General features: G+C 65.4%; 50 protein-coding genes, 2 pseudogenes and 1 other annotated feature (2 of these 53 cut by a window edge). Of the genes and pseudogenes, 22 read left to right on the top strand and 30 right to left on the bottom strand.

Translation table 11 applies throughout. The annotated features are described in order from the left end of the window. The 3 genes from ACLBWH_RS15400 to ACLBWH_RS15390 all read right to left on the bottom strand — a co-directional run. Positions 1–413 carry the start of a hypothetical protein gene (locus ACLBWH_RS15400; RefSeq protein ID WP_447799737.1) on the bottom strand. 883 nt of this gene lie to the left of the window's left edge, so 413 of the gene's 1296 nt are visible here — the first part of the coding sequence; its start codon is at positions 411–413; its stop codon lies beyond the left edge, outside the window. Between the two features lie 7 nt (positions 414–420). After that, complete coding sequence (locus ACLBWH_RS15395) at positions 421–2559, bottom strand: GumC family protein (RefSeq protein ID WP_447799736.1); 2139 nt, start codon at positions 2557–2559, stop codon at positions 421–423. Positions 2560–2639: 80 nt separating this feature from the next. Further along, entirely contained in the window at positions 2640–4319 is a 1680-nt protein-coding gene (locus tag ACLBWH_RS15390) for an FAD-dependent oxidoreductase (protein ID WP_447799735.1), read from the bottom strand. A gap of 14 nt (positions 4320–4333) precedes the next feature. Between ACLBWH_RS15390 and ACLBWH_RS15385 the strand changes: the two genes are divergently transcribed. Genes ACLBWH_RS15385 through ACLBWH_RS15370 form a run of 4 tightly spaced genes read left to right on the top strand, consistent with a single transcriptional unit; the run spans position 4334 to position 7546 of the window. Next, a complete protein-coding gene (locus ACLBWH_RS15385) occupies positions 4334–5188 on the top strand; it encodes a sugar transferase (protein ID WP_447799734.1) in 855 nt (284 codons plus the stop codon). 32 nt (positions 5189–5220) lie between these two features. Next, on the top strand, positions 5221–6462 hold the full coding sequence (locus ACLBWH_RS15380) for an outer membrane beta-barrel protein (RefSeq protein WP_447799733.1): 1242 nt from the start codon (positions 5221–5223) through the stop codon (positions 6460–6462). Further along, positions 6459–6668, top strand: a complete 210-nt coding sequence (locus ACLBWH_RS15375; RefSeq protein WP_447799732.1) for a hypothetical protein — start codon at positions 6459–6461, stop codon at positions 6666–6668. Before ACLBWH_RS15380 ends, ACLBWH_RS15375 begins: the two co-directional genes overlap by 4 nt. Then, positions 6665–7546, top strand: a complete 882-nt coding sequence (locus ACLBWH_RS15370) for a formyltetrahydrofolate deformylase (RefSeq protein WP_447799731.1) — start codon at positions 6665–6667, stop codon at positions 7544–7546. Before ACLBWH_RS15375 ends, ACLBWH_RS15370 begins: the two co-directional genes overlap by 4 nt. A 191-nt stretch (positions 7547–7737) precedes the next feature. Here ACLBWH_RS15370 and ACLBWH_RS15365 read toward each other — a convergent pair whose 3' ends face one another. Beyond that, positions 7738–7953, bottom strand: coding sequence for a response regulator transcription factor (locus tag ACLBWH_RS15365; RefSeq protein WP_447799730.1), 216 nt, complete (start codon positions 7951–7953; stop codon positions 7738–7740). Positions 7954–8256: 303 nt separating this feature from the next. Here ACLBWH_RS15365 and ACLBWH_RS15360 point away from each other — a divergent pair, with 303 nt between their 5' ends. Further along, positions 8257–10104, top strand: a complete 1848-nt coding sequence (locus ACLBWH_RS15360) for a non-ribosomal peptide synthetase (RefSeq protein WP_447799729.1) — start codon at positions 8257–8259, stop codon at positions 10102–10104. Continuing rightward, positions 10101–11342 (top strand): cytochrome P450, encoded by a 1242-nt coding sequence (locus tag ACLBWH_RS15355; RefSeq protein WP_447799728.1) that lies wholly within the window; start codon positions 10101–10103, stop codon positions 11340–11342. The genes ACLBWH_RS15360 and ACLBWH_RS15355 overlap by 4 nt, the downstream gene beginning before the upstream one ends. A gap of 4 nt (positions 11343–11346) precedes the next feature. Here ACLBWH_RS15355 and ACLBWH_RS15350 read toward each other — a convergent pair whose 3' ends face one another. The 3 genes from ACLBWH_RS15350 to ACLBWH_RS15340 form a co-directional block, all read right to left on the bottom strand. Beyond that, on the bottom strand, positions 11347–12276 hold the full coding sequence (locus ACLBWH_RS15350; protein ID WP_447799727.1) for a class I SAM-dependent methyltransferase: 930 nt from the start codon (positions 12274–12276) through the stop codon (positions 11347–11349). Positions 12277–12676: 400 nt separating this feature from the next. Next, the gene (locus ACLBWH_RS15345) at positions 12677–12919 is read right to left on the bottom strand and encodes a response regulator transcription factor (RefSeq protein WP_447799726.1); all 243 of its coding nucleotides are present in this window, start codon (positions 12917–12919) and stop codon (positions 12677–12679) included. A gap of 155 nt (positions 12920–13074) precedes the next feature. Continuing rightward, a complete protein-coding gene (locus tag ACLBWH_RS15340) occupies positions 13075–13344 on the bottom strand; it encodes a helix-turn-helix domain-containing protein (RefSeq protein ID WP_447799725.1) in 270 nt (89 codons plus the stop codon). Between the two features lie 334 nt (positions 13345–13678). On the opposite strand from ACLBWH_RS15340, the gene ACLBWH_RS15335 reads away from it, so the two are divergent. From ACLBWH_RS15335 to ACLBWH_RS15325, 3 genes are all read left to right on the top strand, one after another. Next, positions 13679–14995: an AMP-binding protein gene (locus tag ACLBWH_RS15335; RefSeq protein WP_447799724.1), complete on the top strand. Its 1317-nt coding sequence runs from the start codon at positions 13679–13681 to the stop codon at positions 14993–14995. 85 nt (positions 14996–15080) lie between these two features. Then, positions 15081–18956, top strand: coding sequence for a non-ribosomal peptide synthetase (locus ACLBWH_RS15330; RefSeq protein ID WP_447799723.1), 3876 nt, complete (start codon positions 15081–15083; stop codon positions 18954–18956). Further along, positions 18953–19630 carry a 4'-phosphopantetheinyl transferase family protein gene (locus ACLBWH_RS15325; protein ID WP_447799722.1) on the top strand — a complete coding sequence of 226 codons (678 nt, stop codon included), beginning with the start codon at positions 18953–18955 and terminating at the stop codon, positions 19628–19630. The genes ACLBWH_RS15330 and ACLBWH_RS15325 overlap by 4 nt, the downstream gene beginning before the upstream one ends. Here the strand turns inward: ACLBWH_RS15325 and ACLBWH_RS15320 are convergent. Continuing rightward, positions 19607–20545, bottom strand: coding sequence for a glycosyl hydrolase (locus ACLBWH_RS15320; RefSeq protein ID WP_447799721.1), 939 nt, complete (start codon positions 20543–20545; stop codon positions 19607–19609). The genes ACLBWH_RS15325 and ACLBWH_RS15320 overlap by 24 nt on opposite strands. 158 nt (positions 20546–20703) lie before the next feature. Here ACLBWH_RS15320 and ACLBWH_RS15315 point away from each other — a divergent pair, with 158 nt between their 5' ends. From ACLBWH_RS15315 to ACLBWH_RS15290, 6 genes and pseudogenes are all read left to right on the top strand, one after another. Further along, a complete protein-coding gene (locus ACLBWH_RS15315; RefSeq protein WP_447799720.1) occupies positions 20704–21966 on the top strand; it encodes a hypothetical protein in 1263 nt (420 codons plus the stop codon). Then, positions 21963–23171, top strand: coding sequence for a glycosyltransferase (locus ACLBWH_RS15310; RefSeq protein WP_447799719.1), 1209 nt, complete (start codon positions 21963–21965; stop codon positions 23169–23171). Before ACLBWH_RS15315 ends, ACLBWH_RS15310 begins: the two co-directional genes overlap by 4 nt. A gap of 121 nt (positions 23172–23292) precedes the next feature. Then, positions 23293–23859: a polysaccharide biosynthesis/export family protein gene (locus ACLBWH_RS15305; protein ID WP_447799718.1), complete on the top strand. Its 567-nt coding sequence runs from the start codon at positions 23293–23295 to the stop codon at positions 23857–23859. Continuing rightward, on the top strand, positions 23859–25040 hold the full coding sequence (locus tag ACLBWH_RS15300; RefSeq protein ID WP_447799717.1) for an acyltransferase family protein: 1182 nt from the start codon (positions 23859–23861) through the stop codon (positions 25038–25040). The genes ACLBWH_RS15305 and ACLBWH_RS15300 overlap by 1 nt, the downstream gene beginning before the upstream one ends. A gap of 314 nt (positions 25041–25354) precedes the next feature. Continuing rightward, positions 25355–26561: pseudogene (locus tag ACLBWH_RS15295) on the top strand (IS3 family transposase). After that, positions 25614–25730: a sequence feature (AL1L pseudoknot), on the top strand. Its footprint overlaps the pseudogene before it by 117 nt. Before the next feature lie 89 nt (positions 26562–26650). Then, positions 26651–27064: a hypothetical protein gene (locus ACLBWH_RS15290; protein ID WP_447799716.1), complete on the top strand. Its 414-nt coding sequence runs from the start codon at positions 26651–26653 to the stop codon at positions 27062–27064. Here the strand turns inward: ACLBWH_RS15290 and ACLBWH_RS15285 are convergent. Next, positions 27051–27251 (bottom strand): hypothetical protein, encoded by a 201-nt coding sequence (locus tag ACLBWH_RS15285; protein ID WP_447799715.1) that lies wholly within the window; start codon positions 27249–27251, stop codon positions 27051–27053. The two genes, ACLBWH_RS15290 and ACLBWH_RS15285, sit on opposite strands and share 14 nt — an antisense overlap. A gap of 79 nt (positions 27252–27330) precedes the next feature. On the opposite strand from ACLBWH_RS15285, the pseudogene ACLBWH_RS15280 reads away from it, so the two are divergent. Beyond that, positions 27331–28339, top strand: a pseudogene (locus tag ACLBWH_RS15280) (OB-fold nucleic acid binding domain-containing protein); the annotation flags it as partial. Positions 28340–28391: 52 nt separating this feature from the next. Here the strand turns inward: ACLBWH_RS15280 and ACLBWH_RS15275 are convergent. From ACLBWH_RS15275 to ACLBWH_RS15245, 7 genes are all read right to left on the bottom strand, one after another. Further along, positions 28392–29204 carry an ABC transporter ATP-binding protein gene (locus ACLBWH_RS15275; RefSeq protein WP_447799714.1) on the bottom strand — a complete coding sequence of 271 codons (813 nt, stop codon included), beginning with the start codon at positions 29202–29204 and terminating at the stop codon, positions 28392–28394. Between the two features lies 1 nt (position 29205). Further along, the gene (locus ACLBWH_RS15270; protein ID WP_447799713.1) at positions 29206–30060 is read right to left on the bottom strand and encodes an ABC transporter permease subunit; all 855 of its coding nucleotides are present in this window, start codon (positions 30058–30060) and stop codon (positions 29206–29208) included. Between the two features lie 10 nt (positions 30061–30070). Beyond that, entirely contained in the window at positions 30071–31036 is a 966-nt protein-coding gene (locus ACLBWH_RS15265; RefSeq protein WP_447799712.1) for an aliphatic sulfonate ABC transporter substrate-binding protein, read from the bottom strand. Beyond that, entirely contained in the window at positions 31033–32397 is a 1365-nt protein-coding gene (locus ACLBWH_RS15260; RefSeq protein ID WP_447799711.1) for an LLM class flavin-dependent oxidoreductase, read from the bottom strand. Before ACLBWH_RS15260 ends, ACLBWH_RS15265 begins: the two co-directional genes overlap by 4 nt. A gap of 37 nt (positions 32398–32434) precedes the next feature. Then, on the bottom strand, positions 32435–34693 hold the full coding sequence (locus tag ACLBWH_RS15255) for a TonB-dependent receptor (protein ID WP_447799710.1): 2259 nt from the start codon (positions 34691–34693) through the stop codon (positions 32435–32437). Between the two features lie 227 nt (positions 34694–34920). Next, a complete protein-coding gene (locus tag ACLBWH_RS15250) occupies positions 34921–36099 on the bottom strand; it encodes a hypothetical protein (RefSeq protein ID WP_447799709.1) in 1179 nt (392 codons plus the stop codon). 281 nt (positions 36100–36380) lie between these two features. Further along, the gene (locus tag ACLBWH_RS15245; protein ID WP_447799708.1) at positions 36381–37325 is read right to left on the bottom strand and encodes a TauD/TfdA dioxygenase family protein; all 945 of its coding nucleotides are present in this window, start codon (positions 37323–37325) and stop codon (positions 36381–36383) included. Between the two features lie 740 nt (positions 37326–38065). On the opposite strand from ACLBWH_RS15245, the gene ACLBWH_RS15240 reads away from it, so the two are divergent. After that, positions 38066–39034, top strand: coding sequence for a formylglycine-generating enzyme family protein (locus ACLBWH_RS15240; protein ID WP_447799747.1), 969 nt, complete (start codon positions 38066–38068; stop codon positions 39032–39034). A 13-nt stretch (positions 39035–39047) separates the two neighbouring features. After that, positions 39048–40895, top strand: coding sequence for an arylsulfatase (locus ACLBWH_RS15235; protein ID WP_447799707.1), 1848 nt, complete (start codon positions 39048–39050; stop codon positions 40893–40895). 71 nt (positions 40896–40966) lie between these two features. Here ACLBWH_RS15235 and ACLBWH_RS15230 read toward each other — a convergent pair whose 3' ends face one another. Further along, positions 40967–41875, bottom strand: a complete 909-nt coding sequence (locus ACLBWH_RS15230) for a LysR family transcriptional regulator (protein ID WP_447799706.1) — start codon at positions 41873–41875, stop codon at positions 40967–40969. Positions 41876–41979: 104 nt separating this feature from the next. Between ACLBWH_RS15230 and ACLBWH_RS15225 the strand changes: the two genes are divergently transcribed. From ACLBWH_RS15225 to ACLBWH_RS15215, 3 genes are read left to right on the top strand one after another with little or no spacing between them, the layout of a single operon-like run. Next, a complete protein-coding gene (locus tag ACLBWH_RS15225) occupies positions 41980–43182 on the top strand; it encodes an MFS transporter (RefSeq protein ID WP_447799705.1) in 1203 nt (400 codons plus the stop codon). 55 nt (positions 43183–43237) lie between these two features. Continuing rightward, a complete protein-coding gene (locus ACLBWH_RS15220) occupies positions 43238–44992 on the top strand; it encodes a tryptophan-rich sensory protein (RefSeq protein ID WP_447799704.1) in 1755 nt (584 codons plus the stop codon). 54 nt (positions 44993–45046) lie between these two features. Beyond that, positions 45047–45313, top strand: coding sequence for a hypothetical protein (locus tag ACLBWH_RS15215; RefSeq protein WP_322849696.1), 267 nt, complete (start codon positions 45047–45049; stop codon positions 45311–45313). A gap of 13 nt (positions 45314–45326) precedes the next feature. On the opposite strand, the gene ACLBWH_RS15210 is transcribed toward ACLBWH_RS15215, so the two are convergent. From ACLBWH_RS15210 to ACLBWH_RS15195, 4 genes are read right to left on the bottom strand one after another with little or no spacing between them, the layout of a single operon-like run. After that, positions 45327–45485, bottom strand: coding sequence for a hypothetical protein (locus tag ACLBWH_RS15210; protein ID WP_322849695.1), 159 nt, complete (start codon positions 45483–45485; stop codon positions 45327–45329). Continuing rightward, entirely contained in the window at positions 45482–45664 is a 183-nt protein-coding gene (locus ACLBWH_RS15205; RefSeq protein ID WP_447799703.1) for a hypothetical protein, read from the bottom strand. The genes ACLBWH_RS15210 and ACLBWH_RS15205 overlap by 4 nt, the downstream gene beginning before the upstream one ends. Before the next feature lie 26 nt (positions 45665–45690). Then, complete coding sequence (locus ACLBWH_RS15200; RefSeq protein WP_447799702.1) at positions 45691–46194, bottom strand: metallophosphoesterase family protein; 504 nt, start codon at positions 46192–46194, stop codon at positions 45691–45693. A gap of 54 nt (positions 46195–46248) precedes the next feature. Beyond that, positions 46249–46668, bottom strand: a complete 420-nt coding sequence (locus tag ACLBWH_RS15195; RefSeq protein WP_447799746.1) for a winged helix-turn-helix transcriptional regulator — start codon at positions 46666–46668, stop codon at positions 46249–46251. 55 nt (positions 46669–46723) lie between these two features. On the opposite strand from ACLBWH_RS15195, the gene ACLBWH_RS15190 reads away from it, so the two are divergent. Continuing rightward, complete coding sequence (locus ACLBWH_RS15190; protein WP_447799701.1) at positions 46724–47332, top strand: NAD(P)-dependent oxidoreductase; 609 nt, start codon at positions 46724–46726, stop codon at positions 47330–47332. On the opposite strand, the gene ACLBWH_RS15185 is transcribed toward ACLBWH_RS15190, so the two are convergent. The 9 genes from ACLBWH_RS15185 to ACLBWH_RS15145 all read right to left on the bottom strand — a co-directional run. Next, positions 47326–48522, bottom strand: a complete 1197-nt coding sequence (locus ACLBWH_RS15185; protein ID WP_447799700.1) for a histidine-type phosphatase — start codon at positions 48520–48522, stop codon at positions 47326–47328. The two genes, ACLBWH_RS15190 and ACLBWH_RS15185, sit on opposite strands and share 7 nt — an antisense overlap. Positions 48523–48578: 56 nt before the next feature. Then, positions 48579–50249 carry a hypothetical protein gene (locus ACLBWH_RS15180; protein ID WP_447799699.1) on the bottom strand — a complete coding sequence of 557 codons (1671 nt, stop codon included), beginning with the start codon at positions 50247–50249 and terminating at the stop codon, positions 48579–48581. Between the two features lie 13 nt (positions 50250–50262). Continuing rightward, positions 50263–51339 carry a protein-glutamate methylesterase/protein-glutamine glutaminase gene (locus ACLBWH_RS15175; protein WP_322849689.1) on the bottom strand — a complete coding sequence of 359 codons (1077 nt, stop codon included), beginning with the start codon at positions 51337–51339 and terminating at the stop codon, positions 50263–50265. 1 nt (position 51340) lies between these two features. Then, positions 51341–52192 (bottom strand): CheR family methyltransferase, encoded by an 852-nt coding sequence (locus ACLBWH_RS15170; protein ID WP_447799698.1) that lies wholly within the window; start codon positions 52190–52192, stop codon positions 51341–51343. Then, positions 52189–52692, bottom strand: a complete 504-nt coding sequence (locus ACLBWH_RS15165) for a chemotaxis protein CheW (protein WP_447799697.1) — start codon at positions 52690–52692, stop codon at positions 52189–52191. Before ACLBWH_RS15165 ends, ACLBWH_RS15170 begins: the two co-directional genes overlap by 4 nt. Beyond that, positions 52689–54506: a methyl-accepting chemotaxis protein gene (locus ACLBWH_RS15160; RefSeq protein WP_447799696.1), complete on the bottom strand. Its 1818-nt coding sequence runs from the start codon at positions 54504–54506 to the stop codon at positions 52689–52691. The genes ACLBWH_RS15165 and ACLBWH_RS15160 overlap by 4 nt, the downstream gene beginning before the upstream one ends. A gap of 110 nt (positions 54507–54616) precedes the next feature. Then, the gene (locus ACLBWH_RS15155) at positions 54617–56563 is read right to left on the bottom strand and encodes a methyl-accepting chemotaxis protein (RefSeq protein WP_447799695.1); all 1947 of its coding nucleotides are present in this window, start codon (positions 56561–56563) and stop codon (positions 54617–54619) included. Positions 56564–56607: 44 nt separating this feature from the next. Next, the gene (locus ACLBWH_RS15150; protein WP_447799694.1) at positions 56608–57084 is read right to left on the bottom strand and encodes a chemotaxis protein CheW; all 477 of its coding nucleotides are present in this window, start codon (positions 57082–57084) and stop codon (positions 56608–56610) included. Between the two features lie 3 nt (positions 57085–57087). Beyond that, positions 57088–57206 carry the final stretch of a chemotaxis protein CheA gene (locus tag ACLBWH_RS15145; RefSeq protein ID WP_447799693.1) on the bottom strand. It continues 1819 nt past the right edge of the window, so 119 of the gene's 1938 nt are visible here — the last part of the coding sequence; its start codon lies off the right edge, out of view; the stop codon is at positions 57088–57090.

Here is a 57206-nt window from a genome sequence, read left to right as displayed (position 1 = left end):
AACATCCACGGCAGCGGCACCACGATCGAGGCGAAATAGCCGGTCATCGCCAGCTTCAGGCCGACCGGCACCACTGCGGCCATGATTAGCCCCGCAAGACCGCAGGCCGCGAGCGCGATGGCAAGGTACAATGCGATTGCCTCCGCAACTAGGTCTTCCGCCCCCTCAAGCTCGTTTTGCAGGAACCGGCGGCGGACGACCGAATAGACGTAATTGGAAAAGCCCAGATCGACCGCTAGGACGTAGCCGCCGATCGACGACAGCATGACCATCCAGGGGTAGAACCCGATCGGCACTGAACGCACCAGCACGAAAACCAGGCCGAATGAATAGACGACGAGCAGGCTCAGATTCAGCCCCTTGAGCGCCAGGAACCAGGCTCGACCGCTTGGCCGTTCGGTCAGGTCCGCCATGAGCAGTTCAATTCCGGTGGTAGCCGCTGGACGCGGCTAGGTAATGTTGGGAGTCAGGATGGGACGTCAGCGTCCTGCGGGGATCAACGGCCGTGAGCACGAGGCCGATCGCGTCGATGCCGGCCTCGCGTAGCCGTTCGACTGCCGCGAGACTTGCCTCGATCCGTGTCGATCCCCATCGGACCGCGAGAAGGACGGCATCCGACAGTCCGGCGATCGTGACTGCGTCGTCCACCACCAGCACGGGCGGTGCATCGACGATCACGTAATCATAGCTACCCCGAAGCCGTTCGAGCAATCCGGCCATCCGACCGTCGCCGAAGACATCGTGCGGCGTGAAACGGGTACCGGCAAGGGGGAGGACGTCCAGACCGGGCGTCACGTCCCGCTCCAGAACGTCGGCGAACCGACTTCCGCCTTCCAACACTTCGGCGAGGCCCGCGGCTGGCTTATCGTGGAGCAAGCCCGCAAGACCATTGCGACGCAGATCGCAGTCGATCAGCAGCACCCGGTCGCCAGCAAGCGCCATGGTGCGCGCCAAGCTGGCGGACAGGGTCGACTTGCCCTCGTTCGATATCGCCGAGGTGACGCAGACGACGAGGCCGCCAGCCTCGTTCCGGGAAAGCGCAAGGCGGGCCCTGATCGAACGGATCGACTCCGCATAGGCGGACATCGGCTTGGCAAGCACATAGTCCCACGGCTTCGCACGTCGATCGATCCGGCCAAGCGTCCGCGCGCTCAACTGGGCGACCGAGGAGACGTGATGCGCGCCCGGAATAACGGCGAGTTCGCGCGTCCCCCGCACCCGTGTGTCGAAAGCCTCTACGCCCAGCACCGCGATGATGCCAGCGGCCGGTGCTGCAAGCAGCCCCAGCATGATGAGCAGCGCAGTCTGCGGGTAGGACGCGACCATCGCCGGTACGCCCGGCGCGATGACCATGCCGGGAAGCGAAGTCAGCGCGCCTTCCTGTACCGATCGTGCGGCAGACTGCGCCAGGCTGACGTAAGTCGTTCGCTTGGCCTCGGCGATCCGGGCCAGGCGATCAGCGCCGACTTGCGCGTTGGTGTCTATGGCCTGCCTGCCGCGCACCGCTGACAGTGCCGCGGCGATCGCGCCTTCGCGCTGGCCAGATGCCTGCGCCGCGGCTTGAACGCTGGCCTCGATCCGGGATTCCTCCTGCCGGATTGCAGCATCGACGCCGGCCAGTTGTTCGGTCACGCGGGCGACGCGGGGATGATCGGCGCCGTAGCGGATGCGCGTTTCGGCGAATTGCGCGGCGATCGTCTCACGCTGCTGCCGTAGCTGGGCGATGACCGGGGATTGAAGGACCTCGCCGACCGCGTCGCCGCGTCCGGAGCCGGCCATGCTGCGCGCTACCGCGGCGCGCGCCCGGCCGGCGGCCGCGTCGGCCTGGGCGGCGGCAAGCTGGCCGGCAAGTGCCGATGCCTGCTGGTCCACGGCGCCGCCGTTCAGCGATGCAAGGGCGGTCAGCCCATGGCTGGCGCGGTAGCCCGCCAGATCCGCGTCCGCTTGGGTTACCTCGAGAGCGAGCCGATCGAGTTGGCGGTTGAGCACCTGCGCTTGGTCCGACGCTGACGCGCGGCCTGCTTCGGACGCCTCCTGAAGATATGCCGCGGCGACGGCGTTCACGATGTCGGCGGCGCGTGCCGGATCGACCGATGCTACCATGACGGTGACAACCGGAGCCACTTCGTCCCGCACGATTGACAGGCGGCGCATCAGAGTTTCGATCGCCCGTCTGCGCCGCAACTCCTGCGTCACCGCGACTGGCGACCCCAGCAGCCGCGTCACCACACCAGGCGGGGGCGACCACTCCACATCGTTTGCAAGTCCCAGTTCGTCGACGACGTGGCTCGCTACCGTTCGGGAGGCCATACGCTTCATCTGCGTGCCGACGATCCCCTGATCGCCTTTGTCCGGAACGATCGCGACGGGCCCGACCGGCGATTGGCGATGCACGTCCACTTCGAGCAGCGCAGACGACTCGTAGCGGGGAACCCGCGTCATGACGAAGGCCGCCATCGCAGCCAGCGTCAACGCGGACGCTGCCACAAACAGGAGGATCCTTCTGCGAAAGAGCGCAAACACATCCCGTGGGCCGTGCAGTCTGGTGAACCCGCTCATGCTGCCTCCTGCCGCCGGGCAATGACCCGGCATGCCCCTTGTAAGGAAAGGCAGCGACGCGGTTCAGTCGTGCAAAACACCTATGACGTCGGGGCGGCCAAGCGAGCGGCGACGCGCTCAGCCATTCGGAGGGCAAGCGCGACGATGGTGAGGGTGGGATTGGCGAAACCCGAAGTTGGGAATGAGGCTGCTCCTGCGATGTACAGGCCACCGCAAGCAAAAGCCTCGCCATGATGGTCGACGACGCCGGTCGCTGCTGTCTCCGCCATACGCGCCGTTCCGATGTGATGACCACCAACGGGGGTCAGCGCCGCGGCGGTGAGATGGGGGGTGGGGATGAGGATGCACGCCACGCCGGCACGTTTCAGCGCATCACCGGCAATTGCGACGCCACGCGCCACGCGATGCCGGTCGTCAGCGGATGCGCACCAATCGACGATCACACGGCGTTGACCGAGGTCGTCGCGCGCGTCGCCGAGCCGGATCCTGCTGTCGGGGTTCGGGGATTGTTCGGCGTTTACGTCGAGCGGGTATCGTCCGCGTGGGTCCGAAAGAAAAACGGACGGCAGCTTGCGCCGTGCCAGAACGCGGCGGCGAGTCCAATCGGTGGCGAAGCCCGCGAGCTGCGGCGAGCCGCGCAGCACGTTGATCGCATGGCGTGTATAGACGCCTGCGGAACCGCCAATCCGCCGTGCCTCGGCGTGTTCCGTGGAGTTCATGCCGCGCGCATATTCGGGGACGAGCATCCCCTTTACCAGGAACATCGCCGACAGGACGGGATCGCCATGTGCCGGATCGGCGACCTTGGCATGCGTTGCTCGCAGGATCAGTCCCGCCAGATGGTTGCGGCGCTGCGCGGCGGGAGAAAGCCACATGTAGCGGCGGCAGTAGATCCCCTCCGCGTCCCGGAAATAGTCAAGGCGCGCCGGCGTGCCGGGCGTCAGCACCAATTCGCCAAAATGCCCCTCGAGGTGGCATTGGTAGAAGCGACCGACCAGATCGCGTTCGTTACCAAGGCCGCACGGCTTTTCGGTCGTGGAGGACAGCAGCAGCCGTGCCGTTTCTATCGCACCGACGGCGACGATGACGACGTCGGCTAAGACCGATCGTTCGCCACCGTCCGGCATATGGATGTCTACCCCGGCCACCCGGTCGCCGCCATCGTGCGCCCGGATGCGGATCACGGGAGCGTTCGTCACGACCGTGATGCGATCGCTATGCCGCAACCGGTCCCGATACTGCCGTCCAAAATGCGTCGGTTCGCTGAACCGCTCGATGCGGTCGAGTACCAGATCGTCGTCGGTCATGTCGAACATCGCCCCGCCACCGTCATGCTCCGGCGTTCGGATTGCCGAAAACACCGGCGCGCCGGCGCGGCAAAGCTGGAGCGCTGCCGGATAATGGCGGGCAAGATCGGCATATTCGATCGGCCAGCGGGCATGCGACAGCCATGGCCGCGCCTCAAGGTCGATAGGATCGAGCGGGATGCAGCGGCCGCCCCATACGGCGGACGTGCCGCCAAGGGCGCGATGGCGAAACCGATGGATCGGTCCATGTCCTGCCTCGCCGATCGCTTCGGCGCGATAGATATCCTGTCCATCCGAGTTGATGCGGTTTCCGCCAGCTTCGACAAGTAGCACGTCGACTCCGCGCCGTTCCAATTCAAGTGCAAGGGCAATGCCCGCTGGCCCCCCGCCGATGATCAGCACGGGAAACGCGGCCACGGTAGGGAGATCGTCTTTGCGGAGGTCGAGTATCATTTTCCTGACGCCTCATGAAGAGTATAGGTATTTTCACAATCGGCAAAGATATTGCCCTTTCCAAGCCTGCATGTTCTAAGGGGCTGCGTCTTATCGGCTACGCGACGATGCCGGTGTTGAAGCATGTCGAAGGTGGCCGGCAATCGGTAGGAACCCCTACCGCCGCATCGAAAGGGAACGTCATGCATGATCGCGGAGCCGTAACGGCGCTGTTTCTACGCGTCTCCGAGGATCACCGCCGTGACCATGCCAGAGCGTTGGCACTCTCGCTCAAAAGGCTGGGCGACATTGTCGGGGCAAGCTTGGCACTCGCGTTGTTTCTGCCGATCATGATCGTGATCGCCATCGCGGTGGCAGCAACAAGCCATGGACCAATCGTCTACCGGCATGAGCGCATCGGCCGGTCCGGAAAGCGGTTCGCCTGCCTGAAGTTCAGGACGATGCATCGGGACGGCGCCGATCGACTTACGCTGCTTCTCACCTGCGATCGCGATGCGGCGGCGCAGTGGGCGAGGGCCCGAAAGCTCGACCGGGATCCCCGCATCGCCCCGATCGGGCGGCTGCTCCGCGCCAGCAGCCTCGACGAGCTTCCCCAATTGGTGAACGTCTTGCTGGGCGACATGAGCCTGGTCGGCCCCCGGCCGGTGACCGCGGACGAACTGACCCGCTACGGCACCAGCGTGGATGATTATCTGAGCGTGCGGCCCGGTGTGACCGGGCTTTGGCAAGTAAATGGGCGCAACCAGTTGACCTATGGTCACCGCGTTCGCCTGGACGCCGATTACGCGCGGTGTTGGTCGCTCGGCACAGACCTGCTGATCCTTCTGCGTACACCGATGGCAGTCCTGATGCAGAGCGGAGCGAGATGAGGCGCGGCCGTGAGAGGCGCGTAATCGTCGTTATGATTGCGACCGCGTGGTCGGGCTTGACGCATGCACAGGCGATCCAGGAACTGCCGTTCCGCGACCGCGGCCGCGATCCCGATCTCTCGGTGGCGGATCGCCTTCATCCCGAGCTTGTTCCCTCCAATGTCCGTCTCGGATCGTTCGTCGCAACGCCATCGCTCGACCTTGGCATCCAGCACGACAGCAATATCTATGCGCTCGAGCGTGATCCAGTGGCCGATGTCATCGCCACCGCGAGCGGAGCATTTGCGATCCGAAGCGATTGGCGGCGTCACTCCGCCGATCTCAGTGCGTCGATTAGCCAACGGCAATATTTCAAGGCGGATTCAGAAAGCACGACGGACTGGCGTCTTAACGCAGGCGGACGTCTCGACGTGGACGGCGGAACGCTTGCCGCCATGCTCGACGGCGCAAGACAAACCGAGGCCCGTAGCGTGGTGGACGCTCCGGGGGCCGCCGATCGCCCGGTCCGCTATCATCGTACGGGCGGCTCACTGATCGGCGAACGTCCGTTCGGCGATCTTACGGCGCGGATCGGCGGAGACTGGCATCGCTATCGCTTCGAGGACGCGCGGACGACCGAAGGCATTCCGTTACAGCAGAGCTTCCGCAATCGTGATATCGCTTCAGGGTTCGCACGTCTCGATCTGGCGGTCAGTCCGGCGTTCGCGGTCTATCTCGATGGCACCGTCAACCGGCGTTCCTACGGTAACCATGCTCGGGGGCTGCTGGATCGCGACTCGACCGGGTATACCATCGAAGCGGGGACGGACTTCGATATTACACGGCTGATGCGTGGCCATGTGCAGGGCGGTTACCTTTCCCAGCGCGGCGCGGCACGGCGCTGGGTGGCAAGGGGAATAAGCGGCCGCGGTCGCGTCGAGTGGTTCCCCAAGCCGGTGCTTACCGTCACCGTCGAAGGTGGCAGGCGCATCGAGGATTCGGCCCAGACCGATACGCCGGCGTATCTTACCACCGACGTGGCGGCCCGGCTGGACTTTGAACTCTTACGTAGCCTCATCCTGACATGCGGCGGCAGCTACACGTGGGACACCTTTCAGGGGCTCGATCGGCGTGCCCGAAGATCGCAGATGTCGGTCGGCGCGCGGTATCGGATGGGCCGACGGGCGACCTGGGACCTCGGCTATCAGCGTCTCGATCAGCATGCTCCGCTGACCAGCGGGCTGCGAAATTTTACTGACGGACGGCTCATCCTGTCCGTTCGATTGCAACGGTGACGGCGATGCAGTCGGGTTTTCAGCGCGGGCTCGACGAGCAAGAGATCCTGGACGACCTTGCCTATCATCTCGCCCGTTCGATCCAGGAAGACGGCTCTTCCGAACTGGCCGGATCATTCCCTGCCGCAACCTGTCATGCGACGCTCGGGGCGATGCATCGCGCCGAAGCGTCCGACCTGATGCGGTCGCTGGACGGGCTGCGATGAGCGGCCGAAACGCTACCGACGCGGAGCGAACGATCGTTCGACTATCGTGTCGCAACGCGCCGGGGATCGTCGCCTGCGTCGCAAAAGCACTATCCGATGCAGGATATGACATTCGAGATTCGCAACAGTTCGAGGATATCGTCGCCGACCGTTTCTTCATGCGCGTCGTCTTCCACGGCGATCACGCCATTGCGGATGACGAGGTGACGAGCGTGCTCGCAGGATGCGTCGATCGCTATCGCATGGAAGTCGCCACCGTTACGGAGGGCCGACCCGCCCGTGTCCTCCTGCTCACCAGCCGTACGGACCATTGCCTGCTCGACCTGCTGCATCGCTGGCGTGACGGCGAGCTCCAAATGGATCCCGTCGCGATCGTATCAGATCACCCGCATCGCTTGTGTCGCGATGGCAGGCTGCACGGTCTCGCTTTTCACCATCTCCCCGCAACGCCTTCCGATGGTAGCGACGGGCGGGACGAACGCATCCTTCAGATCGTCGAAGAAACCGGGGCGGAACTGATCGTGCTGGCGCGCTACATGCGCATTCTATCAAGTGGGACGGCGACGCAGCTCGCCGGCCGCTGCATCAATATTCACCACAGTTTTCTTCCCGGATTCAAGGGCGCGCGACCGTATCATCAGGCCCATGACCGCGGCGTGAAGATGATCGGAGCAAGCGCGCATTACGTGACGCCCGAGCTCGACGAGGGGCCGATCATCGCGCAGGATGTCGTGGCGGTCACGCATGCCGACGGACCGGACGAATTGGTCCGCAAGGGCAGGGACGTCGAACGGCGCGTGCTGGCGCAGGCGGTACGGCTCCATATCGAAGGCCGGGTGCTGATCAACGGTAGAAGGACCATCGTCTTCCGGTCGTGACCGCGTGCGCGGTCCGGCGATCCGCCCGACAGGAGAACGGGTCGGGAGACATAACCGCAACCGTCATCGGAGGTTCTATGTCCGACGTCCTTCAACCCTATAGTTCCTCCCCCCAATCGGCCTGGTTCAAGCAGGATCCAGCGCCCGGTAGTGCCGGGCGAACCATTGGGATGGATCGGACCCGCCGCCGGTCAGATCAGGCCGTCGGCGATCGCGCGCGCGACGAGGTTCGCACGATTGCGCGCCTGATAGGTTTCCATCGCATGCGCGACATATTTCTCGACCGTCCCCGGTGCGATATGCAGCGCCGCGCCGATTTCGCGTGCCGACCAGCCTTCGCAGACGAGCACCAATACCTCTGCTTCACGTGGCGTCAGGTGCCGGCGCCCATCTACGTTGCGGCCCATCAGTAGATCACCAGCCCGTTACATTGATCGCGATCATGGTGGCGTACCGCCGATCACGCGCGCGCCGATGTCCGTTTCGATCGACATTTCATGTCTCCAAAGACAGATAGCTAAAATCTGAGTTAGTAGAAAATGCATACATTATCATGTGGCATAAACACGGATGCGGTCACTTGCTTCGGCGGTATAGGTATATTGCACGACGTTACCTGACGAGGGCAGCCTGATATTTGGTTGAATACACGCCGTATGAGCTGGTCGACGGCAGGTCGGCGGCATGGGGTCGTCTCGGGGCACGCAGATATGACGCATGATCAATATCAAAGCGCCGGCGATCACGAGCCGGAAAACGTGCACGGTCGCGTGCTGGCCGCGGCCCGTGCGACGCCGTATGACATCGCGATCTTCGAGGGCGCTGCCGCGATGAGTTACGGCCGCTTGCGTCGTCGCGCCGCTGCTATCGCACGACGGCTGATCGATGACGGCATTACCCCTGGCGCCATCGTGACCGTGCGGATGCGCCGGTCGGCGGATCAGGTCGTCGCGCTGCTCGGCGTGTTGATGGCCGGCTGCGCCTTCGTCGTGATCGACCCGGACGATGCGGTGGAGCGGCAGGCCTTCATGATCGCAGACAGCGGTGCGGTCTGCACGCTCGCCCGCCCCGATGCTCTGGCCGACGGGGACCTATGCATCGACGACGACGAGCAAATCGAGGACTTGCCCTTGCCGGTCGTCAGATCGGACGATCTCGCTTATATCGTTTATACGTCCGGTACGACCGGCGTGCCCAACGGCGTGGAGATCACGCATGGCAATCTGCTGGGATTCATCAATTGGACGATCACCGCGTTCGGCGTGCGCCGGCAGGACCACGCTGGCTATGCGATGGGGCTGACGTTCGACGCGGCGCAATCGGAGATCTGGCCGTATCTGGCACGCGGCGCTTCAATCGACGTGATCGACGACAACGCGCGGTCCTCGGCGGATCTGCTGCGTGCCTGGCTCATCGATCGGCGGATCACGATCGGAACCGTGCCGATGGCGCTCGCCGAGCAATTGCTGTCAGCGGCGTGGCCTCGTGAAATCGCCCTGCGTCTCATGCTGACCGGAGGAGACGTCCTGAAGGCGTTTCCACGGGCGGTTCACCCTTTCGACTTCGTCAACAATTATGGCCCGTCGGAATGCACGATCGTCGCAACCTCGGGCTTGGTGCCGGTGCGTGACCCGCTGGATCAGGCTCCGGATCTTCCAACGATCGGTCGTCCGATCGCCGGGGCGGAGATCCACTTGCTCGACGATTCAATGCAACCCGTTGCCGACGGTGCGGAAGGCGACCTGTGGATCGGCGGCAGTTGCGTCGGCCGCGGCTACCGCAGCCGACCTGAGCTGACGGCAGCGCGGTTCGTCCCCGACCCTTTCTCGTCGCAACGCGGCGCGCGGCTCTACCGGACGGGCGACCGGGCGCGGCGCCTTGCCACCGGCGAATATGCCTTCTGCGGTCGACACGACACGCAAGTCAAAATTCGAGGGGTCCGTATCGAGCTGGACGAGGTCGCGGTAGGGCTCCAGCGTCACGAACGGGTCGGCTCCGCCGTGGTGACCGTGCACGAGGACCCGCTCGCCGGGCGGCAGCTTATCGCCTATCTGGCGCCGGTCCCAGGTATCGATGTGCCGGCTGGCCGATCTCCCCTGGACAGCCTGCCCGACGCGAGTGCGATGCGTGCCTTCATGGAACGGTTTCTGCCGCGCAGCCATGTTCCGGCCTATTTCGTGGCGATGCTGCAACTGCCGATGACCCGCAACGGCAAGATCGATCATGACCGCCTGCCGCCGCCCGGCCGTGAAGCCAGTACCGGTCGCGTACCGCAGACCGAGACCGAATGCATCGTCGCCGAAATCGTCGCAGAGGTTCTCGGCATTGCCGGGGTATCGGCAAGCGATGACTTCTTTCTCATCGGGGGGCATTCGCTGCTGGCGACTCAGGTGGTGATCCAGTGCCGCGAGACGTTCGACGTGGACTTGTCGCTGCGTGATATATTCGATGCTCCGACCATCGAGGGACTGGCCGCCCTGATCGACGCCCGCGATACCGCGATGCCGTTCCATGCAGAAGCCGTCGCCGAACCCGAAATATCGGACCACGCCCGGTGACGGCGGCGGCGCAGATCGCCGCGGCACGCGCCCGCAGCCTTGCGCGTCTGCTCGACCCGGAAATCCATGCCGATCCGCATGTCCTGTATCGCAAGATGCGCGACCACGGTCCGGTGATCTGGGATCCGTATCTGCACACCTGGATCGTCACCGGCTATGCCGAGGCAGTGATCGTGTTTCAGGAATTCCTGTCCACACGCACGCCGAGCGCCGACACGTTCGTGCGCATGGGCCTGCCGATGCTGACCCCGGCGGCGGCGGTGATGCGCCGACAGATGATGTTCATGGACGAACCGCGACACTTGCGGGTGCGGACCGCCTGTTCCGCGCTGTTCACCGCATCGCGGGTCAAACGGCTCGAGGAACGGATGCGCGACATCTGCCGCGAGTTGCTGGCGGGGATGGAGGACGGCGAACGCTGGGATCTGCACGGCGGTTTCGCCGAGCCGCTGCCCGCGATGATCACGACGGAGATCGTGGGATTGCCGAGCGGCGACTGGCGGCAGCTACAGCGCTGGGCGGACGACTTCGCCGCATTGATCGGTAATTTCCACCAGTCGGTGGCCGCGGGCGATCGGTCCGCGGCATCGCTGGCGGCGATGACGACGTACATCGCCGCCGCGATCACCAGCCAACGCCGCGGCGAGCGCCATGGCCTGATCGGCGCACTGGTCAGCCAGAACGACGGCGACGCGCTCGACGACGACGAAATCGTCGCCAATGTCATCATTACGCTGGTCGGCGGCCTTGGTACGGCGACGAACCTGATTTCGAGCGGTGTGGCGACGCTGTGCGTGCATCGCGAGGCGGAACGGCACCTGCGGCAGAATTCGGCGGCGCTGCGTGGAGCGGTGGAGGAGTTGCTGCGCTTCGAGACGCCGAGCCAGTTTACCGGACGCATCGCGCCCGGCGACCGGTTGCTGGGCGGCGAGCAAATCAGGGAAGGGGATGCCGTGATGGTCATGACGGCGGCGGCCAACAGGGACCGCAGCGTCTTCGACGATCCGGACGCGTTCGATATCCATCGCATGCCGAACCGGCACCTTGCCTTCGCCTGGGGGCCGCATTTCTGTTTCGGCGCAACGCTGGCACGGATCGAAGCCGCCGCCGCCCTCGACGAACTCCTGAAGCATACGTCGGCTCTGCGTCTGTCCGGCGAACCGTTATCGTGGCGTCAGAACCTCGGACTGCGGGGGCTGACCCGCCTCGATGTGGTGGCGACACTCGCCGGCCGCTGACCCGCTACCCCGTCGCCGCCGACCGGGCCGGTAGGGCCGCAACGTGCCCGCCGGCAACGGAGAGGCGATCCCGCGCCGACGACTTGTGAAACCGCCAGAAGCGTCGCCGTCCGAAATCATCATTGGGTGCGTCATCGTCGCGGTGGCTCCAGTCGTAGCTGAATATCCCTCCCGAATTGAGGTCGGCGGAAAAGTGACGTTCGACCCCAAATCCAGCCTCTTCGGCAAGCCGCTCGATGTAGCCAGGCGAGGGTCTGCTGCCGATGCCGTTAAGCGCCTCCTCGTCGACATCGCTGCGTTCCGGGCGAAGCATCAATCGATGCGGATCGAGCGAGTCGCACACCACCGTCTCGAGCACGATGTCGTTCGCGGTGGCGAAACAGGCGGCGAGATGAGCGTCGACCTCCTGCAAATGGTATATCAAACCGAAATTGATCATCAGATCGAACCGGCCGAGTAGAGAGAAATCACGATCGAGGTCGCAGACGTCGAAGGTAAGGCCGTTGACGCCCCGGTGCCTGAGCTTGGCGTGGTTGACGTTGCGGATGCGACCATCGATGCACAGGACTTCGGCGCCCAAATCGGCGAAGAACGCGCCGATGTCGCCATGGCCGCAGCCGAGCTCGACGATCTTTCGGCCATCGAACCAGTCGACGCCGTAAATCTCCAGGATCTTCTCGATCCGTCGTGCCCGCCAGTCGGAGTACGTCCGGTCGTAAAGTCCGGTATCCCGCATCTGACTGGCATGGATCAGATGTCGCGCGATCGGGCTTAAATGCGCTTCCATCATCATCAGATCTGTCTGTTCGCGCGTCCGATCGAGAAGCGCAGGGATGCCTTGGCGAAGCGATCGGGCAAGCATGCGCCACGATGGGGGGACCAGCCTGCGCCAGTTGAGACTGGTCGAGGCCGCGGCTGTATTCGACGTCGCCATTGTGTTCCTCTCCCGGGAGCGAGGTCGGATGATATCGGAAGACGGACGCGAAGATGGCCTCCGGAAAATACCTATAAGTCGAAGATCCGATCCGACCACGCCGGGCGTCCTCCCGACGGTCGCCGCGCGCATCCTGTCAAGGTCGGCAAAGCCACTGGTGTCCGTTTGCCACGATCGCTCGATTGCAATGCCGTCAACGGGCGGGGCGGCTCAACGCAGTTTCGAGACCCCAAGACCGCACAGGTGTGACCCGCCCATTCGGGCCATTCCTCCGGACCTCAACGCGAGATCGCGGCAGCTTTTCGCCGTGTAGATGAATTGGTCGATCGCCGACGTCATGGTTCTTCCTGCGGGCGATCAAGTCGCATGCCCTGACTGCGGCAAGCGGGAAAACGACGCGCTAGACCAAAGTTCGCATCATCGGTACCACGCCGGAGCGGACCGCCTCGGCCGACATCTGGGCGCGGTTGCGGCTGTTCGTCTTGGACCGAAGGTGTTCGATATGGCACTCGACGGTGCGCGGAGCGATTCGCAGCTCGATCGCAATCTCTTTGGCGGAGAAGCCTTCGACTACCAAGCCCAGAACCTCAAGCTCGCGCCTTGTCAGCGATCCTGCCTCCCAAGATACCGTGACATTGTCCATCGTGCCTGCCCCTCATCCGATGTGTTGAATGGCATCATTACTGCCGATCGGCTCGGCAGCGACGAAGTACGCTCATACTTTGGATGCCGGCGGGCTCGATGCATCTCGTCGACATAAAACCATTACGCCTCGATCTCCGTTTTATCACCCCCCTCTCATGGGGGGGGCGTGCCCTCGAGCCCACCATCCGTGTCGTGCGTCATCGCGTTATGGATCTGCCATGCGCCCGGGCCAACTGCCCAAAGCGCGACTTGCGTCCGGTTTTCGAGCCCCGTTTTCCGCAGGATCGACTTGACGTGGTCTCGCACGGTGTCTTCCGCGATCGCCATTATTATGGCGATCCGCTTGTTCGAAGACCCGATCGCCAGATGCTCCAGTACTTGGCGTTCGCGGGGTGAAAACGACGGGCTAGGTATGTCATCCATTGGACACGACCTGCATCGGAGCGGCAAGACTTGGGCCGCGGCGTCGTCGGTCGGTTGCCTTCCGGCATTCTTCATCAGCTCGCCTAGATACGACCCGAAGGCACCAATTGAATGCCATTGTTCGATCGCTTAGATTCATGCCTCCGACAAACATATGTTAGCTCCCGATCTTCCGGTTATAGCGCGCATGCCTCTTTCACCGGTTTCGGGCACCGGCCATTACCTGGTCTTTCGACAATACTAAAATTCAGATATCCATAGTTTTGCACTATTATCAATTATATACGTAGTTTTGACGTGATTGATTGGATCCCGTGGCTGGGGATACACCCTCGTGTCGAAGGCGACTCGGGTTGAAGGCAATCTTGTCTTGGTCGCGACGTCTGGCCTGTGGACGGAGGGCGCCTCCTTGTTTGCGAATCAGAATTGTGAAACGCTCGGCTTGCCCGTCGGGGGTGGCGTCGACGCTATCCTGACCGCCTTTGCCAGGCTCCGGCCCGATGACGCGGTCATCTTAGGCACGGATGAAACGTTGAGCCGGGAAGAACTCGATCGACGCGCGGACGGGTTCGCGGCGATCCTTGTGGATTCCGGATTGGCCGCGAGCGAAACCGTGGCGGTGTGCCTGCCGCGGTCCGTCGGCCAAGTCGTCGCGTCCCTAGGGGTGCTGAAAGCGGGCGGGGCGTGTCTCGGCTTGTCGCCGGACGCGCCGCTTGAGCTGCTCCGCTTCCGACTCGCGGATTGCGGCATCACCCGGATCGTCGTCGAGGATCGGAATGGGCCGATCGCCGGCCTGGCAGCGGGCGCGCACGCCATGACCTATGATTGGCGCAGTGACGGCGCGGTCGCGCCGCACTGGCCTGGGCCTCCCGGCTGCGGTCGTGATGCGGTGGCGTGCGTCGTCCCCGTCGACCGCCCGGGAGGGCCGACCTGCGGTGCGGAGATCACGCATGCCAACCTGCTCTTCATCGCGGATTGGCTTCGGGCCGACTTCGATTTGGGCATGGCCGATCGCGTCTGCCATATGGCGGACGCGGGAAGTTCGGCAGCGATGCTGGAACTCTGGCCGGCGCTGGCCTGTGGCGCGACGATCGTCGTCATGGACGATGCGGTTGCCGCGGATGCGATGGTGATGCGCGATTGGCTGAGACGGAACCGGATATCCGTCATGCTCGCCGCCGAGGACGCGGCCGAGGCGCTGGCGCTACCCGGCTGGAACGAGGACGATGCGCTCCGGCTCGTGATGGCGGAGTGCGACGGCGCCACCGCGATCACGGGCAGACATGCTTTCCGGGTGGTCGCTACATATGGTCATGACGAATGCGCGCTGATTACGACGGCACGTCAGGTTCCGGCGAACGACCGGTTCGGCGGACCAAATTTGGGGCGTCCGATCGCCGGCGCCTCCGTCCATATTCTCGATGGTGCAGGCGAACCCGTCGCGACGGGTGCGGAGGGCAACGTCTGGATCGGGGGACGTGGAGTCGGCAGGGGCTATCGCAACCGGCCTGACCTGACCGCCGACCGGTTCGTACCGGACCCGTTCGGCGACGATCCCGGAGGCATGATCTTCCGCACCGGGGGTCGAGGACGCAGGCTGATCGGCGGCGGCGTCGGCCGCTGCGAGGCCGTGTCGCTTGGAGCATATTGAGATGGTTGCCAGTCCTCGTAGAGAACGGTCGCGGCGCGTACCTGTGGCCCCCGTCGGCCCTCGATCGGCTGGCGTGGTCACGCCGATGACCCAAGAGCAGCGGCACATCTGGATACATGCCGCCCGCAATCCGATGGCGCCGTTGTACAACGAGCCGTTTACGATCATCCGGCGCGGCGCGTTCGATCTCGCGGCATTCCGGAACGCCTTTGCACACGTGATCCAGCGCCACGAAGCCTGGCGGACGACGTTCGGCGAGGTCGATGGCGAGCTCGTCCAGATCATCCGTCCCTCGATGAACGCACATCTTGCCTATGTCGATCTGACCGGCTTTCCGGAAGACCAACGCGAGCGCGAGGCGCTCGCGTTGGCGGAGGCCGACGCATGGCTGCCCTTCGATCTGGCGGAAGGGCCGCTGTTTCGCGGGCGTGTGGCGAAGATCACAGACGATGATCATCGGTTGTATCTCGTCATCCATCATCTCATCTTTGACGGAGTCTCGATCAACCGCGTCATGATGCCCGAGTTAGCGGTGCTCCACGCAGCAAATCTTGCTGGCGAGCTGCATGGTCTGCCTGGCCCAACCGCTCAATATGGGGACTATGCCGTCTGGCAGCGTGACGTCGACCGGGGGCGGACCGATGAAATTCAGCTCGGATATTGGCGTCGCACGCTGGCGGGTGTGTTGCCGATCGTAGAACTGCCGACCGACCGCCCCCGCCGCGCCGATCCGTCCCCCGACGGCGCAATGGAAACGTTCGAGGTACCACCTGACCTTCTCGTTGCATTGAAGGCAATCAGCCGTACCAACGGCGTCACGCTCTACATGACGATGCTGGCGACCTTCGCCACGCTGCTCCACCGCTATAGTTGTCAGGAGGATATCGTCGTCGGAGGCGTTGCCGATACCCGCCGCCGACCCGAAACGCAGACGATGATGGGCTATTGCATCAACTGTATGGCGCTGCGCACGCGGCCGGCGGCTGACATGCCGTTCCGCGAATATCTCCATCAGGTCCGCGACGTGGTGATCGGCGCGATCGAGAACAGCGACGTGCCGTTCGGTCATGTAGTGCGATCGCTCGCGATCCGCAGCGAATCCGCGGTGACGCCGGTGTTCCAGGTGATGTTCACCCTCGATCCCCCGCGAACCCAAGGGATCGAGGGTTGGACGCTCGAAGCGCTGCAGGTGGCGCCGCGAACCGCGAAATACGATCTGTACGTCGAGATCGTCGAACTGGACGAACGCATGCTGGTCCGCATGATGTACGCGACTGAATTGTTCGACCAGCGTACCGTCATCGATATGACGCGGCATTGGCAGCGGTTGCTTCGCGGCGTGGCGGCGGCCCCCGGCTCGCGGCTTATCGATCTGCCGATGATGGACGGTCACGAATCATCGGCGATGCTTGCGCTCGCCAGCGGCGAGACGGTCGCCGTCGCTGCGGACACGGTGCATGCGGCGGGTCGTCGAACCGCCATGCTGTGGCCCCACCATCCCGCGGTGGTCAGTAACGGGGTTGCGGTCAGCCATGCTGAATTGTGGCGTCGGGTGGATGATATCGCGCTCCACCTTCGGCTGGCCGGCGTCGGTCGTGGCGATCTGGTCGCCGTTTGCATGAACCGCAGCGAGCAGACCGTGATCGCACCGCTCGCCGTTATGCAGGCGGGCGCGGCCTATCTGCCGCTCGACCCGGCGTTTCCCGCCTCCCGGCTCGACGCGATCGTAAGCGATGCGCTGCCGGCGCTCGTCATTACCAACCGGGCCAGCCTCGGCCGACTGCCCGGCTGGGGAATACCCGTTTTGCTTTGCGACGATCTTCCGATCGTTCATCCGGCCGCGCGCGGTCTTGCCGTCGACGACGACGTCCAGCCCGACGATCTGGCGTACGTTATCTACACCTCGGGTTCCACCGGCGTGCCGAAAGGTGTCGAGATCGAGCATCGCTCGGTGGTCAACATGCTCGCGTCGATGAGCCGAGCGCCCGGTTTCGGTCAACGCGACGTCATGCTGGCGATCACCACGCCGACCTTCGACATCTCCGTTCTGGAACTGTTTCTCCCGCTGGTCACGGGAGGAACGGTGGTGGTCGCGACGGATCGCGAGTCGACGGACTCGTTCGCGCAGGCAGACGCGATCGCTCGAAGTGGCTGCACGGTCATGCAGGGCACACCCGCCACCTGGCGCGCATTGTTCGTCTCTGGTTGGCAGGGCACGCCGGGGCTCAAGGCGCTCTGCGGCGGAGAGGTGCTGCCGCGCGATCTCGCCGACCAAATGCTCGATGCCGGCATGACGCTGTGGAATATGTATGGTCCCACCGAGACCACGGTCTGGTCGAGCATCGAGGAGGTCGGTCGCGATCACATCACGATTGGATATCCGATCGAAAACACCCGCATGCTCGTGCTGGACGACGCCGGTCGCCCGCAACCCCCTAATACCGCGGGACATCTCTTTATCGGCGGGCTCGGTCTCGCTCGCGGATACCGTGACGAGACGCTGACGCGCACCGGCTTCGTCGCACTGACGGCGGCTGACGGCGAACGGTTTTACCGCACGGGCGATATCGCGATGATGCGCCGCGATGGGCGCTGCGAATGGCTGGGCCGCCGCGACGGCCAGGTGAAGGTCCGCGGCTATCGCATCGATCTGGGCGACGTCGAATCCGCCCTGGCATCGCATCCAGATATCGCGCTCGCAGCGGTTCGGACCTTCGATGACGCGGAGAGCGGGTTGGCCGCCTACTACGTCCTACGATCGACGACCGCGCCGTCCGCGACGGATATGCGCACGTATCTCGGCCGCCTGCTGCCCTCCTATATGATCCCGACGCGGTTCGCCGTGATCGAGGCGATGCCCCTGTCGACCAGTGGAAAGGTGAACCGAAAAGCGCTGCCGGCGATCGATGCTTCGTGCGAGGAGGCCCCGGAGCGTGAGCCGCCACATGGCGATGTCGAGACCCGACTAGCAGCAATCTGGTCGGAGGCTCTGGCGATGACGGACGTAGGGGTCACGACCGACTTCCAAGACATGGGTGGTCATTCGTTGATGGCCGCACGCATGATGGGCCGCATCAGCCGCGAATTCGGGACGACGCTGCCGATATCGACCTTGTTGCATGCACCCACGGTTCGCACGATGGCCGCGTTGCTTGAGGCAGGGGACACGACGCCGCCGCTACCCGGGACCGTGACGATCCAGGATGCTACGGGCGTACCTTTATTCTGGATCGACGCGGTGCCAAATCTACGTCCGGGATATTACCGGGCCATGGCGACGGCGATCGGGCCGGGGCAGGCGATCATCGGGCTGCCGCTCGATCTCGAGCGTCACCGCAGTCTGGATACCGCGACGACGATCGGCGATCTCGCTGTCGATCTGGCCGATCGTATCGTAGCCTATGGCGCGGGGCGCTCGCTCATGATCGGGGGGTGGTGCAACGGCGGAATTCTTGCTTACGCAGTCGCCGCCGAGTTGGAGCGTCGCACCGCGCCGCTATGTCTTCTCATTATGCTCGATACGTCGAACCCTGCGATGTACAGGACCACGTCGGCGCGGATGCGTCATCAGATCGTGCAACTCGCAACGTTACCAATGGGGGCGAAGCTTCCCTTCGCGATCGAGACGATCGGCGGCTACATCTCACGTCTTCGACGCCGACATGATCCCATACCGACCGAGACGAGCGCGCTTCTCGACCTAAATGATCGCTTCATGAGAATCGTGAAAGCCTATGATCCCGTCGCGCTGGATACGACCGTACTTCTTCTGCAACCGCGCGATGGCAAGATCGACTATGCGCCGGGGTGGCATCACCTGGTCGCCGACTTACGCGTTGCGGATGTGTCGGGCGGCCATGTGTCGGTGCTCGATCCTCCGCACGTCGCGGACTTGGGCGCGAAGATCGCGACGTATATATCGCAAGTGCGTTTATCGGAGCCGAACGTGTTGTCGGCATGACGATCACGATCGAGGCCGTCCTTGTCGATCTCGATGTGCTGGCCGCCTGCAACATCAATGGACTGACGACGTGGGAGGAGGCCTACCGGGCGGCACGATACCGCGGACCTGCCACTTCACGGTTTCTCGCTCGGCGTGCTGCGATGCGTCTCATCGTAGCGCGGCGGTTGGCGTGCCGGCCACAGGACGTTATCCTCGTCAATGGACGGCTTGGGCGCCCGTTGATCGCGGGCGGCGGTATCCACGTCAGCCAGTCCTCGCGGGGCAGATACATGCTGGCGGTCACGTGCCTTGCACAAGAAGTGGGGTGCGATATCGAAGACATTCGCAACGACATCGATATGGCTGCGATCGCAGAAACATGCTTCAGCCCAGCCGAGCGCCGTATGCTGGTAGCGGTCATGTCCGAACAGCGCGCGCGCGCCTTCTACGACTGCTGGGCGCGGAAGGAAGCCTATATGAAGGCGACCGGCACCGGTTTTGCGCTCGGGATGGAGTCATTCGAGACGTCTCACCGGTTCGGATCCACGACGCAGGACGGGCGGGTCGACTGGACCGCGGAGACATGGACGCCCGCGCCCGGATTGATAGCGGCCATCGTAACCCGCGGAACGGATTGGCGCCTCCTACACCGCGACTTCGAGGCGCCCCTAAACGTCGCGATTGCCGCATGACGCGAATGCCGTCCGATAGGCTGCGCCGACGAGCGGCAGGGCGCCATCGCTCAACTTGCTGTGGAACGCGGAATTCGAATTCCAGTAGCTCTGGTAGACGGGGCGGTGCTGATCGAACCAGCGTGATGCAGCGACCAGATAGGGCGCGGCATCCGGCGTCATTACTCCCCACTCGGCGTAGGCGGTCGGCTTTCCGTGTGCCATTGCGAACGTCTCGAGCCATCGGAAGCCATAAGGGCGTTCGACGTTGTGGACCCAAGCCGCCTGCGCTTCGGCTGGATCCCAGCGGCTGTTATAATAGGCGTCCATGCCGATGACGTCGACGTAGCCATCGCCCGGATAGGCACGGGCAGGATCGTCGTTACCGCCGATGTTCGGTGTCCATTCGAAGCGGAAACGTGGCGACACCGATCGGAACGAGCCGACAAACTGGCGGTAGGCGAGAATGTAGTCCTTCTCGTTCGCATGCGCTTTCCAGGGCATATGAGCGGTATTGAATTCCCAGCCGGTCCGGATTCGGATCAGTCCGGTGCCCGTAACACCGCTGACGATATCCCGCGCCGCCTGCGCATATCGATCCGAATAGCGTCCAGCCGCGGCAGCAGACAGGTTCGCCCCTTCCGGAATGAGCGGAACCGACCAGTAAAGCGTCCTGTGCGTGTCGCTCCAGCGGTTCAGCTGGAAACCGATGGACCCCGACCAATCCTGCCAGTTTGCCTGTCCCGTGTGGATCGCCACACCAGCTACCGGACATCCCAGCCATGCCTCGAAGCGCCGCAGATCGGCGGGATCGTTGCCGACGTGCACGACCAGCGCAGTTCCCCCAGGCGACATGTCCCGCCTGGCATTTCCTGCGGCCAACGCAGCGATCGTCGCGAGCGCGGCGACGCCGCAGAGCATCTTGATGGCTGACACGCAACTCTCCTCGCCAGACGAGATCGGGAGGATGCGCGCATCACGCGCCGGGCGCATCGGTATTCACCCCGACTAGGCCGGCGGGGAGGGCGGCCTCATGATGCGGGCATGCCCAGACAGATGATATGCTCATGAGAAGCGGGTTTCAGCTCGCGCCGTTGCGGATATTGTACCTGACCCGGGTCTATCCGCATCGCCCGGTATTCGGCGGCGAGATCGCCTATTCGCGCGGCGTGATCGGATCGCTAGCGACGGCGTGCCGGCTGACCGTCCTTGCCGCGACCAACGGTGCGCTGGCGACCGGCGCTTTCGAGCAAGACGGCGTCGCGTGGCATCTCGTCGCCCGAACGCGTCGCCCACAAGCGCTGTCGCTGCTTACGCCCATGCCGAACATCATGTGGCGCAACGCGACCGCCCCCTATCGCCGCAAGCTGCGTGAATTGCTTGCGCAACACTGGGACGCGGTGGTTCTCGACCATATCGCGTCCGTTCACGTCCTCCCCAGCGTCCGTGACTGGCGCGAACGCAATCCTGGCGCGTGCCTCATCTATCTTTCACACGAACACGAACGGACTACACGGTCGGAGAAATACGCCAGCTATGTCGGCGGCCCGCTCCAGACGGCAGTGATGAAGATGGACGGCTGGAAGATCGGCGGATGGGAAGACCGCGTCATCCGTGCCGCGGACATCGTCAGTCTCATCAACCCCAACGAACAGGCGCTCTTCGATCGTCACGTGCCGGCCAAGCAATATATCACGACGCTTCCAGGCTATGACGGCATCCGGCGCGCATCGCGACGTATCGATCACAGCACCCCGATGCGCATCGTGGTGCTCGGCGGCAGGGGGCCGATCCACAAGCGCAACATCCTGCGCGATTGGCTGGCCGCTTGCGCACGCCCGTTTGCGGACGCCGGTATAGAGATGGACGTCGTCGGCGACGTCGACCCGCTGTTCCGCGCGCAATTGCAGCAGCGGTATCCGTCGGTCGTCTTCTCGGGATTTGTAGAGGATCTTGACGCGCATCTGCAGGGTGCTCGGCTCGGCGTCGTACCAGACACGGTTGGGCGCGGCGTCAAGGTGCGGCTGGCTAGCTACATCTTCTCGCGGCTCCCCATGGCGGGCATCACCGGTGCTATCGACGGCCTGCCCTTACAGGCCGGGCAAGATTATCTCGAAGCTCCCAATATGGCGGCGCTGACGCAATTGTGCATCGAGATCGTTGCCGATCCCGATCGTCTCAACGGACTTCAGAACAATGCGTTTCTCGCGTGCGATGGGCGGTTCGATTGGCGGACGCGGGGCGCAGACATGGTCGAGGCGGTACGCGCGCACACGCGCATGCAGGACATTATCGCATCCACGCTCATGCGGGCTCGGGCGCATCCTTCTTCCCAGGTGCTGCGGAGCGCGACGTGATCGCCTTGGCACTTCTCACGATGGCGATAACGGCTGGCTTGCTGGCGATGTTTCCGTACACCATCTATCCTCTTGCGCTGCTCCTCCTGCGAAACCGGCCGTTGCGCTTGCGCGCGCAGCGCGCGCCGTCGGCCACGCTGGTGTTTTGCGCCTATAACGAGGCGGCTTCCTTGCCTGGCAAGATCGCCAATCTGCGGGCGATCCGATCCGTATGGCCAACGATGCAATTCCGCTGTTTCGTTGATCTGAGCACCGACGGAACCCTTGAGCTGCTTCGTGCGGCGGGCGACATCGTCGATGTCGATACCACGGGCGAGCGCACCGGCAAGGCAGCGGGCATGACGCGACTCGTCAACGCCTGCACGACCGATATCGTGATCTTCACCGATGCGAACGTCATGCTGGATGCCCGTTGCGTGCCGAGGCTGCTGGCCTATTTTTCGGATCCCGACATCGGCGGCGTGTGCGGGACACTGCATTACACCAATCCTGAAGCGAGTGACGCGACGATAGCCTCATCGGCCTATTGGCGGCTGGAGGAGACGATCAAGCGTCGCGAATCGGCAAGCGGCTCGACGATGGGGGCCGATGGCTCGATCTTCGCTACGCGTCGCGCGCTTTATCCTCTGGTGCCACCCGATCTGCTCGACGACTTCATCGTATCAATGAGTGTGGTGTTCGCAGGCAAGCGACTGGTCAGCGCGCCCGACGTACGGGCCTATGAAGCCGCTGTCGTAGAAGGAAGCGAGGAATTCCGACGTCGTCGGCGTATCGCGTGCCGCGCCTACATGACCCATAGCCACATCCGCCGCCGCGTACTGGCGATGAGCCCGTTGAACATCGGCAAATATCTCTTTCACAAGCTGATCCGCTGGTACAGCGTGTGGCTTGCACTTGTCGCGATCGTCCTTGCCGCTTGCGCGATGGTGGCGTTCCTCGGGGGGCGGCTAGGACTGCCGCTCCTCGTCGCGACCGCAGCGATTGTGTTCCTCACGATCCGGTTCCCCATCGCACTTATCGCTAAGTTGCTAGCAGCTGGGATGCAGTTCTGGGCGACCGGATTGGGCATGGCGGATGCATGGCGCGGCCGGACCTACCGGACGTGGAATACACCCGGCACACGCGCCCTGATGGAACCCGTCGATATGCCGATGGCTCGCATTCAGCCCGTTGTTCGTCCCGTCCTTGCCGCACGATCGGCCTGATGAACCGTCCGACCGGGTCATGCCGGTGGGGCATTGAAAGACGCACGATCGAGCGACTGTTCAATCAGGGGCGGAGGCAAGGCCACAACGTGGATCGGCAAAACCAGGTGGAGGATAAACGATGATGGCCAACCATTTGAAGGGCATCGCAATCATGCTGTGCGTGACGTTGCAAACGCCGTCGCTTGCGCAGGAGAAGTCGGGCATCGCAGCGCGCGGGACGACCCTGGTCGATTATCATCTCGGTCCTGGCGACCGCCTTCGCATAACGGTTTATGACGAGGAGGGGATGACGGGCGAGTATTCCGTATCCGAGCGCGGCACGATTTCCTTCCCCTTGATCGGTGACGTCGAAGCCGGTGGCAGCACTGTGCCCGAACTCCGCGCCGGTATCGCACAGCGTCTGGCGAAGGGGCTGGTCAACGCCCCGAAAGTGACCGCCGAGGTCATCGGATTCCGGCCCTTCTATATCCTAGGCGAGGTCAACAAGCCGGGCATGTATCCCTATAGCCCCGGTTTGACCGTGTTCAGCGCAGTGGCAACGGCACAAGGATTCACCTACCGCGCCAATGCGCGCAAAGTCCTGATCACCCATGCCGGTGAAACCATCGAGGCCAAGGTCGAGGTGACCGCCGCTACCCTCATCGAGCCCGGCGATACGATCCGGGTCCGTGAGAAGTTTTTTTGATGATAACGGCGGGCCGGTCGGCTGCATCGAGCCAGATCGTCGGACTAGATCTGCTGCGACTGATGGCGGCGCTGATGGTGACCGTCTATCATCTCACCTATCTGGAATGGGCCAACCCGCATTCGCGCGGGGCGGAGGCGGCGGCGCTGTTCCGCGTCTATTCGGGCTGGACGCGTTACGTCGATACGGGCTGGGTCGGTGTACAGATATTCTTCGTGATCAGCGGCTTTGTGATCGCCTTCACCGCGAATGGGAGAACCGCCGCGTCATTTTTGAGAGGGCGAATCTTGCGGCTCGTCCCGGGCATATGGATATGCGCGACGGTATCGGTATTCGCGCTGCTCGCCGATGGTACGCCGGTCATGACGACACTGAAGCTGTATGCGCTTTCCCTGGCGCTTTTCCCGACCGGACCATGGGTCGCGAGCAGCTATTGGACGCTGCCGCTTGAGATCGTCTTCTACGCGATGGTGTTCGTTGTTCTGTGGCGTCGGCGCTTCGACCAATTTGAGTCGGTCGTCCTTGCGCTGGGAACGATCTCGTTGCTGGCTTGGATCGTGACAATCGCAGCGAAAGCGATACCGGGGCCGCTGGAGTCCGCGGTAGTGGCGATCACAAGCCATCGACTCGCGAAATTACTGCTCGTGCAGCACGGCTGTTTCTTTGCGATCGGCGCTATGATCTGGATCATCCATAACTGGGGCGCTACTCGGTCTCGGATCGCGATCGTAGCGGCGTTCTTGGTCGCGGGCATGATGCAGATCGGCATGGAGGCGGTTAACGCATCGGCCTGGGCGGGTCTGCCGATGAGTCCCGTGCCGCCCATTGTCGCGCTTATGGGCGCGCTCGCCTTTGTTGTCGCCTCGCTTCGCTGGAACGCGGCTGCACACCGGATGCTGGGGCGGGGGACGTTCGTTGTAAGGCAACTCGGCCTGATGACCTTTCCGGTCTATCTGCTGCATCAGCCCCTCGGCTTATCGCTCAGCCGACTACAATTGCGAGCTGGGATGTCTCCTGGTGCGACGTTACTGGTTTCTGTAAGCGTCATCCTCATAGTTGCTTGGCTGGTCGTGACATATCTGGAGCCTTCGTTTCGTAGAGGACTGAGCGACCGTCTCGATCGCCTCGAGGCTTATCGGATTCGCTGGATCATCCAGATCGTTTCGGGTTCGTTTTCATAAGTCGGCGGGATGTACCTGTAACTGGCTTCGTCAGACCAAAAGCACCTGATGATCTTAGGGGGCGGAGCAGAGTAGGGCCTCGGCATGTCCCGCGTCCGCAAACCTGGCTCATCGTTCCGCTACCTCAGCTCATCATCTGAGGTGATCCGGATGGCCGACCACCCGCCGTTCCCATGCCCGGCCTGTCATCGACATCTTCTACCGATCGGTCGCTAAGCAGGTCCCCGCGATGATCGCCAGCCTAGGCGACATTGACCTACTTGAAGCGCCCCGGGTTTCGCGGAGGCTGCAACTTGTGAGTAGGAGCAACCGGAATGAGCAAGACGACGAACAAATTTTCGCCCGAGGTCCGCGAGCGGGCGGTTCGGATGGTTGGCGAGCACCGGGCGGATCATGCTTCGGAATGGGAAGCGATCACCTCGATTGCCGGCAAGATCGGCTGTACGGCGGAGACGATGCGTCGCGGCGTGCCGGGCCGGTCGCGCAGGCGGCCGATGACCGCGAACGGCTGCGGTTGCTGGAGCGTGAGGTGAAGGAACTGCGCCGGGCGAACGAGATCCTCAGGAAGGCGTCGGCATATTTCGCGCAGGCGGAGCTCGACCGCCACGGGAAATGACGATGTCGTTCATCGACGACCATCGTGCGGAGTTGGGGATCGAGCCGATCTGCCGGGAACTGGCGATCGCCCCCTCCGCCTACCGCCGCCATGTGGCACGCCGCATCGATCCGGACAAACGTCCGGCCCGGGCGCGGCGCGACGATGACCTCAAGGGTCATATCCGGCGCGTCCATGAGGCGAGCTTTGGGCTGTATGGTGCACGCAAGGTGTGGCGTCAGTTGCTGCGCGAGCAGATCAGGGTCGCCAGATGCACGGTGAAGCGGTTGATGAAGGCCATGGGGCTGGCGGGCGTACGACGGGGTAGGACCTGCATCACCACGGTGCCCGACCGGAAGGCGGCTTTTTCGCTCGACAAGGTCAACCGCACCTTCCGCGTCGAGCGCCCGAATGCGCTGTGGGTCGTGGATTTCACCTACGTCCACACTCGGGCGGGGTTCGTCTACGTTGCTTTCGTCATCGACGCTTTCGCCCGCCGAATCGTCGGATGGAAGGTCAGCGCGTCCGCGACGGCGGGCTTCGTGCTCGACGCGCTCGAGCAGGCCATCCATGCCAGGCGACCGACCGGCAGGGACGAACTCGTGCACCATTCGGACAGGGGCTCGCAATATTTCGCGATGAGCTACACCCAGCGCCTCGCCGAGGCGCAGCTCGTACCGTCCGTCGGCAGTGTGGGGGATTCCTACGACAATGCCCTCGCCGAGACGATCAACGGCCTGTTCAAGGTCGAGGTCATCTGGCGCCAGCGGTCCTGGCCCAGCCTCGCCGCGGTCGAGATGGCGACGCTGCGCTGGGTCGACTGGTTCAACAACCATCGCCTCTTCGGTCCCATCGGATACGTCACTCCCGCTGAAGCCGAAGCCGCATACTATGCCGGACAAAAGCCCTCTGCTATCGCGGCATGACTCAAATGAAACTGCCTCCCCGAAACCCGGGGCGCTTCAGTTTGGGGAACTCCTCGCTGGCCGCAAACTCAGGTTTGGGGAGATGCGCGATGAGCGGCACCTCCGGATCGGGATCCCGTCAGCGGCACCGCGACGTGCGTATTCGGCTGCGGAATGAAGATGAACTGGGTCAGTTTGATCAATTGGTCGGCGATGCGGGTTTCCACGGTCCCCAAGCGCGCGGCGACTGGCTTCGCCATCATCTGCCAGGCGTGTTTACACGGCCTACGCCACCCTCCCCCGCGCCAACGGTCCACAAGTGGGTGGATACGCTCGCCGCCCTGGACGGATTAGCGAGCCAAATCGCGGCACTACCGGCGCTACTCGAGCGCATTCAGACCGGCACGCTCCGCTTCGATGACGCGGATTGCCTCCGCGCGACCCTTCCGGCGATCGTCGCCCGGCTTCTCGAGAAAGCCGACAAGGCTATCGGCGACATTCACCCCCGGATCAACGAGCGATGATCATCAAGGTCACCCGCGGAGACTCCGCTGACGGCTGCTTGTCTATCAGCGGCCGCTCGACCGTACGCCGGCGGAACAGGCAGGCGTCCGCCTCTTCGACATGCACGGTATTTACAACATGGCGAACGCGGCCGCTGTCCTCGACCGTGCGGCCGCGCGCAGCGGTCGCAAGAACCCGATCGTCCATATCATCATCCGCGCGGAGCGCGGGCTCAGCGATCCTGAGTGGCGGATAGCGATGATGGCTGCGCTGGAAGAAGCCGGACTACTTCCTGACCGTGAACAGTATCGTCGCGGAGAGTCGGCGCCGCGGCATCCTGTGCCAGAGCCGCGGCTCCGCGGCGAACAGCTGCGTCTGCTTCATGCTCGGCATCACCTCGATCGACCCGATCAAGCACGAGCTGTTGTTCGAACGCTTCATCTCGGGCGAGCGCCGCGAGCCGCCCGACATCGACGTCGACTTCGACTTCGAGCATGAGCGCCGCGAGGAGATCATCCAGTGGATCTATGAAACCTACGGCCGCACCCATGCCGCATTGACCGCGGTCGTCACCCGCTATCGCGCACGCGGCGCGGTGCGCGAGGTCGGCAAGGCGCTGGGCCTCCCCGAGGATCTCACCAAGGCATTGGCCGGACTGGTGTGGGGCTGGAGCCAGGAAGGCGTCGGCGAGAAACAGGTCCAGTAGCTCAACCTCAACATGGATGACCGGCGCCTGCGGCTGGCGCTCGATCTCGCGAGGCGGCTGATCGGCACGCCGCGCCACCTGTCGCAGCATCCCGGCGGCTTCGTGCTGACGCACAACCGGCTCGACGATCTCGTGCCGATCGAACCTGCCGCGATGGTCGACCGGCATCCTCGTCCGCCAGAAGCCGGGTTCGGCCAAGGGCGTGCTGTTCATCACCATCGAGGATGAGACGGGAATCGCCAACGGCATCCTGTGGCCCGACCGCTTCGAGGCACAGCGCCGCACCGTGATGTCGGCGGCGATGATCGGGATGAAGGGGCGCGTGCAGAAGGAGGGACAGGTGATCCACGTCATCTGCGACCGAATTATCGACCATGGACCGCTGCTCGCGCAGGTCGGGCAGATGGATTTCCCGCATGCGACGGGGCGCGGCGATGGTGCGCGGCATGCGGGCTCGCCCGACCGCGGCGACGCCGGTTGGAAGCCCGGCCCACGCGACAGCTCTTGGTCGCCGCATAGCACGGGCATGGATCCGGAGGATGGGAAGCGCCGAATGCGTGGCGAACGTCCGCGACCAGCGCCGCTCTAAAAGGCTCCACGCCATCCAGGTGCAGCGGGATAAGGGACCTCGCGAGCACCGATTACAACAGATAGGATCGGCTGGCTTTTCGGGCATAAGCGGACGCTGGGGCAGTCGTGCCACCCTCCAGCAGTTGATCGAGGATCTCACCTTCGATTGCGGCAAGGTCGCTATCGCCATGGCGGCGCGGGTGCGGTGCGGGAACGGCGATGTCGTGGGTGATGCGGCCATGTTCCATGATGACGACCCGGTCGCCGAGTGCAACCGCCTCGGCCACGTCGTGGGTGACGAGCAAGGCGGTGAATCCCTGGCGGCGCCAAACGTTCTCCAGCAAACGCTGCATCTCGATCCGGGTCAGCGCATCGAGCGCACCGAGCGGTTCGTCGAGCAGCAACAGGCGTGGGCGGCTAACTAGCGCGCGCGCGAGTGCGACACGTTGGCGCTGCCCACCGGATAGCCGCGCCGGCCATTGCTCCGCTTTGTCCGACAGCCCGACCAGATCGAGCGCCTCGAGAGCTTGGTCGCGTTTTTCCTGTACCGATCCTGCGGCACCCACTGCCACGTTGGCGAGCACATGCTCCCAAGGCAGGAGCCGAGGTTCCTGGAACACGACGCGGGTTCGGCCGCGATCCAGATCGATCGTGCCGCGATCAGCCGGCTCCAGGCCGGTGATGGCGCGCAACAAGGTGCTTTTGCCACAGCCCGAGCGGCCGACGATCGAAACGAACTGGCCGCTTTCGATCTCTAGATCGAGATCGTCGACGACGCGGTTGGCGCCGAAGGCGACGCCCAGTCCCCGGATGGCGAGGCGGGCGCCGTCCTGGGTGACCGCTTCCGCACGGGGATAGGCGGCCGTAGGATGTACGCTAGCCATCTCAGGATTTTCCGTAAGTGGGGTGCCAGCGCAGGAAGCGTCGTTCGATCAGGCGAGTGGACGTGTCGGCGAGCTTGCCGAGTGCGGCATAGAGGAGGATCGCCAGCACGATGACGTCGGTCTGGCTGAATTCGCGCGCCTGATTAGCCATATAGCCGATGCCCGAATTGGCCGCGATCGTCTCGGCGACGATCAGCATCAGCCACATCGTGCCGAGGGCGAAGCGCAAACCAATCAGGATCGAGGGCAAAGCGCCCGGCAAAATGATCCGGCGGAACAGCGTCCACCGCTCCATGCCATAGACCTGCCCCATCTCGATCAGCCCCCGATCGACCGAGCTGACCCCATGATAGGTGTTGAGATAGATCGGGAAGAATACGCCCCAGCCGACCAGCAGGATCTTGGCGACCTCGTCGATCCCGAACCAAAGGATGACGAGCGGAATCAGCGCGGGCGGCGGGATCGTCCGCAATGCTTGCAAGGTCGGATCGAGCAGACGTCGTAGTTCCGGCGCAAGCGCAGTTACGAATCCTAAAAGCAGCGCGAGTCCACCGCTTACGATCAGCCCTGTCAATGCGCGCAAGGTGCTGACCCACAGATTGGTGACGAGCGTACCGTTGCGCAGCAGCATCACGGCGGCGTCGATCACCGCGAGCGGTGCAGGCAGGATGGTCACCGGCAATGCCCCGGTGATCGAGGCGAGCTGCCAACCTGAAAGCAATGCTACCGGCAGTAGATATGGCGTCCAGCGCGATCGTGCGATGAGGCTGCGCCGATCACGCGCGGCGGCCGCGCGCGCCGCGACCGCCCGTGGATCGGCTGCGCGGCGAGGTGGGGTGGGGGCGAGGGTGGCCATGATCATCTCCTCAGGGGTTCGGGGTCCAACCGGTCCAGGCGGCGGCTTTCGCGTCGATTTTGCGGGTCAATATGCCCGCTTCGGTCAAATAGTCGGAGACGCGCTGCTGGTTGGCGATATCGGCCGGGGTGATGGGATTGACCGCGAAGGCGTCGTTGCCATAACGGTCCTGCATCTGGTGCACGACGGCGGGCGAGAGGCCGGTCGCGGCGGCGGCCAGCCGGGCGACCTCGTCGCGATGGGCGCTGGCCCAACCAGCCTCGTCGCGCAGGGCGTCGAGCAGCGCGATCAACGCCTTGGGCCGGTCGCGGACGAAGGCGCCGCGCGCGATATAGAATTCGCTCGCACGCAGACCGGCGCGGTCGATCTCTACCTCGCGCGCGCCGAACCGCCGCTCGGCAAGGGTACGATATGGGTCCCAGGTCAGCCAAGCATCGATCGACCGATTGGCGAAAGCGGTGATCGCATCGGCCGGGGTGAGATAGACCGGGGTCAGATCCTTGAGCGTCAAGCCGTGTTTCTTCAGCGCGACGACGGCGCTCAGTTCGGCGGCCGACCCTTTGGTAAAGGCGAGACGCTTGCCCTTGAGATCGGCAGCGCTGCGTATCGACGCACCGTTCGGTACGATCAGCCCGCCGCTGACGACATTGGGATAGGTATGTGCGGCGACATAGCGGAGGTCGTTGCCGGACGCCTGGGCATAGGCGATCGGCGTATCGCCAACCACGCCGAAATCGACGGAGCCGGCGCGCATCGCCTCGATCAACGGCGGACCGGAGGGAAACTGCACCCAGCGAACCGGAGCGATCCCGTGGGCCTCCAGCGTCTTGCCGATCACGCCACGCGTCGCTGCGACGAATAACAGGCCGCCCTTCTGATAGCCGATGGTGATACCGTCGGACTGTGCCGATCGATCACCCCCGCAAGCGCTCAGAACCAGGCACAGTCCGGCGGCGAGAAAGCTGCGCCGCTTCATTCTGCCGCTTCCGCCAGCGCCGCCTGACGCGCGCGGTGCGTGGGGAAGGGCAGGCCGAGATGATCGCGCAGCGTTGTACCGTCATAGTCTTCGCGAAACCGGCCACGCCGGCGAAGCTCGGGCAGGACATGCGCGATGAAATCGTCGAGATGGTCGGGCAAATGCGGCGGCATCACGTTGAACCCGTCGGCGCCATAGCCGTCGAACCAGCTTTCGAGCTGGTCGGCGATCTGGCCTGCATCGCCGAAGATCGTCCAATGGCCGCGTGCGCCGGTCACGCGCAGATGCAATTGGCGCGCGGTCAACCCTTCTGCGCGCGCCATGCCGAGTAGCAGCACGGGCCGGCTCTTGCGCCCGTCGACTTCCAGCCAGTCGGGCAGCGGCTGGTCGGGATCATGGGTGAGCAGGCGGTCGTCCTCGAACAGTCGCGCGAGATAGCGTAGCCCGATATCGGGATGAACCAACTGCTGCAGTACCTCGTATTTCTCGCGAGCATGTGCTTCGCTGTCGCCGACCACCGCCATCACCCCCGGCATGATCTTGAGCGTATCGGGCTGTCGGCCGTAGCGGGTTAGGCGACCCTTCACGTCGGCATAGAAGGCGGCAGCGGACTCGAGCGTCTGATGTGCGGTGAAGACGACTTCCGCCGTCGCGGCGGCAAGGTCTCGGCCGGGCTCGGACGAGCCGGCCTGTACGACGACCGGGTGGCCCTGTGGTGAGCGCGGCACGTTGAGCGGTCCGGCGACGGAGAAATGCTCGCCCTGATGGTTTAGAATGTGCATCTTGGCCGGATCCGCGAACTGCCCGAGTTCGCGGTCGCGCGGGAACGCATCGTCTTCCCAGCTTTCCCACAACCCCTTGACCACGTCGGCGAACTCGGCGGCGCGAGCATAGCGCACCTCGGGCTCGGGATGCTGCGCCAGCCCGAAATTCTGCGCCTCGGCCGCCGACGCGGAGGTGACGAGATTCCAACCGGCGCGGCCGCCGCTCACGGTGTCGAGCGAGGCGAAGAGCCGCGCCAGCAGGAAGGGCGGATAATATGTCGTCGTCGCGGTCGCCACGAGGCCGATCCGCTGCGTGCGTGCGGCGATCGCGGCTAAAAGGGTCAGCGGCTCGAAGCCGGCGACCTGCGCCACCGGCGCGATGCTGTCGGGATCGTTGCGGTCGATCCAGCCCCCCTGGCTGTCGGCAAGAAACATCATGTCGAACTTGGCCGCTTCGGCCTTCTGCGCGATCGCGACATAATGATCGAGATTAATGCCGGCGTCGGCGGCGGCGCGCGGATGGCGCCACGCCGCGACATGGTGGCCGGTCGCCATCAGAAAGGCGCCAAGACGAATGTGGTCGGTGCGTTTGGTCATTGCACGTCTCCGTTGGGGAAGGGGGTCGGATGCCGGTTCAAAGGAACCGCCGGGTCACGGTGAGGCCGATCGTGCGCGGCTCGCCGAAGATCTGGTTGATCGGCGAGGCGCCGCCTGCCGCGCTGAACATGGTGGCGTAGCGCTGGTCGAAGAGATTGCGCGACCAGAGCAGCGCGGACCAGCGGTCGTCGGCGGATTTGACGCCGAGGCCTGCGTTCACCAGCGCATAGCCGGGCTGCCAGAAATAGATCGACCGCGGATTGACCAGGTTGGTGCGGCTGCGGAATGCCGTATTGACGTAAGCGGTCAACGCTACCCGATCGGACACGGGACGGTTGATGTCCACGCCCCCCTGGAGCGTCCACCGCGGCGCGTTTCGGATTTGATATCCGTTCAGCGACAACGTCGTCGCCGCGGCGGCGACACCCTGCTGCGTCGCCAGATAAGCCTGATATTCGAGGGGCGCCGGTGCCGCTTCGTAGGAGAGATAGCGCGCGTCATTGTGGGCCGCGTTGAAGCTGAGCGTGTACCCGCGCACGGGCTCCAGCGCGGTTTCCAACTCGACGCCGCGCAACCGGATCTTCCCGACGTTCGCCAAATAGGTGCCGAGCACCGGCTGGCTGCGATCGACTTGGGTATCCTGATAGTTCTTGATCGTGTCGGAATAGAGATTGACGTTCGCGGTCAACCGTCCGTCCAACCAGCGCCCTTTCAGACCTGCCTCGAAATCCTGCGAGGTTTCGGGCGCGATGATGAGCACGCCGGCTTGCGCCGCGGTGGCGGCGGTGTTCACCGCCCCCGATTTCTCCCCGTAACTCGCGACCGCATAAGCGTTCAGATGGTCGTTGATCTTCCATGCCGGATTGATCAGCCAAGACCAGGACCCGTGCCGTACCGCTGTGTCGAGCGTGTACGTCGACCCGGTGATCGCCGCGCGGCCGGCGGCATAGCCGGCGAGGCCGTTGGTCAGCTCCTGCGCGCCGAAGGATGAGCCGGCCACGGTGGCTGCTTTGCGCTCGTTGGTGTAGCGCAGCCCGCCGGTCACGGAGAGCGCCGGGGTGAGATGCGCCGTCGCCTGCCCGAACCCGGCCAGGCTATCGATCTTCATCCGCCCGTCCCGATCGACCTCCAGATCGGCGAGTACCCCGGACGGAACGGTCGGGCCGAGGAAGAAGGCACTGGCGTCACGATAATAGATCGTCCGTAGCCGGCTGCGGAGGTCCTCGTGCAGATAATAAGCGCCCATCGTCCAGTCGAGCAGGCCGCCCTTGTCGGAGGCGAGTCGAAGCTCCTGGGTATATTGATCGACGTCGACGTCGAAGCCATTGCGCAGGATCGACAAGGGGCTTCCGTCACTGTCGTTGTACGGCCGGAAATACATCCGCCGCCACGCCGAGACGGAGGTCAGCGTCGCGTCGCCGACCTCGATATTCGCCTCGTTGGACAGGCCGTCCACGCGCGAGGCCAGCCGCCCCTGCGTGTCGAGATTGGCGTTGTCGGGCGCGCCGAAGCTGGGTGTATATCCGAAGACGGTCTTGAGCTTGCTCGACCAGCTCGCGCGTGCGCCGGTGGGATTGGCGGCGGTGACGAAGCGGCTGTTGTCGGGCTTGAGGTTATAATCGACATCGACCGTCGGCGGATACCAATTGTTATATTCGTTCGTCTCGTAATGCTCGGCGATAAGCCGGTCGCTGATCCCCTCGGCGGGGGTCCACAGCAACTGGCCGCGGACCGACCACCGGTTGTTGTCGAGATACTTATGACCGTCATAGGCATTGGTGATCCAGCCGCCGCCAAGGCTCCCGGCGTAGGTCAGGCGATAGGCGAGCGTATCGGTGACCGGACCGGTTGCATTCACGCGGAGCTGTTTGAGGTCTCGTTCGCCATAGGTCGCGGCGATCTTGAGCGAACGGTCGAAGCTGGGCAGCTGCGTATTGACCACCACCGCGCCAACTGTGGTGTTCTTGCCGAGCAACGTACCCTGCGGCCCGCGGACGATTTCGATGCTGTCGAGATCGACGAAATCGAGCCAGCTGAACCCGACGTAATTGTAGACGACGTTGTCGACGATCAGCCCAACGCCGCCTTCCGCGCCGTCGTTGCTGGCGTTGCCGCCGAGGCCGCGAATATACAGGCCCGATACGCGGGTATTCTGTTGCAAGGCGCTGAAATTCGGGATCTTGATCGCGAAATCGGCGACCCGTTCCAGATGCTTGGCGCTGAGTTCCGACCCGCCGATGACCGAAATCGCGATCGGTACGTCCTGCAGCCGTTCGTTGCGCCGCCGCGCCGTCACCACCACTTCCCCGTCCGCGGGCGGGTCGTCGGCTGCCGCAACCGTCGGCGCCGTCGATCCTGCGCGCTCTTGCGCAAACGCAGGTGTTGCGATCGCCAGCAGTGACGCGGCCGTCATGATGTCGCGCAGAAAATATGACCGCTTGGTGCTGCGGTTCGTCATCGTCGTTCCCCCAATCGTATTTGATCGGCTGGCCCGTCGCCGGGCCGCCGTGCTGCTCCCATCGGTCAGCGTTCCGTGAAGCGCCGCTCGAAGGTCCGCGCGCGCTCCGTCTGCCGCGCCACTCGTTCTGCTGGAGCGACGAGCGTCGTGCCCTTGGGCAAAAGTGCCGGCAGATCGGCGAACCTGATCAGCTTTGCCTCGACCGCCGGGCCGCCACGCGCGGGATCGACTGCGGCGAGCCGCTGCCAGCGCAGCATGACGATGCCCTCGTGCAAGCCGCCCGCGTTGATCCAATTGGCAACGCCCGGATCGCGGTTGGATAGTATGACGGTGATCGTCCCATCGGCATTGGGCACCGCCTGGGCGGCGTTCAGACTGTTCTGGTACTGGCGCGGATCGGGCGTGATCCCCCAGATGCTGGTGACCGGGAAGGTTGCGTAGCGCGCGTCACCAGGATTGACCGTCGCGATGATCGCCTCGTCATCGGTGATGCGGAAATGCCCCAACGCATTGCGCTGCGTAACCAGGAAGCCGGGCTTGTCGGCGACCGCACCGGGTTGCGGGATGCTGTTCGCGGGACGTTTCAGGATCGGCGGCTGCAACTCGGCGATGCTACGCCGCACCGTGGCGCGGAGCCGTTCGATGATCTGCGCGGCCAGCGCATCATCGATCGGCACCGGTCCCGCCGCCGGTCCCGCCACACGCTCGACCGTCAGCGTGTCGGGTAGTTCGTTGGCCCAGTCGCCCAACGTGTTGCGGATCAGGAGGAAGTGGGCACCGTCACGGGTCTGGATATGGTTGCGGCGGCCAAGCGCTGGCTGGTCGTCGATCGTGATCCGATAGCGGCCATCGTCACCGACTTGCAGATCGTCATAGCCGATGTTCGCCAGCGTCACCCAGCCGTCACTGGTCTGCAGCGAATAATTGGCGTCGATCGGCCCGCGGCTGTGCCGCTGCCCGGTCACTACATAAGTTGAGCCCGGTTCGACTGGCACCAGAAAGTAAAGCGTATCGGGATTGTTGATTCCCCATCGTCCACCCGGCACGTCGAGGCCGTACCAGCGATGTGGAGGCGCCGATATCTCGATCACTTTGGGACGGCGGGGATCCGAAGCGATCGTTTGCAGCGCGGTTAGCAGCGCCAGCTCGCGGATCGACTCCGGGATTTGGCGATACGTCTCGCGCAGTAAGCCCGGGGTACCGGCTTGCCACTCCTGCGCCAACGGGCCGAGCGCCGCCTGCACATCCGGTCGCTGGATCAGGCGAAGGGCAAGCCGTTCGGCGGCGACCTGATCGCGGACTGAAGCAGGCGGTTCGGCGGGTGTTGTGGCGGCAACCGGGCCGCTGGCGAGCGAAGCAGCCGTCGCGACGAAGGCCGCGCGATACAGGGCCTGCGTAATCGGGTGAGCGATGCGTGACATGCATTTTCCTGATGAGCTCTGGGCGGCGAACCGCCGATCCGACGCTTGGGGGCCGGATGCGGCCGGCCGAGCTCGACCGATCCCGCCCCCACGTGGTCCCGCTGTCAGGCGGCAGCGGCCTGTTCGACCGGCGCCGGCTTGATCGCACGGCTCGGCTGGCCATCGATGCCCACCGGCACGTCACCGGCCACCGTGGCGCGGCGGAGATGACGCGCTTGTTTGCCGAAGTCGGCAATTGCACGATGCTGGGTCGCCCGATTGTCCCATATCGCGACGTCACCCGCCTTCCAGCGCCAGCGTACGGTATTCTCCGACGAAGTCGCATGGCCCTGCAGGGCATCGAAGATCCGTTGCGAATCCGCCTGTTTCAGGCCGACGAACTTCTGGATGAAATGGCCGAGCAGCAGCGCCCGCTCGCCGGTTTCTGGGTGGACGCGCACCACCGGATGCTCGGTTTCGTAGACCGTCGAGGTGAAGACCTCGCGATAATGTTTCTCGGCGGCGCTGCCGACCCCGCCCGGCTTGAACGCCGCATAATCGTAGAGATTGGAATGCACCGCGCGCAGCTGGTCCGCCAGCGTGCGCAGCGGCGCCGGCAACGTCTCATATGCGGCAACGGCATTGGCCCAAAGGGTGTCGCCGCCGGCCTGCGGCACGACGATCGCACGCAGGATCGACGCCTGTGGATAAGCGGGAACGAACGTCACGTCGGTATGCCAGCTCGAGGCGGCTTCGCCTTCGCGGCTCTCGAGATCGAGCAGATAGCGTGACCCGCTGGCGACCGGGACCGTGGGATGCGCGACGGGATCGCCGAGCCGCGCGGCGAAGGCTTCGTGTGCGGCATCGTCCAGATCGTCCTGACCGCGGAAGAAGATGACCTTGTGGCGTAGCAGGGCGTCGCGAACGGCAGACAGCGTCCCGCGATCCTCCAGATCCCGGGTGATCCGTATGCCGCGGATCTCGGCGCCGATCCGGCCGGCGACCGGGCGGATATCGAGCGGGCTCTCGACGGCTGCCGGGCTGCCGAAGGTTTGCTGGATGAGGGTCATTATCTATCCTTTCGCTAGTAAGCTGTTGAAACGGAAAGACTAACTATCGTTGGATCGGGGCGGAGCAGGTAACCGCAAGCAACGACACGACTTGCACAGGCTCGTGTCGGTCCGAACTGCCCGGACGGCATGAGAACATCACGGCGAGCGTCACCGGATATCGTCGCCGACGACGACAGACAGCAGCTTGAGATCGCCGAAACGGCGAAACGCTTTGAGTGATCATAGGCAAGACGGGTCCTTCCCGATGAGGACTCATAGTCTACTAAATTGATGGGGTATCAAGTTAATCAAAACTTCTCGCCGGCCAAGGACGGGTTGGAGCGGTAGCGTTCTGGCTGGAACCGTCAGCGGTGACGGGGCGGTGGCGCCGGTCAGGGAATTTGGCCCCTCGACAGGAGGACGAGCGCGATCATTGCAGGGCCGGCGCGCTAGGCGATTGCCGCAATCGGGCGTGTTGCCCGCGGACATCCGGGGCGGTGCGTTCGGCTAAACCTCCTCTTTAGTCATCCCCCACAAGATCAGCATTGCCTGTAATTCATACAGAATTGCTATGTATTGAGCCGTCGAGGTTTCAGGCCGGCGAGCGGCGCGAAACAAGACGTTATGCCGTCGTGGAGATTGCGGGCGTGCGCCGGGAGGATTTGGAAAATGGCGGTAAATTGATGGTCAGACCTGCACGATCCCATTTTGCTCAGCCCGCCGCCCGGCGTGCGGGGACGTCGGCCGATGGTTCGGACATGATCGAAATTGTTGGCGGCACTTTCTTCATGGGATCCGACAGCTTCTACCCTGAAGAAGCGCCCGTCCGGCAGGTGCGGGTGGATGGCTTCCGGATCGACGCGTATCCGGTGACCAACCGGCAGTTCGCCGCTTTCGTGGCGGCGACGGGGTATCGCACCGTTGCCGAGACTGCGCCGAACCCGAAGGATTATCCGGGAATGTCGGCGGCGATGGCCCGACCCGGTTCTTCGGTCTTCCGTCCGCCCGCACAGTTACGAAACCGGCACGATCATGGCCAATGGTGGCATTTCGTGTTCGGGGCAGACTGGCGCCACCCGACCGGACCGGACAGTTCGTTGGACGGGCTGGAGGATCATCCGGTCGTTCAGGTCGCGTATCACGACGCCGCCGCTTTCGCCGGTTGGGCGGGCAAGGCATTGCCGACGGAGGCGGAATGGGAATTTGCCGCCCGCGGTGGTCTGGACCGCGCCGATTACGCCTGGGGCGATACGCTGGCACCGGAGGGGCGGGTGTTCGCCAATTACTGGCAAGGCGAATTCCCGCTGGTGAACGAACGCGCGGATGGCTGGACGGGCACGTCGCCGGTCGGCAGCTTTCCGGCCAACGCCTACGGCCTGTACGATCTGATCGGCAATGTCTGGGAATGGACCGACGATTGGTATGCCGTCGTCGCTGCACCCGTACGCTCCTGCTGCGTGCCGCATAATCCGCGCGGCGGCACCAAGGCGGGCAGTCATGATCCATCCGCACCGGAATGGAAGATCGGGCGCAAGGTGCTGAAGGGCGGGTCGCATCTGTGCGCCGAGAATTACTGCCGTCGCTATCGCCCGGCTGCCCGCCACGCGCAGACGATCGATACCGGTACGACCCACATCGGCTTTCGCTGCGTCTGGCGTCCGGAAGGGCCGCGCGATCGCCCCGGCCGCGCCCGATCGGTCGCCGCGCATACCAAATCCATCATCTAAAGGGGGAAATTCGATGAAACGGAGACCATTTCGCGGCACGACCGCCCTGGCCTGCGCGCTATCAATAGCGAGCCAAGCGCAGGCGCAAACGCTGCCATTTCAGGGCAAAGTTGGCCGGACGCTCGCCGATTCCACAGAGGCTTGGCCTGTTCCGGTCCGGGCACCCGCCGGCGCGCCCAATATCGTCTGGATACTGCTCGACGATGTCGGCTTTGGCGCAGCAAGTGCGTTCGGGGGTGGGATCAGCACGCCGCGGCTGGAGCAATTGGCGCAACAGGGGCTGCGCTATACCAACTTCCACACCACCGCGATCTGCGCGCCGACCCGCGCGGCATTGCTGACCGGCCGTAACAGCTCTTCGGTGCATGAGGCGGGCTTTTCGCATCATTCGCTCGCCGCCGGCTTTCCCGGCTGGGACGGCTATCTGCCTTCCGACGACGGAACGATCGCCGAAATCCTGCGCGACAATGGCTACAGCACCTTCGCCGTTGGCAAATATGGCGTGACCCCGGACGAGGACGCGACGGATGCCGGTCCGTTCGATCGCTGGCCGACCGGCAAGGGCTTCGACCATTTCTTCGGCTTTCTCGGCTCGCAGACCGACCAATACCAGCCTGACCTGGTTGAAGATCAGGCGCATGTCACCCCCGATGGCCGGCACCTGAGCGAGCAGATCACCGACAAGGCGATCGCGTTCATCGATCGCCAGCAACATGCCACCCCCGCCAAGCCGCTGGCGACACCGCTGCCGCCCAAGCCCTTCTTTCTTTATTATGCGCCGGGCGCCACTCACGCGCCGCATCAGGTTCCGGCCGAATGGCGCGACCGCTATCGCGGCAAGTTCGACGCCGGTTGGGACGTCTACCGTCAGCAGGTCTATGCGCAGCAGAAGAAATTGGGCGTCATACCCGCCAATGCCGTGCTGCCGGCACGTGATCCGTCGATCCAGCCTTGGTCCAGCCTGAGCCCTGCAGAAAAAAGGCTCTATGCGCGCTTCATGGAAGTCTATGCCGGCTATCTAAGCTATACCGATGCGCAGATCGGGCGGCTTGTCGATCATCTAAAGCAGATCAACCAGTTCGATAATACGCTGTTCGTCGTCATCATCGGCGACAATGGCGCCAGCAAGGAAGGCACGCTGAACGGCGATGTCGATCGTCCGCTGACGGCGAAGCCGCTCGGCGCCGCAGACAATCTTGCTCATAATCTTACGCTCATCGACAAGATCGGCACCCCGGAAGGCGTCGAAGCCAATTATCCGCTTGGCTGGGCGCAGGCGGCCAACACGCCGTTCCGCTGCTGGAAACAGGACGCCAATTGCGAGGGCGGCACCCGCAACCCGCTGATCGTCTCCTATCCCAGGGGTATCCAAGCGCGCGGCGTCCGCACGCAATATGGCCACGTCATCGACATCCTGCCAACCACGCTGGATCTTGTGCAAGTCGAGGCGCCGAACACCATCCGGGGCATCGCGCAGCAACCAATTCAGGGAACCTCGCTGGCCTATACGATCAACGATGCCACCGCGCCCTCCCGACATCGTACCCAATATTATTACATTTTCGGATCACGCGCGATCTATCAAGACGGATGGAAGGCATCATTGGCCGTGCCCAACCCGCTGTTCGTGGGCAGCGGGGCGGCCACGGCCGCGACCGCGACGTGGCGCCTGTACAATCTGAACGACGACCCAACCGAACGGATCGACCTGTCGAAAAGATATCCCGCCAGGCTGGCCGCGTTGCAGGCGCTGTTCGAACAGGAAGCGCGCGACCATAATCTTTATCCACTGATCACGTGGGATGATGTGCAAAATCGGATCCAGGGCGCCGTCGGTGCAGGACATTCTCCAGCCCGTTGAGAGACTGATCTTGCTTGCCGACTCGGTGATGATTTCTAACTACCCGATAATCCTACCGGCCACCCCTCTCATCATTCGATCCGCAATCCATGCGTCAGTGCGTCGAGCACCGCGTCGACCTTCGGGGTGAGCTGCCGTCGTCGCGGCCAGACGAGGTGGAGGGGGAGGCCGACGGTGGCGCGGTCGGGGAGGATCTCGACGAGCTCGCCGCGTTCGAGTTCGGTCTCGATCAGCCATGTCGCGAGCTGGGCGATGCCGAAGCCGGCCTTGACCGCACCGACCTGCGCTTCCGCGCTGCCGAGCACGATGCGCGGCGTCATCGCCCGCTCCTCGGTGCGGCCGGCGGCATCGGCGAACCGCCAGTTGATCGTGCTGCCGTCGCCGCGGCCGTAGAGGATACAGTCGAAGGCGGCGAGATCGTCCGCCGACGACGGCGTGCCGCAGCGCGCGATATAGGCGGGAGCGGCGCAGAAGATGACGCGTTCGCTGCCGAGATTGCGGTGGCCGAGATGGTCCGCCCACGGCTCTGCCGCGCCGATCCGGATCGCGACGTCGACACCCTCCTCGACGAGATCGACCTTGCGATCGGTGAAGGTGATGATCGGCCGTAGGTTCGGATGGCGTTCGGCGAAGGCGAGCAGCACCGGCATCGCCTGCATCCGCCCGAAGGCGATCGGCACGTCGACCTTCAGCCGTCCGACGATCTCCGACCGATGCGCGGCCAGTACCGCTTCGGCGTCTGCGAGATCGCCCAGGACGCGAACGCAGGTGTCGTAGAAGGCCGCACCGGCATCGGTCAGCGTCAGGCGGCGCGTCGTCCGTTCGAAGAGCCGGCTGCCAAGCCGCGCCTCGAGCCGTGCCACGCTCTTGCTGACCGCCGAGTTGGTGAGGTTCAGCCGGATGCCGGCGGCGGTGAAGCTGCCCGCATCGACCGTGCAGACGAAGGCCTCGATGCCCTTCAGGCGTTCGGAGGGGATCATCGGCGTCTTCCATTCTGGAATTATTATCCCGCCAAGTGCGAATTCATGCCGCAGGACGGTGCTTCGTGTCGCGTCTAGAGCCGGCGGGATACAGGAGTTTGCCGATGTCGTCCCCCGCCCATTCGATTACCGCGACGCCGCCGGCCGCGACCGCCGCGGGCCATGGCCTGGCCGTTCTGCTGCTGGCGATCTCCGCCTTCGTGATCGTCACGACCGAATTCATCATCGTCGGATTGTTGCCGAAGCTCGCGCGGGATCTTGGCCTGTCGATCGCGGTCGCGGGGCAGCTCGTGACGTTGTTCGCATTCACCGTCATGCTCGCCGGGCCGGTACTGACGGCGATGCTGTCGCATGTCGAACGCAAGCGGCTATTCGTCGTGATCCTGGTGATCTTCGCCGGGGCCAATGCGCTCGCCGCGGCGGCGCCGAATATCTGGGTGCTGGGCATCGCGCGGTTCCTGCCGGCGCTGGCGCTGCCGGTGTTCTGGGGGACGGCGAGCGAAACCGCCGGGGAACTCGCCGGACCGGAGAAGGCCGGCAAGGCGGTCGCCAACGTCTATCTCGGCATTTCCGGCGCGATGGTGCTGGGCATTCCACTGGGCACGCTGGCGTCGACCGCATTCGGCTGGCGCGGGACGTTCTGGACCCTGTCGGGGTTGTCGTTGCTGATGGCGGTGCTGCTGCTCGTCGTGATGCCGACGCTGGCCCGTCCTGCCCGCGTGAAGCTCGCGGAACAGGCGCGGATCCTCAAGGACCCGTATTTCCTGGGCAACGTCATCCTGTCGGTCGTCGTGTTCACCGCGATGTTCACCGCCTACACCTATCTTGCCGACACGCTCGAGCAGATCGCGCATATTCCGGCAGGGCAGGTCGGCTGGTGGCTGATGGGCTTCGGCATCGTCGGGCTTGCCGGGAACTGGCTGGGTGGCCAGTTCGTCGGGCGCGGGCCGCTGATGGTGACCGCGATCACCGCTTTGGTGCTCGCGGTCGGCATGGCCGCGACGACGCTGCTCGCCGGCTCGCCGCTCTGGCTCGCGATCGCGCTGGCCGTCTGGGGTATCGCCAACACCGCGCTCTACCCGATCTGCCAGGTCCGGGTGATGCAATCCGCCAGCCATGCGCAGGCGCTGGCGGGGACGCTCAACGTGTCGATGGCCAATGCCGGTATCGGGCTGGGTGCGATCATCGGGGGATCGGTGATCCAGCATCTCGGTCTGGGATGGGTCGGTTATGTCGCGGCGGCGATCGCGATCCTCGCGGTGATCATCACGCCGGTGGTGAACCGGCTGGCGCGGCGTACCGGTTGAGGAGACGCGACCTTCCGTCACCTCGACCGTTGTGCCGGGCAGAGGAGAATATGCCATGTCCCGCCGTATCCTGATCACCGGTGCCAGCATCGCCGGCAATACCGCGGCGTGGTGCCTGGGCCGCGCCGGCTTCGATGTCGAGGTCGTCGAACGGACGCCTGCGTTTCGCGACGGCGGCCAGAATATCGACGTGCGCGGCGTCGGCCGCGAGGTGCTGCGGCGCATGGGACTGGAGCAGGCGGCGCTGGACCGGGGCACCGGCGAGGAGGGTACCGCCTGGGTGAACGGCGACGGCAGCGTCGCCGCGCAGTTCATCACCGCTGACCTGGGTGCCGACGGACCCACCGCCGAGATGGAGATCCTGCGCGGCGATCTCGCCCGCTTGCTCTACGAACCCGCCGCGGCGCGCGCCACCTATCGCTTCGGCGACAGCGTGGCGGCGATCGACGAGGATGACGAGGCGGCGATTGTCACCTTCGCCAGCGGACGCACAGCGCGATACGACGCGGTCATCGTCGCCGAGGGGGTGGGATCGGCGACCCGATCGCGCGTCTTCGCCAACGAGAATGCGCCGCGCTGGATGGACCTGACGATCGCCTATTTCACGATCCCGCGGACCCCGGACGACGGGCAATTGTGGCGATGGTACAATGCGACCGGCGGCCGCAGCGTGTCGCTGCGCCCCGACCGCTACGGCACGACCCGCGCGATGCTGTCGGTGCAGCAGCGGCCGGGCGGCGAGCAGGATTGGAGCATGGATCGCCAGAAGGCGTGGCTGCACGAGCGGTTCGCCGATGCCGGCTGGCAGGCCGCGCGCGTGCTGGACGGCATGGACACCACCGACGATTTCTATTTCGACGTGCTGCGACAGGTGCGGATGAAGCGCTGGTCGAAGGGCAGGGTGGTGCTGACCGGCGATGCCGCCTGGTGCGCGACGCCGATCGCCGGGATCGGCACGACGCTGGCGATCACCGGCGCCTATGTGCTGGCGGCGGAGCTGGCGCGGCACGACGACGTGACCGCGGCGTTTGCGGCTTATGACGAGGCGATGCGCCCGATGGTGGAGGATGCGCAGGGCGTCCCCAAGATCGCGCCGCGCCTGATGAACCCGCAGAGCCGGCTCGCCATCCGGCTGCTGCATGGCGTGCTGGCAGTGGCGAGCCGACCGATCGTCCATAATATGGTGGGCAAGGTGTTCGGCGGCAGCCCGAAGGAACCCGATTTGTCGCGCTACGCCGACGCGATCCCGACCGACGCGACGATCGCCGCGCCACCGCGGACGCCAACCGTCGCCGCGGCGCCGGGGGCGAGCGGGCTGTCGCCGCTGCTCGCGCTCGGCGCGGTGGGCGTCGTGCTCGGGGCGAGCGCGGTGCTCGGCCGGCGCAACGCGCCCGATCCGTCGCATCCCGGCATCCGCCGCTGGTACCGCCGGCTCGACAAGCCCGGCTTCACCCCGCCCGATGCGGCATTCGGCGCGGTATGGCCGGTGCTCGAGACGGGCCTCGCGGTCGGCGGCTATCGCCTGCTGCGACGGCCGACGGGGCCGGCGCGCAATGCCGCGGTCGGGCTTTGGCTGCTCAATACCGCGATGGTCGGCGGCTGGACGCAATTGTTCTTCCGCGAGAAGAAGCTCGGCGCGAGCGCGGTGGCGTCGGGCGCGATGGTGGCATCAAGCGCCGCTTATGTCGCGACCGCCGCGCGCGTGGACCGGCCGGCGGCGGCGGTCGGCGTGCCGTTCGTCGCCTGGCTGGGCTTCGCCACGCTGCTCGCCGAACGGATCTGGCGCGACAATCCGGCGGAGGAAGGATGAGCCGGCGGCCCCGCGGGCTTGCCGCCGGATGATCTGCCGCTAGGAGGCTCGGCGATGGACCTCGACGACCAGATGCGCCGCTATTTCGGCACCGACCAATTGGCGACGGTGCCGCCGGAGGCGATCGCCGCGGGGATCGAGCATATGCGCGTCGACCTTGGCCTGGAGCGCGACCGGGCGCGGCGATTCGCATTGTGGACGTTGCTCTACATGCTGGATGCGGCGCCGGCGCTCGACGCGGTGTTCGAGGATGCCGCCGATCGCGATGCGGCGCGCAACCTGATGGACCTGTCCGCGCGGATGATGCCTGACGCGGATTGACCGGCGACGGCGGTCAACTGCGATAGAGCGCGATGCCGAGCGCCAGCATCCCGGCCATCGATACGGCGAGGAAGGCGATCATCACGATGATCACCCGCCGGATCAACGGGCGGTTGCCGGCGGCGCCGTCGCGCGGGCCGGCATCGCGTCCGAAGGTGTCGCGATCCGTCATTGTTCGAGGGGGTCCTTGACGAAGCCTTTCAGGTCGTCCGCGTCGAGATCCTCCTGCGCCTTGCCGACGTGCTTATCGTCGGTGCCGCTGCTGCCCGATTCCTCGACGGCGCGGGTCGTCTTGTCGGCAGTGTCGTCGGCATCGGGGCGGTCGGTGGCGTCGTCCGGTTGGTCGATCATGGTCATATCCTTGGCGTTGCTGCTGCTCAACGAGCGGCCGGCGGCATCGGGGCCAGCAATTCGGCAAGCGTGACTGGCGCGAAATCGCGGGCGTCGACGCCGACGTCGAACTGGCGGGGCATCGGCTTCAGCCGGCCGTGGCTATGGCCGTGCAGGTTGATCGCGCGGCGATGCTGGCCGTTCCAGCTGCGGAAGGGATAATGGCAGAGGACGAGTGTATGACCGTCCAGCGACACCTCCGCATAATCGCCGACGCTCGCCCAGCCGGCGGCGGTGCGGGTGCCGTCGGGATCGTTGTTGCCGGACAGCAGATGCTTGGTGCCGTGCAGCCGGTCGAGCAGCCCGGCGACATCGTTGGCACGGCGCGCGACGTCGCCGAGGTGCCAGACGATGTCGCCCGGCGCGACGCGGGCGTTCCAGCGCGCGATCAGCGTCGCGTCCATCGTCGCGGTCTCCGCGAACGGCCGGCGCTGGATGTTGATCGTGCGGTGGTCGCCGAAATGCGTATCGGCGGTGAAGAAGACGGCCATCGCCGGTCAACGCTTAGAGCGGGAAGGCGATGCAGCGGGAGCGCGCGCGGCCGATCAGTGGCTCGCCGCGGTGCGCGTATCGTAACGGCCCTGCGCCGCCGCCACCTCTGGCATGCGCGTCTCCGCCCAGTCGATCATCAGCCGCAGCGCGGCGAGCAGGTCGCGGCCGAGCGGCGTGACGCGATAGCTGACGGTGACCGGCACCGTCGCGACGGCGTGGCGCGTCACCAGCCCGTCGCGTTCGAGCGCACGCAACGTTTGGCTGAGCATCTTCTGCGAGATGCCGCCGATCCGCTGCTTGAGCTGGCCGAAGCGCCGCTCCTGATCGCCGAGCAGCAGCAGGATCAGCACGCTCCATTTGTCGCCGATCCGGTCGAGCAACTGGCGGGTCGGGCAGTCGCGCGCATAAGCGTCGCCGCGTCCGATGGTGGTTTCGTGTGGGTGACCAAGGGAGTCGAAGGTGCCGTCTTGCATCATAGGTCACCTTTACCGATGTTGGTCACCAATGGAAACCAAAGGGAGTTGCGACATGCAAATATCGGTATTGGGTGCGAGCGGCCACGCCGGGTCGGAAATCGCCAAGGAACTCGCCGCGCGCGGCCACAAGGTGCGCGGCATCGCCCGCAACCCCGCGGCGATCCCGCAGGCGGACGGGATCGAGGCGGTGGCGGGCGACGCGTCCGACCCGGCGGCGCTCGCCGAACTGATCCGCGGCAGCGATGCGGTGATCAGCGCGCTGCATTTCGACGTCACGGCGGACACTTTGCTGGCGGCGGTCAAGCGCGCGGGCGTGCCGCGGCTGCTGGTGACCGGCGGTGCCGCCAGCCTGGAGGTCGCACCGGGCCAGCGGCTGTTCGACACGCCGGATTTTCCGGAGGAATGGAAGCCGTTCGCGGCCGGCGGGATCGCTTTCCTCGACGCGTTGCGGGACGAGCAAGAGGTCGACTGGACGTTCCTCTCGCCGGCGGCGCTGATCTTCGAAGGACCGCGGACCGGCCGGTATCGCACCGGCGGCGACCAGCTCGTCGTCGATGCGAATGGCGAGAGCCGGATCAGTTTCGCGGATTTCGCGATCGCGATGGTCGACGAACTCGAACAGCCGCAGCACAGCCTCGGCCGCTTCACCGCCGCTTATTGAGCCGGGGCGAGGCGGCGGCGGACCATCCGGTCGAACGTCGCCAGCTCGCATAGACCGCTCACGCCGCAGCCGGGGATCGGCAGCGGCGTGACCGTCACCCTGGGCGACAGGCGGCGCAGATCGTCGGGCGACTGCGTCCGATAGGAGGCGCGGACGTAACGCCGCTTGCGGGCGGGATCGTACAATCGTTCGAGCCAGATCGCGCCGCCGGGGGCGACGTCGCCCTCGGCATAGCCGGGTGCACGCAGGGGGACGTGCAGGACGGCGGCCAGCGCGGTGACGTTGGTGTCGTGGCCGACCAATATGTCGACCGGTGCGGCGCCCGCTTCGGTTAGCGCGGCGAGCATGTGGCGGCCCAGGACGGCGGTCTGATGCGCCGCCATATAGGGCGGGCGGGTGAAGACGTCGAACAGCGCGGCGTGCAGCGTGCCGACCCGGCGGAGCGCTGCCGCGTCGATCCGCGGCCAGCCGGGGACATCGAGCCCCTCGGCATATTGCAGCAGGAGGACCTGCGCAGTGCCCGAGGTGGTGCGGATCGGCCCGCTGAGGTCGATGCCGCGGCCGTCGGCGGACGGGAGGATGCGGGAGGGGGTGATCGGGCTGCACCCCTGCGGCGCGCCGCAGCCGAGCAACGTGTCGAGCTCTGCTATCGCCGCGGCATGGCGGCGGGCGAGCGCGTCGATGCCGCCGGTATAATGCTGGATGTCGGCGATCGCGGTCGCCGGATCGAACCGGGTGGCGCCGGCGCGCAGCGGCTCGAACAGCGGATCGGCGCGATCGGGCGCGAGGTGATCGACCGGGATCGTGCAGCCCGGCGCGACGCCGGCGGCGAAGGCGATGCCGCTGGCGATGGTGCGCTCGGCGGTGTTGGCGTGAATCCGCAGGGTGCGCGGGGCGGGGCAGCCTGTGCGCGGCACCAGCCCGGCGGCGACCAACACGCGGCGATCTTCCGCGCCGAGGAGCGTCATCGCCTGCGCGCCATGCGGGGTGAGATGCTCCGCCGGCACCGGCCAGCGTGGCCAGGGCGCGGCGGTACGCGTGCCCGCTGGCGCCTCGCCGTCGATCGGCGCGCGCACGCCGTGCCGCATCAGCACGACGACGCGCTCGACGGCAAGCGCCGGCCGCGCAGCGAGCGGCGCGGGCGCAGCGAAGAGGAGCAGGGCGGCGGGCAGCAGGCGGAGGAGCGTCATCCGCGGCGGGCTAGCCGCGGATTGGGTCAGGCCGGTGACGGTGGCGCCGACGCGACTCAGAACAGTCCGTCGTCGTCGTCATCGTCGTTCGCCGCATGCGCCGTCGTCGCCATGCCGGGCAGCAGGAAGCGGGCGTGGACGTCGCGCTCCGCCGCCATCGTGTAGAGCTTGGCGATTGTGGGCAGGACGGCGTGCAACGCGCCCTCGTCTTCCGGGGTCAGCTCGGGCAGGTCGCTGGCGCGTTCCGCCAGGATCGCCGATGCCTCTTCCATCGTGCCGGTCAGCGACAGCTCCTGCGCGAGATCGACCGCGGTCGCCTCGACCAGCTCGACCAGCCGTTGCGCGTCGTCGCCGCCCTGCAGCACGACCTGTTCGGTACGGCGGCACGCCTCGCGGATCACGAGCAGCGCGCGGGCGAGCATCGTCGCGACATCCGGCTCGTCGTCGCCCAGCGCCAGCGACACCTCGGCATCGCCGAGCCGCCCGATCGTCCGCCCGACGTCGATCGTCGTCGCGCCGAGATCGCGCGCATAGGCGTCCACTTCCTGCGCGACGACCGCGACGGCGCGGCCGACCGCACCGTGGCGACGGCAGAGCAGCCGCGTGTTGGTGGCGATGTCCTGCACGTCGGTGCGGATCGCGCTCAGTCGGCCGACGCGCTGCGTCAGCTCGGTGACGGTGGCATCGATCAGCCCGGTCATCCCCTCCGCCTGCTGATGCGCGGATTGGAGCTGGACGATGATCCGGTCCATGCCGGTGACGCTCTCCTCCAGCCGGGTGAGGAAGCCGCGATTGTCCTCGCCGGCCTGTTCGGCGATCAGGTCGAGCAAGGCGTGACCATCGGGGATCAGCGCATCGAGCGAGGCGACCAGCGCGCCGGTCTCGCGGCCGAAATCGTGGACGACGGCGTCGAGCTGCGCGGAGAGCAGGCGATCGACGTGCGCCGCCGCCCCCGGGCCGCAGCCGTGCGATTCGACCAGTTGCAGCGCGGCGACGACATGCTCCAGCCGCTGGCGGGTGCTGTCGCCGACCTGCAACGCGCCGAGCAGCACCGCCACCTTGGTCTGGATGCTGCGCGCGATCGCGGCGACGCGGCGGGCGAGCTGCGCGGCACCCTGAAGGTGGACGCCGAGCGCGGCCGCATCCGCGGCGAGCCGCTGCGGCACCGCCGGGACCGCCTTGACGCATTCGGCGGTGAGCAGGCGATCGACCTGCTGGACGCTGGCGAGCCCCGTCTCCAGTTCCTTGAGCTTGCTGATCACCTCGGTCAGCAGCGTCTCGCCGGCGGCGAGCTTGCCGTTCATGCCGTTGACGAAGCCGACGAATTGCGGCTCGCCCGAGGCGGCGATCTTGATGTTCATGCCATAGATGCCGAGCACGCGCAGCGACCGGTGCATGTCGAGCACATGCTGGCGCAGCAGCGCGGCGATGCCGGCGATCGTCTTGATCCGCCCGGTGCGGCCGGCGAGCGCCGCGGGCAGAGCGGTGATGCGTTCGGCGACCTGGGTGAGATCGGCGGCGGCGGCGCCGGCGTTGCTCGCGTCGAGCGCATCGACGATCGTGTCGAGGCCGCCGACGATCCGGTCGATCATCCCGATCGCCTCCGCCAGCGTCGTGCCCGCGCGCAGGAAGCGCGTATCGAGATTGGCGGCGAGCTGCGCCAGCCCCCGCCGGATCGGGCATTCCGCGGTTTCGACCACGACCAACGCGTTGCTATCCTGGAACATCGTCTTGTCCTTGTTATCGTGCGGCGGCGAGCAGCAGTTCACGGGCGATCGCACCGAGCGGCACGACGCGATCCGCCGCGCCGCGGGCGATCGCTTCCTTGGGCATGCCGAAGACGATCGAGGTCGCCTCGTCCTGCGCGAGCGTACGGGCGCCCGCTTCCTTCATTTCGAGCAGGCCGCGCGCGCCGTCGTCGCCCATGCCGGTCATGATGATGCCGACCGCGTTCGAACCGGCGTTGCGCGCGGCGGAGCGGAACAGCACGTCGACCGACGGGCGATGCCGCGACACCAGAGGCCCCTCGCGCACCGCGGCGACATAGCGCGCGCCCTGGCGTTCGAGCATCATGTGGCGCAGGCCGCCCGGCGCGATCAGCACCCGGCCGCGCATCACCGTGTCGCCGTCCTCGGCCTCCTTGACGTCGACCTCGCACATGCCGTCGAGCCGCCGGGCGAAGGCGCGGGTGAAGCTTTCCGGCATATGCTGGACGACGACGATCGCCGGCGAATTGGCGGGTAGCGCGGTCAGCACCTCGCGCAGCGCCTCGGTTCCGCCGGTCGAGGCGCCGATGCACACCACCATCTCGGTCGTGCGGCTCATCGCGCGGCCGCTCGGCGGCGGCAGCACCGCGTCGGCGGTCAGTCGCTGCTGCGGCGCCGTACCGGCGGGCTGGCGGCGGCCGAGCCGCGCCTTGGCGGCGCCCTTCACCGTCTCGCAGATATGCAGATGCGTCTCGACCAGATGATCGGCGATGCCGACGCGCGGCTTGAGGATGACGTCGACCGCGCCCGCCTCGAGCGCCTGGAGCAACGTCTCCGACCCTTCCTCGACCAGCGACGAGCACATCACGACCGGCGTCGGGCATTGCGCCATCATCCGGCGCAGGAAGGTGATGCCGTCCATCCGCGGCATCTCGACGTCGAGGGTGATGACGTCGGGCACCTCGGCCTGGATGTAGCGCGCCGCGGCGAACGGATCGGCGGCGGCGGCGATCACCTCGATCTCCGGGTCGGCGGAGAGGATGCGGGTCATCGCCTGGCGCACGCTGGCGCTGTCGTCGATGATCAGGACGCGGACTGGCTTGGCCGGCATGTCAGTGGCGCCTGAAGATGGTGTTGCCCACCAGCGTGAGCGGAAGGTCGAGATCGGCGATCGATTCCGAATGGCCGAGGAATAGATGGCCGCCCGAGCGCAGATTGGCGAGCAGCCGCCGCACGACCTTCTCCTGCGTCTCGCGATCGAAGTAGATCAGCACGTTGCGGCAGAAGATCATGTCCATCGGCGCGCCGACGGGATAATGATCGTCCATCAGGTTGAGCGGCGCGAAGCCGATCGCCGCGCGCAGCGCCGGCACGATGCGCACCTCGTCGCGGCCCGGCGCCGTGGGGCGCAGCACGTAGCGCTGCTGGAGCAATGGCGGCACCGGTTCGACCGCGACGCGCGGGAAGACGCCGCGCCGGGCGACCGCCAGCACGTCGGTATCGAGATCGGTGGCGAGGATGCCGAAATCCGGCCCGCCGCGATCCTGCGCGAAGGCGTCGAGCAGCATCGCCAGCGTATAGGGCTCCGCGCCGGTCGAGCAGCCGGCGCTCCACACGCGGATGCGGTTGCGGCCCTCCGCGACGAGCGCGGGCAGCAGCGTGGCGTTCAGAAAGTCGAAATGGCCCGGCTCGCGGAAGAAATCGGTCTTGTTGGTGGTGATCGCGTTGATCAGATGCTCCGCTTCCACCGCGAGGCCGCCATCCTCGAACAGCCAGCCGCAATAGTCGGCGAGCGTGTCGTGGCCGGTCGCCCGCACCCGGCGGCGCAGCCGCCCGCTGAGCATCGACGATTTGTTGGAGGGCATCTTGATGCCCGAGACATCGGTCACATAGGCGGAGATGCGGGCGAAATCGCGCGCCGACAGCAGATCCTCGGTGATGCGGTCATAGCTGAAGTCGCTCACGACACCGCCGCGACCGGCGCTGCCGTGCTCGACTGGGCCAGAATCTCCGCCATGCCGGCCAGCACGCCGTCGAGTTCGAGCAGGCCGACGAAGCCGCCTTCCCGACGCAGCACGCTGACGACGTGGCGCGAATGCCAGGCGGTGCCGGTGTCGGGCAGCGGCTCGATCGCCTCGCGCGACCAGGTGCTGACGTCGAGCACCCGGTCGACCACCAGCCCGATGACGAGCGCACGCTCGCCGCCGGTGTCCGCTTCGACCACCAGCACGCGCGTCGCCGGTGTCACCGCGGCGGTGGGCAGCCCCAGGCAGATGCGGAAATCGACCATCGGCACCGACAGGCCGCGCACGTCGCACAGGCCGATCAGCCAGTCGGGCGCATTGGGAACGCGGAACGCCGGGCCGTGATCGAGGATCTCGCGGACGACGCCGATCGGCAACGCGAACAGTTCGTCGCCGATGCCGAAGACGATCGTCTGCAGCGTGCCGTCGCCGCCGTTCATGCCGCGCGTCCGAAATCGGCGTCTTCCGCATCCGGGCCGCCATTGGTCAGGTCGAGCGCGAAGCCGCGCACGCGGGTCTGCTGATCGGCGATCGATCCCGCCTTGGGCTTGGACAATCGGGCCATCTTGGTTCCCTTGATCTCGGCGCGGCGCACCGGAGCGGCCTTCGCGACGCGGCGTGCCTGCGGCGCGCTATTCCGCCGATCGTCGGCGAGCCGGAAGAAGGCGATGCTGTGCTCCAGTTCCTCCGCCTGATCGGACAGCGCTTCCGAGGTCGAGGAAATCTGCTCGGAGGCAGAGGCGTTCTGCTGCGTCACCTGATCGAGCTGCTGGATCGCCTGGTTGATCTGCGAGGCACCGATATCCTGTTCGCGGCAGGCGGCGCTGATCTCGGAGACCAGCTCCGCGGTGCGGCGGATATCGGGGACGAGGCGGATCAGCATGTCGCCCGCCTCGGTGGCGGCACCGACCGTGTCCGCGGACATCGCGCTGATCTCGGTCGCGGCGGCCTGGCTGCGCTCGGCGAGCTTGCGCACTTCGGCGGCGACGACCGCAAAGCCCTTGCCATGATCGCCGGCGCGCGCCGCCTCGACGGCCGCGTTGAGCGCGAGCAGATCGGTCTGGCGGGCGATTTCCTGCACGAAGCCGATCTTCTCGGCGATCGTCCGCATCGCACCCACCGCACGCTGGACGGCGGCGCCGCTACGCTCCGCCTCGCTCGACGAATGACGCGCGATTTTCTCGGTCTGCGCGGCATTGTCGGCGTTCTGTTTGATGTTGGCGGCCATCTGTTCCATCGACGCAGAGGCTTCTTCGGCGGCGGCGGCCTGTTCGGTCGCGCCCTGGCTGACCTGTTCGGAGGCGGATGACAATTGCTGGCTGCCCGCGGCGACGCTGGCGGAGGCCTGCGTCGCATCGCCGACGACGGTGCGCAGCTTCTCGATCATCGTGACCAAGGCATGGCCGAGCATATCCTTGTCGGACAACGGCTTGTGATCGATGGTGAGATCGCCGGTCGACACCGACTGGGCGAGCTGCGCGCTCTGGCGCAGGTTCACCGTCATGCGATTGACGGTGTCGATCAGATCCTTGATCTCGTCGTTGTTCGTCGCGGCGACATCATGGTCGAGATCGCCGATCGCCACCGCGTCGATCGCAGCGCCGATCCGCTTCAGGCCGCGCGACACCAGCATCGAAATCCAGATCGCGCAGGCCGCCGCCAGCAGCGTCGCGGCGCAGCCGACGCCGATCAGCAGGTTGCGCGCATTGGCATAGAGCACGTTCGTCTCTTCGTCCGCCTCGTGCATGTGCGCGCTCTGCCGATCGACGATGCCGCTGACGTCGCGGACGATCGCCTCGACCATCTTCTTCTGTTCGGTTTCGGTGAGCTCGCCGGCCTTGGCGTTCTCGTTGGCGGAGCCGAGCGCGCTGATCCGTTCGTAGACGGGCTTCAGCGCCTCCCAATCCTGCCGCGCCTGGCGCCACAACGGCTTGTCCTCCGCGGCGGCCCGGGTCTCGCCATCGGCGAGCAGCGTCTCGAACTGGCGCACGCGGCGGGCGGTGTCGATATTGTAGCCGGCCATGATCTGCTGATCGGAATTGAGCGCGAGCGCCTTCTGGTTCGACAGCATGTAGCCGAGATGCGCCTCGACCTGCTGCGCCGACTGGAGCTGCTTGGCCGGACCGGCGATGACGTCGGTGATCGCGTCGTTGAGGGTGTTCGACTTGGCGATGCCGAGGCCGATGACCATCAGCAACATCGCCGTCAGGACCGCGAATGCGATCCCCAGCTTCATCTTGATCGTTGCCCGCATGGTGAAATCCTAAAAAAATCGGAAGCGCTGGATCGCGCGTTGAAGGGGTTTGTCGCCCGACGCCCGTTCGCGGTCCGGATGGCGATCATGCCGCCATCCGGATCCGTCGATCAGGCGGCGCGGCCGAAGTCGGCGTCCTCGGCATCCGGGCCGCCGACGCTGAGGTCGAGGGCGTAGCCACGGACGCGCGACTGCTGGTCGGTGATCGTCCCCGGCTTCACCTTGGTCAGGCTGGCGGTCTTGGTGCCCTTGATCGGCGCGCGGCGGCGCGTCGGAGCGGTGGCGATCGCCTTGCGTGCGGCGGGTTGGGCCGGCACGGCGCGGTCGGCGTCGGCAAGGCGGAAGAAGGCGATGCTCTGCTGCAATTCCTCCGCCTGATCGGCGAGCGCATCCGAGGTCGAGGAAATTTGATCGGAGGCAGAGGCGTTCTGCTGCGTCACCTGATCGAGCTGCTGGATCGCCTGATTGATCTGCGACGCGCCGATATCCTGTTCGCGGCAGGCGGCGCTGATCTCGGAGACGAGTTCCGCGGTGCGGCGGATATCGGGCACCAGCCGGATCAGCATGTCGCCCGCCTCGGTGGCGGCACCGACCGTATCGGAGGACATCGCGCTGATCTCGGTTGCGGCGGCCTGGCTGCGCTCGGCGAGCTTGCGCACTTCGGCCGCCACCACCGCGAAGCCCTTGCCATGATCGCCGGCGCGTGCCGCCTCCACCGCTGCGTTAAGCGCGAGCAAATCGGTCTGGCGGGCGATTTCCTGCACGAAGCCGATCTTCTCGGCGATCGTCCGCATCGCGCCCACCGCACGCTGGACGGCGGCACCGCTGCGCTCCGCCTCGCTCGACGACTGACGCGCGATCTTCTCGGTCTGCGCGGCATTGTCCGCGTTCTGTTTGATGTTGGCGGCCATCTGTTCCATCGATGCCGAGGCTTCCTCGGCCGCCGCGGCCTGTTCGGTCGCACCCTGGCTCATCTGCTCCGACGATGCCGACAATTGCTGGCTGCCGGCGCCGACGCTTTCCGCCGCGGCGATCGCGTCGCCGACGACGACGCCGAGCCGATCGATCATCGTCGCCAGCGCGCGGCCGAGCACGTCCTTGTCCGACAGCGGCGAATGATCGACGGTCAGGTCGCCATTGGCGATCCGGTCGGCAAGCGTCGCCATCGCGGTGAGGTTGACGGTCATCGTCGTCAGCAACTGGCCGACCTCGCTGCTCAGGCCGCCGTAATCGCGTTCCAGCCGCTTCGACAGGTCGCCGATCGACACTGCGGCGACGACGTTGGAGACGTCGCGGAACGCTGCCTCGACCGCCTGCGCGCTGCCCATCATCCGCCCGACCTCGTCGCGGCGATCGGTGGCGAGCGGGGTCGCGAGCGTGCCGAGCAGTTCGGCGACGCGGCCGACGGGGCGGGCGATCGTCGCCGTCATGCCGAAGCCGATCGCCACGAGCAGCACCAGCGTCAGTGCGGTGCCGATGAAGATCGCGCGTTCGATGGTGGCGAACGCCGCCGTCTGGGCGGCCTGGCGCTCGGTCATCAGACGGTTCTCCTCGTCGGTCACCGCGGCGATCTCGGCACGCAGGCTGTCGAACACCTGCTTGCCGGCGCCGCTGATCTCGATCTGGCGGGCCTCGCCGACGGTCTGCGGGTTGCCCATCAGGTGGATGGCGCGTTCGGCGACGCGGTCGTGCCAGTCGTCGACCAGCGACTTGATCTTCTGCAACCGCTCCTGCTGGCGCGGATTGTCCGCGGTCAGCTTGCGCGCCTCGTCCAGCGCGGCGGCGAGGTCGGTCGCGCCCTTGCGATAGGGTTCGAGGAACTTGGCGTCGCCCGACAGCAGAAAGCCGCGATAGCCGGTCTCCTGATTGACCGCATTCTCCTTGATCCGATTGGCCGCGCCGATCACCGCGAAGGTGTGCTGGTTCATCTCGGTCGCCGCCTTCAAGTCGTTGGACTTGTTGTAGATGACCGTGTTGGCGCCGATCGCGAACAGCAGCAGGATCGTAAAACAGACGATCAGTTTCTTCGGTATCGAGAGATTGGTGAATGCGGTCATGACAGGTTCTCCCCTATTATTGTCTTGCGGGTGCCGGCGGCTGATCAGTGGACGAGGGTCGCGAAGATGGCGTCGAGGTCGGGCAGGACGACGATCTCGCCCTTGTGCTGGATCAGTCCGCGGATGTGGTCGCGGCGCCAGCGCATGCCGATCGCCGGTGCCGCCTCGCAATCCGCCGCCGACAGCGTCGTCACCTCGTTGACCCGGTCGGCGCGCAGGCCGATCAGTTCGAGCGTCTCGCCGATCGGCCGTTCGATCACGACGATGCGGTTGTCGCGATTGGTGTCCGCCGGCGCCATGTCGAACGCGCGGCGCAGGTCGGCGAGGGGGATGACGCGGCCGCGGAAGTTGATGACGTGACCGACCAGCGGATCGGCGCCCGGCACCGCGGTCTCCGGCATCAGGTCGAGGATTTCCTGGACCAGCACGGCCTCGATCGCGAAGGTTTCGCCGCCGACGCCGAACGACAGCACTTCGAGCGTGCCGTCGGCGGTCCAGGGCAGGGGAGTGGAATCGGTCATGGATTATCCCGCGGCCTGCAGCCGCTCCTCCCGGGGCTGGGCGAGATCGACCAGATGGCCGATGTCGAGGATGAGGGCGACGTTGCCGTCGCCGAGGATGGTGGCGCCCGAGAAGGAGCCGA

This window comes from Sphingomonas sp. M6A6_1c, assembly GCF_053345135.1.
This window is presented reverse-complemented; position numbering and strand designations above follow the sequence as displayed.

Bases quoted from the DNA above. Each gene is read 5' to 3' on its own strand.
- ACLBWH_RS15285 (WP_447799715.1), bottom strand. From the start codon at position 27,251: ATGGACGATCGGGTTCTTGCGACCGCTGCGCGCGGCCGCACGGTCGAG.
- ACLBWH_RS15215 (WP_322849696.1), top strand. From the start codon at position 45,047: ATGGACCTCGACGACCAGATGCGCCGCTATTTCGGCACCGACCAATTG.
- ACLBWH_RS15390 (WP_447799735.1), bottom strand. From the start codon at position 4,319: ATGATACTCGACCTCCGCAAAGACGATCTCCCTACCGTGGCCGCGTTT.
- ACLBWH_RS15305 (WP_447799718.1), top strand. From the start codon at position 23,293: ATGATGGCCAACCATTTGAAGGGCATCGCAATCATGCTGTGCGTGACG.
- ACLBWH_RS15160 (WP_447799696.1), bottom strand. From the start codon at position 54,506: ATGCGGGCAACGATCAAGATGAAGCTGGGGATCGCATTCGCGGTCCTG.
- ACLBWH_RS15200 (WP_447799702.1), bottom strand. From the start codon at position 46,194: ATGGCCGTCTTCTTCACCGCCGATACGCATTTCGGCGACCACCGCACG.
- ACLBWH_RS15245 (WP_447799708.1), bottom strand. From the start codon at position 37,325: ATGACCCTCATCCAGCAAACCTTCGGCAGCCCGGCAGCCGTCGAGAGC.
- ACLBWH_RS15155 (WP_447799695.1), bottom strand. From the start codon at position 56,563: ATGACCGCATTCACCAATCTCTCGATACCGAAGAAACTGATCGTCTGT.
- ACLBWH_RS15185 (WP_447799700.1), bottom strand. From the start codon at position 48,522: ATGACGCTCCTCCGCCTGCTGCCCGCCGCCCTGCTCCTCTTCGCTGCG.
- ACLBWH_RS15205 (WP_447799703.1), bottom strand. From the start codon at position 45,664: ATGATCGACCAACCGGACGACGCCACCGACCGCCCCGATGCCGACGAC.
- ACLBWH_RS15395 (WP_447799736.1), bottom strand. From the start codon at position 2,559: ATGAGCGGGTTCACCAGACTGCACGGCCCACGGGATGTGTTTGCGCTC.
- ACLBWH_RS15235 (WP_447799707.1), top strand. From the start codon at position 39,048: ATGAAACGGAGACCATTTCGCGGCACGACCGCCCTGGCCTGCGCGCTA.
- ACLBWH_RS15180 (WP_447799699.1), bottom strand. From the start codon at position 50,249: ATGTTCCAGGATAGCAACGCGTTGGTCGTGGTCGAAACCGCGGAATGC.
- ACLBWH_RS15325 (WP_447799722.1), top strand. From the start codon at position 18,953: ATGACGATCACGATCGAGGCCGTCCTTGTCGATCTCGATGTGCTGGCC.
- ACLBWH_RS15290 (WP_447799716.1), top strand. From the start codon at position 26,651: ATGAGCGGCACCTCCGGATCGGGATCCCGTCAGCGGCACCGCGACGTG.
- ACLBWH_RS15210 (WP_322849695.1), bottom strand. From the start codon at position 45,485: ATGACGGATCGCGACACCTTCGGACGCGATGCCGGCCCGCGCGACGGC.
- ACLBWH_RS15345 (WP_447799726.1), bottom strand. From the start codon at position 12,919: ATGGACAATGTCACGGTATCTTGGGAGGCAGGATCGCTGACAAGGCGC.
- ACLBWH_RS15300 (WP_447799717.1), top strand. From the start codon at position 23,859: ATGATAACGGCGGGCCGGTCGGCTGCATCGAGCCAGATCGTCGGACTA.
- ACLBWH_RS15360 (WP_447799729.1), top strand. From the start codon at position 8,257: ATGACGCATGATCAATATCAAAGCGCCGGCGATCACGAGCCGGAAAAC.
- ACLBWH_RS15195 (WP_447799746.1), bottom strand. From the start codon at position 46,668: ATGCAAGACGGCACCTTCGACTCCCTTGGTCACCCACACGAAACCACC.
- ACLBWH_RS15350 (WP_447799727.1), bottom strand. From the start codon at position 12,276: ATGGCGACGTCGAATACAGCCGCGGCCTCGACCAGTCTCAACTGGCGC.
- ACLBWH_RS15175 (WP_322849689.1), bottom strand. From the start codon at position 51,339: ATGCCGGCCAAGCCAGTCCGCGTCCTGATCATCGACGACAGCGCCAGC.
- ACLBWH_RS15190 (WP_447799701.1), top strand. From the start codon at position 46,724: ATGCAAATATCGGTATTGGGTGCGAGCGGCCACGCCGGGTCGGAAATC.
- ACLBWH_RS15275 (WP_447799714.1), bottom strand. From the start codon at position 29,204: ATGGCTAGCGTACATCCTACGGCCGCCTATCCCCGTGCGGAAGCGGTC.
- ACLBWH_RS15230 (WP_447799706.1), bottom strand. From the start codon at position 41,875: ATGATCCCCTCCGAACGCCTGAAGGGCATCGAGGCCTTCGTCTGCACG.
- ACLBWH_RS15220 (WP_447799704.1), top strand. From the start codon at position 43,238: ATGTCCCGCCGTATCCTGATCACCGGTGCCAGCATCGCCGGCAATACC.
- ACLBWH_RS15240 (WP_447799747.1), top strand. From the start codon at position 38,066: ATGATCGAAATTGTTGGCGGCACTTTCTTCATGGGATCCGACAGCTTC.
- ACLBWH_RS15150 (WP_447799694.1), bottom strand. From the start codon at position 57,084: ATGACCGATTCCACTCCCCTGCCCTGGACCGCCGACGGCACGCTCGAA.
- ACLBWH_RS15385 (WP_447799734.1), top strand. From the start codon at position 4,334: ATGAAGAGTATAGGTATTTTCACAATCGGCAAAGATATTGCCCTTTCC.
- ACLBWH_RS15330 (WP_447799723.1), top strand. From the start codon at position 15,081: ATGACCCAAGAGCAGCGGCACATCTGGATACATGCCGCCCGCAATCCG.
- ACLBWH_RS15225 (WP_447799705.1), top strand. From the start codon at position 41,980: ATGTCGTCCCCCGCCCATTCGATTACCGCGACGCCGCCGGCCGCGACC.
- ACLBWH_RS15340 (WP_447799725.1), bottom strand. From the start codon at position 13,344: ATGGATGACATACCTAGCCCGTCGTTTTCACCCCGCGAACGCCAAGTA.
- ACLBWH_RS15365 (WP_447799730.1), bottom strand. From the start codon at position 7,953: ATGGGCCGCAACGTAGATGGGCGCCGGCACCTGACGCCACGTGAAGCA.
- ACLBWH_RS15265 (WP_447799712.1), bottom strand. From the start codon at position 31,036: ATGAAGCGGCGCAGCTTTCTCGCCGCCGGACTGTGCCTGGTTCTGAGC.
- ACLBWH_RS15270 (WP_447799713.1), bottom strand. From the start codon at position 30,060: ATGGCCACCCTCGCCCCCACCCCACCTCGCCGCGCAGCCGATCCACGG.
- ACLBWH_RS15165 (WP_447799697.1), bottom strand. From the start codon at position 52,692: ATGAACGGCGGCGACGGCACGCTGCAGACGATCGTCTTCGGCATCGGC.
- ACLBWH_RS15380 (WP_447799733.1), top strand. From the start codon at position 5,221: ATGATTGCGACCGCGTGGTCGGGCTTGACGCATGCACAGGCGATCCAG.
- ACLBWH_RS15260 (WP_447799711.1), bottom strand. From the start codon at position 32,397: ATGACCAAACGCACCGACCACATTCGTCTTGGCGCCTTTCTGATGGCG.
- ACLBWH_RS15370 (WP_447799731.1), top strand. From the start codon at position 6,665: ATGAGCGGCCGAAACGCTACCGACGCGGAGCGAACGATCGTTCGACTA.